The sequence below is a fragment of the Pedobacter polysacchareus genome, from assembly GCF_019802255.1.
GTDB classification, from domain to species: domain Bacteria; phylum Bacteroidota; class Bacteroidia; order Sphingobacteriales; family Sphingobacteriaceae; genus Pedobacter; species Pedobacter polysacchareus.
Window position 1 is genome coordinate 230686 of sequence record NZ_JAHYSS010000001.1, and the last position, 56900, is coordinate 287585.

The 56900-nt window shown below is 41.3% G+C and carries 57 protein-coding genes (2 of these 57 only partly in view); 34 read left to right on the top strand and 23 right to left on the bottom strand.

The genetic code is table 11. From position 1 onward, the window contains the following. The 6 genes from K7X70_RS00875 to K7X70_RS00900 all read right to left on the bottom strand — a co-directional run. Positions 1–270 carry the start of a serine hydrolase gene (locus K7X70_RS00875; protein WP_222535307.1) on the bottom strand. It extends 1215 nt beyond the left edge of the window, so the window shows 270 of its 1485 coding nt (coding positions 1–270); the start codon lies at positions 268–270; the stop codon falls past the left edge of the window. 180 nt (positions 271–450) lie between these two features. Continuing rightward, positions 451–3042, bottom strand: coding sequence for a phosphoenolpyruvate carboxylase (locus K7X70_RS00880; protein ID WP_222535308.1), 2592 nt, complete (start codon positions 3040–3042; stop codon positions 451–453). A 238-nt stretch (positions 3043–3280) separates the two neighbouring features. Then, positions 3281–4828, bottom strand: coding sequence for a DHA2 family efflux MFS transporter permease subunit (locus K7X70_RS00885; RefSeq protein ID WP_222535309.1), 1548 nt, complete (start codon positions 4826–4828; stop codon positions 3281–3283). Between the two features lie 4 nt (positions 4829–4832). Beyond that, positions 4833–5876 carry an HlyD family secretion protein gene (locus tag K7X70_RS00890; RefSeq protein ID WP_222535310.1) on the bottom strand — a complete coding sequence of 348 codons (1044 nt, stop codon included), beginning with the start codon at positions 5874–5876 and terminating at the stop codon, positions 4833–4835. Between the two features lie 21 nt (positions 5877–5897). Continuing rightward, positions 5898–7211, bottom strand: coding sequence for a TolC family protein (locus K7X70_RS00895; protein WP_222535311.1), 1314 nt, complete (start codon positions 7209–7211; stop codon positions 5898–5900). Then, positions 7201–7827 carry a TetR/AcrR family transcriptional regulator gene (locus tag K7X70_RS00900; protein ID WP_222535312.1) on the bottom strand — a complete coding sequence of 209 codons (627 nt, stop codon included), beginning with the start codon at positions 7825–7827 and terminating at the stop codon, positions 7201–7203. The genes K7X70_RS00895 and K7X70_RS00900 overlap by 11 nt, the downstream gene beginning before the upstream one ends. A 181-nt stretch (positions 7828–8008) precedes the next feature. On the opposite strand from K7X70_RS00900, the gene K7X70_RS00905 reads away from it, so the two are divergent. Next, positions 8009–8191 (top strand): hypothetical protein, encoded by a 183-nt coding sequence (locus K7X70_RS00905; RefSeq protein WP_062546396.1) that lies wholly within the window; start codon positions 8009–8011, stop codon positions 8189–8191. Positions 8192–8493: 302 nt separating this feature from the next. Here the strand turns inward: K7X70_RS00905 and K7X70_RS00910 are convergent, their stop codons facing one another. From K7X70_RS00910 to K7X70_RS00935, 6 genes are all read right to left on the bottom strand, one after another. Next, positions 8494–8988, bottom strand: a complete 495-nt coding sequence (locus tag K7X70_RS00910) for an anti-sigma factor family protein (RefSeq protein WP_222535313.1) — start codon at positions 8986–8988, stop codon at positions 8494–8496. Next, complete coding sequence (locus tag K7X70_RS00915; protein WP_062546398.1) at positions 8985–9566, bottom strand: RNA polymerase sigma factor; 582 nt, start codon at positions 9564–9566, stop codon at positions 8985–8987. The genes K7X70_RS00910 and K7X70_RS00915 overlap by 4 nt, the downstream gene beginning before the upstream one ends. 59 nt (positions 9567–9625) lie before the next feature. Further along, positions 9626–9988, bottom strand: a complete 363-nt coding sequence (locus tag K7X70_RS00920; protein WP_255606853.1) for a DUF6249 domain-containing protein — start codon at positions 9986–9988, stop codon at positions 9626–9628. A gap of 178 nt (positions 9989–10166) precedes the next feature. Further along, positions 10167–10592: a hotdog fold thioesterase gene (locus tag K7X70_RS00925; RefSeq protein WP_222535314.1), complete on the bottom strand. Its 426-nt coding sequence runs from the start codon at positions 10590–10592 to the stop codon at positions 10167–10169. Further along, positions 10592–11098: a DinB family protein gene (locus K7X70_RS00930; RefSeq protein WP_222535315.1), complete on the bottom strand. Its 507-nt coding sequence runs from the start codon at positions 11096–11098 to the stop codon at positions 10592–10594. The genes K7X70_RS00925 and K7X70_RS00930 overlap by 1 nt, the downstream gene beginning before the upstream one ends. Further along, positions 11076–12293 carry a sensor histidine kinase gene (locus K7X70_RS00935; RefSeq protein ID WP_062546402.1) on the bottom strand — a complete coding sequence of 406 codons (1218 nt, stop codon included), beginning with the start codon at positions 12291–12293 and terminating at the stop codon, positions 11076–11078. The genes K7X70_RS00930 and K7X70_RS00935 overlap by 23 nt, the downstream gene beginning before the upstream one ends. Positions 12294–12382: 89 nt before the next feature. On the opposite strand from K7X70_RS00935, the gene gltX reads away from it, so the two are divergent. From gltX to K7X70_RS00975, 8 genes are all read left to right on the top strand, one after another. Beyond that, positions 12383–13891 carry a glutamate--tRNA ligase gene (gltX, locus tag K7X70_RS00940; protein ID WP_222535834.1) on the top strand — a complete coding sequence of 503 codons (1509 nt, stop codon included), beginning with the start codon at positions 12383–12385 and terminating at the stop codon, positions 13889–13891. Positions 13892–13963: 72 nt separating this feature from the next. Next, entirely contained in the window at positions 13964–14800 is an 837-nt protein-coding gene (ypfJ, locus tag K7X70_RS00945) for a KPN_02809 family neutral zinc metallopeptidase (RefSeq protein ID WP_222535316.1), read from the top strand. Between the two features lie 134 nt (positions 14801–14934). Beyond that, the gene (locus K7X70_RS00950) at positions 14935–16071 is read left to right on the top strand and encodes a hybrid sensor histidine kinase/response regulator (protein ID WP_222535317.1); all 1137 of its coding nucleotides are present in this window, start codon (positions 14935–14937) and stop codon (positions 16069–16071) included. Between the two features lie 2 nt (positions 16072–16073). Then, a complete protein-coding gene (locus K7X70_RS00955) occupies positions 16074–19688 on the top strand; it encodes a response regulator (protein WP_222535318.1) in 3615 nt (1204 codons plus the stop codon). 42 nt (positions 19689–19730) lie between these two features. After that, positions 19731–20099: a response regulator gene (locus K7X70_RS00960; protein WP_062546406.1), complete on the top strand. Its 369-nt coding sequence runs from the start codon at positions 19731–19733 to the stop codon at positions 20097–20099. Positions 20100–20105: 6 nt separating this feature from the next. Beyond that, entirely contained in the window at positions 20106–20927 is an 822-nt protein-coding gene (locus K7X70_RS00965) for a CheR family methyltransferase (protein WP_222535319.1), read from the top strand. After that, on the top strand, positions 20927–21490 hold the full coding sequence (locus tag K7X70_RS00970; RefSeq protein ID WP_222535320.1) for a chemotaxis protein CheB: 564 nt from the start codon (positions 20927–20929) through the stop codon (positions 21488–21490). The genes K7X70_RS00965 and K7X70_RS00970 overlap by 1 nt, the downstream gene beginning before the upstream one ends. Positions 21491–21508: 18 nt before the next feature. Next, entirely contained in the window at positions 21509–21877 is a 369-nt protein-coding gene (locus K7X70_RS00975; RefSeq protein ID WP_222535321.1) for a response regulator, read from the top strand. Positions 21878–21948: 71 nt separating this feature from the next. Here K7X70_RS00975 and K7X70_RS00980 read toward each other — a convergent pair whose 3' ends face one another. Next, positions 21949–23631: a DUF8614 domain-containing protein gene (locus K7X70_RS00980; RefSeq protein WP_255606854.1), complete on the bottom strand. Its 1683-nt coding sequence runs from the start codon at positions 23629–23631 to the stop codon at positions 21949–21951. 136 nt (positions 23632–23767) lie between these two features. Here K7X70_RS00980 and K7X70_RS00985 point away from each other — a divergent pair, with 136 nt between their 5' ends. After that, on the top strand, positions 23768–24601 hold the full coding sequence (locus K7X70_RS00985) for an N-acetylmuramoyl-L-alanine amidase (RefSeq protein ID WP_222535835.1): 834 nt from the start codon (positions 23768–23770) through the stop codon (positions 24599–24601). A 123-nt stretch (positions 24602–24724) separates the two neighbouring features. Here the strand turns inward: K7X70_RS00985 and K7X70_RS00990 are convergent, their stop codons facing one another. Beyond that, positions 24725–26386: a glutamine--tRNA ligase/YqeY domain fusion protein gene (locus K7X70_RS00990; RefSeq protein ID WP_222535323.1), complete on the bottom strand. Its 1662-nt coding sequence runs from the start codon at positions 26384–26386 to the stop codon at positions 24725–24727. Positions 26387–26466: 80 nt separating this feature from the next. On the opposite strand from K7X70_RS00990, the gene K7X70_RS00995 reads away from it, so the two are divergent. The 7 genes from K7X70_RS00995 to K7X70_RS01025 all read left to right on the top strand — a co-directional run bounded on the left by K7X70_RS00995 (position 26467) and on the right by K7X70_RS01025 (position 31486). After that, positions 26467–26886, top strand: a complete 420-nt coding sequence (locus K7X70_RS00995) for a cobalamin B12-binding domain-containing protein (protein WP_222535324.1) — start codon at positions 26467–26469, stop codon at positions 26884–26886. A gap of 28 nt (positions 26887–26914) precedes the next feature. Further along, entirely contained in the window at positions 26915–27697 is a 783-nt protein-coding gene (locus K7X70_RS01000; protein ID WP_222535325.1) for an enoyl-CoA hydratase/isomerase family protein, read from the top strand. Between the two features lie 174 nt (positions 27698–27871). Beyond that, entirely contained in the window at positions 27872–29272 is a 1401-nt protein-coding gene (locus tag K7X70_RS01005; RefSeq protein WP_222535326.1) for a sigma-54-dependent transcriptional regulator, read from the top strand. A 6-nt stretch (positions 29273–29278) separates the two neighbouring features. Next, a complete protein-coding gene (locus K7X70_RS01010) occupies positions 29279–30331 on the top strand; it encodes an AI-2E family transporter (RefSeq protein ID WP_222535327.1) in 1053 nt (350 codons plus the stop codon). A gap of 52 nt (positions 30332–30383) precedes the next feature. Then, positions 30384–30650 (top strand): YtxH domain-containing protein, encoded by a 267-nt coding sequence (locus tag K7X70_RS01015; RefSeq protein WP_222535328.1) that lies wholly within the window; start codon positions 30384–30386, stop codon positions 30648–30650. 22 nt (positions 30651–30672) lie between these two features. Next, positions 30673–31059 carry a phage holin family protein gene (locus K7X70_RS01020; protein ID WP_222535329.1) on the top strand — a complete coding sequence of 129 codons (387 nt, stop codon included), beginning with the start codon at positions 30673–30675 and terminating at the stop codon, positions 31057–31059. Beyond that, entirely contained in the window at positions 31043–31486 is a 444-nt protein-coding gene (locus K7X70_RS01025; protein ID WP_222535330.1) for a hypothetical protein, read from the top strand. Before K7X70_RS01020 ends, K7X70_RS01025 begins: the two co-directional genes overlap by 17 nt. 101 nt (positions 31487–31587) lie before the next feature. On the opposite strand, the gene aspS is transcribed toward K7X70_RS01025, so the two are convergent. Then, positions 31588–33333, bottom strand: a complete 1746-nt coding sequence (gene aspS / locus K7X70_RS01030) for an aspartate--tRNA ligase (protein WP_222535331.1) — start codon at positions 33331–33333, stop codon at positions 31588–31590. A gap of 145 nt (positions 33334–33478) precedes the next feature. Between aspS and K7X70_RS01035 the strand changes: the two genes are divergently transcribed. From K7X70_RS01035 to K7X70_RS01065, 7 genes are all read left to right on the top strand, one after another. Further along, a complete protein-coding gene (locus tag K7X70_RS01035; protein WP_222535332.1) occupies positions 33479–34024 on the top strand; it encodes an RNA polymerase sigma factor in 546 nt (181 codons plus the stop codon). Positions 34025–34026: 2 nt separating this feature from the next. Beyond that, positions 34027–34560 carry a hypothetical protein gene (locus K7X70_RS01040; RefSeq protein ID WP_222535333.1) on the top strand — a complete coding sequence of 178 codons (534 nt, stop codon included), beginning with the start codon at positions 34027–34029 and terminating at the stop codon, positions 34558–34560. Continuing rightward, the gene (locus K7X70_RS01045; protein ID WP_222535334.1) at positions 34557–35888 is read left to right on the top strand and encodes a hypothetical protein; all 1332 of its coding nucleotides are present in this window, start codon (positions 34557–34559) and stop codon (positions 35886–35888) included. Before K7X70_RS01040 ends, K7X70_RS01045 begins: the two co-directional genes overlap by 4 nt. Before the next feature lie 90 nt (positions 35889–35978). After that, the gene (locus tag K7X70_RS01050; RefSeq protein ID WP_222535335.1) at positions 35979–36758 is read left to right on the top strand and encodes a TerC family protein; all 780 of its coding nucleotides are present in this window, start codon (positions 35979–35981) and stop codon (positions 36756–36758) included. 9 nt (positions 36759–36767) lie between these two features. Next, a complete protein-coding gene (locus tag K7X70_RS01055) occupies positions 36768–37823 on the top strand; it encodes a nucleoid-associated protein (protein WP_187667177.1) in 1056 nt (351 codons plus the stop codon). A 155-nt stretch (positions 37824–37978) separates the two neighbouring features. Further along, positions 37979–39514: an MFS transporter gene (locus tag K7X70_RS01060; RefSeq protein WP_222535336.1), complete on the top strand. Its 1536-nt coding sequence runs from the start codon at positions 37979–37981 to the stop codon at positions 39512–39514. A gap of 20 nt (positions 39515–39534) precedes the next feature. Further along, complete coding sequence (locus K7X70_RS01065; protein WP_222535337.1) at positions 39535–39792, top strand: DUF6814 family protein; 258 nt, start codon at positions 39535–39537, stop codon at positions 39790–39792. Here K7X70_RS01065 and K7X70_RS01070 read toward each other — a convergent pair. Then, positions 39789–40973 carry a class I SAM-dependent rRNA methyltransferase gene (locus K7X70_RS01070; RefSeq protein WP_222535338.1) on the bottom strand — a complete coding sequence of 395 codons (1185 nt, stop codon included), beginning with the start codon at positions 40971–40973 and terminating at the stop codon, positions 39789–39791. The genes K7X70_RS01065 and K7X70_RS01070 overlap by 4 nt on opposite strands. Positions 40974–41106: 133 nt before the next feature. On the opposite strand from K7X70_RS01070, the gene K7X70_RS01075 reads away from it, so the two are divergent. From K7X70_RS01075 to K7X70_RS01085, 3 genes are all read left to right on the top strand, one after another. Further along, positions 41107–41442 carry a tRNA-binding protein gene (locus K7X70_RS01075; protein ID WP_222535339.1) on the top strand — a complete coding sequence of 112 codons (336 nt, stop codon included), beginning with the start codon at positions 41107–41109 and terminating at the stop codon, positions 41440–41442. Further along, a complete protein-coding gene (locus K7X70_RS01080) occupies positions 41443–41916 on the top strand; it encodes a nucleoside deaminase (protein WP_222535340.1) in 474 nt (157 codons plus the stop codon). A gap of 82 nt (positions 41917–41998) precedes the next feature. Then, positions 41999–42604, top strand: coding sequence for a superoxide dismutase (locus tag K7X70_RS01085; RefSeq protein WP_222535341.1), 606 nt, complete (start codon positions 41999–42001; stop codon positions 42602–42604). 117 nt (positions 42605–42721) lie between these two features. Here the strand turns inward: K7X70_RS01085 and K7X70_RS01090 are convergent, their stop codons facing one another. Beyond that, positions 42722–43654 carry a hydrogen peroxide-inducible genes activator gene (locus K7X70_RS01090; protein ID WP_222535342.1) on the bottom strand — a complete coding sequence of 311 codons (933 nt, stop codon included), beginning with the start codon at positions 43652–43654 and terminating at the stop codon, positions 42722–42724. Between the two features lie 74 nt (positions 43655–43728). Beyond that, the gene (fcl, locus tag K7X70_RS01095; RefSeq protein WP_222535343.1) at positions 43729–44658 is read right to left on the bottom strand and encodes a GDP-L-fucose synthase; all 930 of its coding nucleotides are present in this window, start codon (positions 44656–44658) and stop codon (positions 43729–43731) included. A gap of 94 nt (positions 44659–44752) precedes the next feature. Between fcl and trmB the strand changes: the two genes are divergently transcribed. The 4 genes from trmB (at position 44753) to K7X70_RS01115 (ending at position 46937) form a co-directional block, all read left to right on the top strand. Continuing rightward, positions 44753–45403, top strand: coding sequence for a tRNA (guanosine(46)-N7)-methyltransferase TrmB (gene trmB, locus K7X70_RS01100; protein WP_222535836.1), 651 nt, complete (start codon positions 44753–44755; stop codon positions 45401–45403). A gap of 70 nt (positions 45404–45473) precedes the next feature. Beyond that, positions 45474–45800, top strand: coding sequence for an MGMT family protein (locus K7X70_RS01105; RefSeq protein WP_222535344.1), 327 nt, complete (start codon positions 45474–45476; stop codon positions 45798–45800). 144 nt (positions 45801–45944) lie between these two features. Beyond that, positions 45945–46286, top strand: coding sequence for a carboxymuconolactone decarboxylase family protein (locus tag K7X70_RS01110; protein WP_187667187.1), 342 nt, complete (start codon positions 45945–45947; stop codon positions 46284–46286). A 90-nt stretch (positions 46287–46376) separates the two neighbouring features. Continuing rightward, a complete protein-coding gene (locus K7X70_RS01115) occupies positions 46377–46937 on the top strand; it encodes a DNA-3-methyladenine glycosylase I (protein ID WP_222535345.1) in 561 nt (186 codons plus the stop codon). A gap of 20 nt (positions 46938–46957) precedes the next feature. Here the strand turns inward: K7X70_RS01115 and K7X70_RS01120 are convergent, their stop codons facing one another. Beyond that, positions 46958–47650 (bottom strand): hypothetical protein, encoded by a 693-nt coding sequence (locus tag K7X70_RS01120; RefSeq protein WP_255606856.1) that lies wholly within the window; start codon positions 47648–47650, stop codon positions 46958–46960. Positions 47651–47847: 197 nt separating this feature from the next. Between K7X70_RS01120 and polA the strand changes: the two genes are divergently transcribed. Continuing rightward, positions 47848–50661, top strand: coding sequence for a DNA polymerase I (gene polA, locus K7X70_RS01125; protein ID WP_222535346.1), 2814 nt, complete (start codon positions 47848–47850; stop codon positions 50659–50661). 91 nt (positions 50662–50752) lie between these two features. On the opposite strand, the gene K7X70_RS01130 is transcribed toward polA, so the two are convergent. The 4 genes from K7X70_RS01130 to K7X70_RS01145 all read right to left on the bottom strand — a co-directional run bounded on the left by K7X70_RS01130 (position 50753) and on the right by K7X70_RS01145 (position 54712). Continuing rightward, on the bottom strand, positions 50753–51430 hold the full coding sequence (locus tag K7X70_RS01130) for a metal-dependent hydrolase (RefSeq protein ID WP_222535347.1): 678 nt from the start codon (positions 51428–51430) through the stop codon (positions 50753–50755). 32 nt (positions 51431–51462) lie between these two features. After that, positions 51463–51768, bottom strand: coding sequence for a YbaB/EbfC family nucleoid-associated protein (locus K7X70_RS01135; RefSeq protein ID WP_062546437.1), 306 nt, complete (start codon positions 51766–51768; stop codon positions 51463–51465). A gap of 144 nt (positions 51769–51912) precedes the next feature. Beyond that, positions 51913–53454 (bottom strand): DUF4394 domain-containing protein, encoded by a 1542-nt coding sequence (locus K7X70_RS01140; RefSeq protein ID WP_222535348.1) that lies wholly within the window; start codon positions 53452–53454, stop codon positions 51913–51915. Between the two features lie 109 nt (positions 53455–53563). Beyond that, the gene (locus K7X70_RS01145; protein WP_222535349.1) at positions 53564–54712 is read right to left on the bottom strand and encodes a M28 family metallopeptidase; all 1149 of its coding nucleotides are present in this window, start codon (positions 54710–54712) and stop codon (positions 53564–53566) included. 112 nt (positions 54713–54824) lie between these two features. Between K7X70_RS01145 and K7X70_RS01150 the strand changes: the two genes are divergently transcribed. Continuing rightward, positions 54825–56027: an NAD(P)/FAD-dependent oxidoreductase gene (locus K7X70_RS01150; RefSeq protein WP_222535350.1), complete on the top strand. Its 1203-nt coding sequence runs from the start codon at positions 54825–54827 to the stop codon at positions 56025–56027. 611 nt (positions 56028–56638) lie between these two features. Next, on the top strand, positions 56639–56900 hold the beginning of the coding sequence (locus K7X70_RS01155) for a GNAT family N-acetyltransferase (RefSeq protein WP_222535351.1). It continues 446 nt past the right edge of the window; 262 of the gene's 708 nt are visible here — the first part of the coding sequence; the start codon lies at positions 56639–56641; its stop codon lies off the right edge, out of view.

Below are 56900 nucleotides of genomic sequence, written 5' to 3' on the forward strand. Positions count from 1 at the left end.
CGTAAACTGTTTAGTGAGCGAACCAATTCTAAATTTCGTATCGGCAGTATTAGCGACATTCCATTCCCGGTTTGCCACACCATAACCTTTGCTAAACACAACCTTACCCTGCTTTGCGATCAGGATAGTCCCGCTAAATTGATCAAGATCTACAAAGGTTTTTACCAGTTTGTCGATCTGCTGATTTTCCAGATTTGTTTGTGCATGCAGCATCACCGGAAACAACACAAATATAAAGATGCAAATAAAACGGTACGGATTGGTGCTCATAATTGGGATAGTCCATTAAGTCGGTGTAAGCGATTAACCGGTTTAGTAGTGGAATCCGGTAGCAGGAAGGAGTGTATTGCAGTATCTATAAAAGGAGAACTATGCTTTGAAGACATTCGAATCTTTGCATTTCAGCAAAGCTTCGGGGATGAAAAGTATAGTTCTCCTTTTTAATAGCAGTTAAGCCAGGTTTCTTCCCGCGTTTACGATACCATAAACGGTTCTGATAGATAGTTTTTCTAATGACTGCTGTTCTTCCTCAGAAATGCTGTCATTTTGAAGCTGTTCTAATGCGTAATGCTGGATTAGTACTAATGGCAGGACAATCTTCTCCCTAACGGAAATAGAGCGTTTCTCCACAGGGTAATTCTCCATCAGGCTCTCATGTCCCGACAGCTTCAATAAAAGCGCCTTAGAGAGCTCAAATTCGTTGTACAGCATGGTCCAGAATGCACCATATTCTTTATCATTGGCAAAATGGGCAGTAATGGCAAAATCTGCCTTACTCATAGACATCATACAATTGTCGATGATGGTTTTAAAGTAGCCGGATTCCTGGTAAGTTTTAACCACTTTGTCCCAGTTTCCAAGGTCTAACTGGCTTTTTAGTGCTGTTCCGATCCCGTAGAAACCTGGTATGTTTTGCTTCAGCTGGCTCCATGCGGTGACGAAACTGATGGCCCTTAAGTCTTCGAGTTTCAATGCTTCTCCAGAATTTCTCTTTACCGGTCTGCTGCTGATCGTAATCTTAGACAATAAGGTCAGCGGAGAGAATTTCTCTAGGTAGCTCAGGAACAAAGGATGTTTACGTAGGGAAACAAAGGCTTCAAAGCTTTCTTTAGCCATTTCATCCAATAGATTTTTATGTAAGGGATCCAGCAGGATGTTGTGTTTTTCCTTCATACCAGCAGAAATTCCCGCGTTGATCAGTTGCTCCATATTAAATTCGGCACTGTCAATCGACCCGTATTGAGAGCTGATACTTTGGCCCTGAACGGTCAACTGGATGTTTTTATTGGCAATCTCCTTACCCATAGAAGCATAGAAACGGTGCGTTTTACCACCACCCCTGGAAGGAGGACCGCCTCTGCCATCAAAGAAGGCCAGTTGGATATTGTGCTTCTCGGCAGTTTCAGTAAGGGCTACTTTCGCATTAAAGATAGACCAGTTGGCCATTAAATAACCACCGTCTTTGGTACTGTCAGAGAAGCCCAGCATGATGTGCTGCTTGCCGCCTCTTTTTTGTAAATGTTTTTTATAGAATGGGTGACTGTACAATGTTTCCATGATTTCGGAAGCATCTGCAAGGTCATGTACGGTTTCAAAAAGAGGCACGAAATCTATCGTCAGTTCATCTTCTGTCCAGCCATTATAAAGGAACAGCTCGATCAGCTGTAAGATATCACTCGCCTGCTGGCAATTACTGATGATGAACCTGTGACAGGCCATTTCGCCATTGATCTGCTGAATTTGCTTGATCTCTGCGATGGTTTGCAGGGTATCTTCTGTTAATGAATTTGCTGGTTCCGTGTAATTTACCTTAGCGCTTTTAAAGATCATGGCTTTGATCTTCTCCTGTTCATTTAGGCTTTCATAGTTTTCAGGATACAAGGTTGTTAATGGCTTGCTCTGGCGGCAATAAGTATGCACGTCTCTTAGTACCCTACTGTCTTGGCGGATGTCTAATGAAGCAAAGTGACTGCCGTAAAGCTCCATCTTGCGGATCAGGTCCGAAACGAGGTCAGCAAACAGGCCGTCATGGTCTTCTAAAAGCGTGGTTTTAATCTTGTTCAGGGTCTCAATTAAGCTGGCAGAAATGTCTTCTGTAGCAATATTTGGATTAAAGGCCTGTGCGTATAGTGTTTCCTGTACTAAGGCAATGTTTTCTTCTACACCTCTAAAGGTAATGCGGCGTTTCAGGTTTCTAAAATCCCTGTAATAACATCTGAAAAGGATCTGACGCAGCATTTTGGACACCTGAATGGTAGAATCCGCATGCACATTTGGATTCCCGTCACGATCGCCGCCTGGCCAGAAGCCAAGTTCGATGATCTTTTTAGATTCCAGGTTATAGTCATTTAAGCTTTGGTCAATCTCTGATTGGATATTGGCAGCAGCAAAATAGAATACGTTTTCCAGGTACCAGGCCAGGCTCAAAGCTTCATCTACGGGAGTAGGTGATTTTTTATTGAAGAATGGCGTTTTACCCAATTGCTGCAGCAGCTGATTGATCGTAGAAATGTCATTCGTCTTAATGGCGGTGGTCAAGTCGGTAATGATCGACAGCACACTTCCAGGATAGAACTGGGTAGGGTGGGCGGTCAGTACCAATCTCAGGGAAAACTCTTCAATTAGTTTCTCAATTTTTTCGGTTAAGGCTGGATTGTCAACCGCCTTCTTCAGATAAACAAGTAAAGCACTGTGTTCTTCTTCTGCATTTAGTTTATTGAAGGAGGCATCTTCAACAGCATCAAACAATACCACCTGACGTTCGATGTATTGAATGAAGCGGAAAAGTAGGTCGATAATGTCTTTCTTAGAATTATTTTGGGTATACTTTTCAAAAAATGCATTAATGATTCCTGCTGGCGTTTCGTGGTTCTTGACACCATCTTCGCAATACTTAATGAAGAGCGGAAGCAAAGTTCCGGTATCTTTTACTCTGTAGAAGGGAAGGGTAAGGAAAAGGCTGTTGTAAAGTTCAAATCTGGAGACAACCTCATTGTTGAATACGGACTCTCTCTGGCCTTTAGCGCGTTGTTTCTGCATCATCTTTATGGTTCATTTTTTCGCGCTTAAGCTACCAAAAATGATTCGGAAAAGGGAATAATGCGGTTAATTAATTTAATTGCGGGTTTGGACTAAATTTATTAACTTAGAGGTATAGAGGTTATACAAATTCCTTTTAAAGAATTGCCGAGTTTGGCGTATGCGCTGGAATGAGGCAGAATTAATTGTTAATTTTTTGGGGTTAAACAGCCGTTAAGAATCTTCTTAACGGCTGTTTTTGTTAATGTACGTCTACCGGAATAGCAACGTTTTTCTTGAATTTCTGTAAGTACAGCAATGGAATAGAGCACAAAAGCACTAATCCTGCCACCCAATAGGCGTCGCTGTAAGTCAGCAGTAAACTTTGTTTGGTTACCGCACCTTCAATTGCTTTCAGCGCCAGTGATTTTGCATCCAGGTAATTGTAACCCTTTGCGATAAAGCCCTGAATATAGCCATTGAAACGCTCTGTAAAGGCCGGATTGTTTTCATTGACATTCACCAGCAAGTTACTGCGGTGGAAACCCTGACGAACGTGAATTAAGGTCGTTAAGGCTGCAATACCAAAAGATCCGCCCAATTGCCTCATCATGTTGTTCAGTCCCGATCCCTGTCCGATTTCAGCACCTTTCAGATCCTGAATCGCCAACGTAGTCAGCGGCACAAATAGTAAGGCCATACCGACACCTCTGATGATCAGTGGCAGGAAGAAATCTCCGGTTCCAGATTGTAAAGTCGAGTTGCTCAGCATAGAACAGAAAACGAAGAAAAGGAACATTCCAATGGTTGCCATAAACTGTGCAGGGATATTTTTCTTGAGCATGATCCCGATAAAAGGCATCATGACAATCGTACAAAGTCCTCCTGGGAACAGCAATTCTCCGGTTTGCAGCGGCGAGAAGCCCAATAAATTCTGACAAAACACCGGAAATACAAACACAGAACCATATAACCCGAATCCTAAAATAAAGGAGGTAAACATCCCTACAGAGAAACTGCGGTGCCTCATAATTTTAAAGTTCACAATCGGGTGATCCGTGCTCAGTTCTCTCCAGATGAAGAGTAATAAGCCCAATACGGAAGCCACAGCTAATGCCGTAATGTATGGTGTAGCGAACCAGTCTTCACTTTCTCCTTTTTCTAAAACCGTTTGTAAACTACCTACAGCAATCGCGAGTAATGCGATTCCCCACCAATCTACCGGCATTCCTTTTCCTTCTTTTGGCGTTTCCCTCACAAAGGTATAGGTACAGTACGCGGCGAGAATTCCGACGGGAATGTTTACATAAAAGATCAGTGGCCAGGAGCTCACTTCCAGTAAATAACCACCAATAGTTGGACCTACAGTAGGGCCTACTACGGCGCCCAGTCCAAATAATGCGGTGGCAATACCGATATCTTCTCGGGGCCAGGTTTCAATTAAGATGGCTTGTGCGGTAGAAATCAATCCTCCTCCTGCAAGCCCCTGAAGGATACGAAAGGCGATGAGTTCTTCTAGATTGGTCGCATTTCCGCAAAGGAAAGAGGCGATGGTAAAGAGAACAATGGAAAAAAGGAAATAATTTTTACGTCCGAAACGACTCCCCAGCCAGCCGGACATGGGTAAAACGATCACGTTCGCGACCGCATAACCGGTAGATAACCAGGCCACATCCTCGAGGGTTGCGCCCAGGTTACCCTGTATCTGAGGGATGGCAACGTTCACAATGGTCGTATCAATCAGCTCCAGTAAGGAGGCTGTGATTACCGTGAACGTGATCACCCACTTTTTTAAACCTTTCTCGGCCATCTTGTTAGTCTTTTATAGAAACGGAAACTTTTACACTCATTCCAGGACGAAGTTTTTCCAGGATTTCTTTTGGAGCGTTGGTAATCTTAATCTTTACCGGAATACGTTGTACTACTTTTACGAAGTTTCCTGTGGCATTATCTGGAGGAAGAAGTGAGCCTTTTGCACCTGTAATTGGCGCGAAGTTGTAAACTTCACCTTGAACTTCTGCATTTGGATAAGCATCTACTTCCACTTTCACTTTTAGGCCTGGTTTGATGTCTTCCAACTGCGTTTCTTTGAAGTTTGCCGTGACATAAATGCTGTTGTCATTCACGATAGAAAACAAAGATTGTCCGGCTTGAACCAATTGTCCTTTTTGAACATTCTTTTTAGAAACAATACCTGTTGCAGGTGCTTTGATTTCGGTATAAGACAATTGTAATTTTGCGAAATCTACATCTGACTGGCGTTGTGTAACTCCATTATGGCTCACTGCCAGTTGAGATTGCGTAGTTCCTACTTGTTTTACTGCTGCAGCATATTGATCATTTGCAGCTGTAAAAGCGGCTTGTGCAGATTCTTTCTGCGCTTTAGCCTGGTCAAATTGCTGTTGGGTGATTGAACCATCCTTTACCAGATTTGCATAACGCTCATAATCTTTCTGCGCCAGGGATAATTTTACCCTTGCAGCTTCGATATTTGCTCTGGCAGTGCTGGTATTTGCTGCGGTAGCGGCAATCTGAGATTCAGAAACACCTACACCTGCGCTAGCACCCATTTGTCCTGCCTGTGCTTGTTCTAGCTTTACTTTATAGTCGCTGTCGTCAAGTTTTACCAAAACATCACCTTCTTTTACTCTCGTGTTTTCTTCAAAATTGATGTCTTTTACGTAACCGCCAACACGAGCTACAACCGGACTGATGTCGCCATCAATCTGCGCATCATCCGTGTCTACGTGTTTGCTATAATAGATAAATTCTTTTACCCCGAAAATCCCGCCTAAAATGATCAATACTGCTAATATGATCGGGATTACTATATTCTTTTTTTTCTTTTCAGTTTCCATTGGAATTTATATAAAAGGTTTTTATTGGGAGATTTTTCCCGTTGATTTTAATAAGGTATAATAGGCGAGTCCAGCATCGGCTTTTGCCAGTTCCAGGTTGATTTTAGCCTGGTATAAAAGGGTTTCTGCATCAATTCTATCGATGGCAGAGGCCACGTTGTTTTTATATTTTGAAGCCAGTAACTTGTCGTTTTCTGTTGCCTGTGCGATAGAAGTCTCTAAAACTTTAATCTTGTTGACTGACAGCTGGTAATTCTGATAATTTCTATTCACTTCAGTTTTCACCTGATCCGAGAACACATCTTTTTGAAGTTCTACGTCTTTCTGCTGAATTCTGGCATCGGTTACTTTGTGCTTATTGGTCCAAAGTGTGCCGATATTCCAGGAAACATTAGCGCCTAAAGTCATGGGAACTAAAAACTGGTGGCTTGGCGGAATGAAAGAACCGCTTGGATTGATATAATACAAATCTGCTCCAATGCCTACGGTAGGCAGGGTATTGGCTTTTACGGATTTAATATTCACCTCGGCTACTTTGTTCCTGATGTCAAACTGCTTCAACTCCTGACGGTTTGTGAAGGCCTGATCCAGGTAGCTGTTTAAAGCAGGAAGGGCTTTCAGGTTATCGTTAGGATCTGTTGGCAGCAGCTCGGTGTCTTCAGAGATCCCCAGCAATACATTCAGGTTGTAGTTTATAATCTTTCGGTTGTTTTCAATCTCCATCTCTGTTAAAGAGACGTTTGCTTGTTGCAACTGGAACCTGAGCACATCATTTTTGGTGACGATACCCTGGCTAAAAAACCTTTCTGCCTGTTTTAGCTGACCAGCGATGGATTCCAGATTTTGCGCCACCACCTTTTTACTTTGGATGATTTTGTAAAGCGAAAAATAAGTGTTGATCACCGCATAGCTGATCTCCTCCTTATCTTTATCTGCATCTAATCTGGCCACCTCAGTCAACAAACGAGTGGATTCTTCTGCATATTTCAGCTTTCCACCGCCATAAATCAGCTCTTTTACGCTTGCTGTACCTACAAATGCATCTGCACGTTTTGGCAAATTAATTGGGTTAGCACCGCCGATGACGAGTTGATTGGTTGGGATTTCAGCATGATTGTACAGAAAAGAAGCCTCTGCCGTTGGCAAGGCCCTATCTTTGGCAATGCTCAGCTGGTTGATCGCTGCATCCACCTTGTTCTGAGAACGTTTCAGGTTTTTGCTGTTTTCAATGCCGAGCTGTATGGCCTCCGATAAGCTCAGGTTTTTGGTGTTTTGCGCGTAAAGCATTCCTGGCAGGAGTAATGCGATGACGCTGAACTTGATTCTATTTATCATTATTGGGAGTTAAATACACGATGAGAAGGTCTTTTAGATGAGCAATCAGGCGGTCGGTAATCACGGCTTTGTCTTCCTCGTTATTGATATCGAGCGTCGTGCCATACGTGATTTTTGCTGGGGAGATGGCCACATTACTGATGGTACCCATCACTGTTGCGATGAGCATTCTTACATCTACCTGGCGAAAACTGCCCTCTGTGATCCCATTATCAATGATTTGTTCAATCACGACAAGGTTGTTGGCCATGGAGTTTTTTACTTTCAAAAACATTTCCGGGCGCTGGGAAAGGGTCAGTTCTCTGTGCATCATTTTATGCAAACCTGGATTGCATAAAATACGCGTCGCATAGTTTTCAATTACTTTTAGTAATTTTTCCATGTGAGAGAGTTTATCCTGGCTGATGCTGAGGAGCTGCTCATTGAAACCGAAGATTCTTTTAGACATGATTTCCATGAAAACACCTTCTTTAGATCCAAAGTAATAGTTGATCATGGACATATTCGCCCCTGATTCTTTCGCGATTTGACGGGTAGAAGTGCCTTCGTAACCCAGCTCTGTAAACAATCGCTCCGCGGCTTCCAGAATACTCGCTTTTTTATCTGCTTTTTCCATTTCTAAATTTGACGGAGCAAAATTAATCAATCGATTGAATAGTTGTAGCGCAAGACTGGACTTGGATTCTTAATTGACAAAGCCCTGACAATATAGGCGATAATATTAGGTGGATAGTTCTGTGCTTACTGCTTCCTATTTTGAAATAAATCAATATCTTTGGGGCCTAAGTATATTAAAAATGACTAACGAAGAAAATAACAACAGTTTTGATTGGGTGTATTATGTTTTAGGCCTGTTTTTTGGAACTTTAACGGCAGCAATAATCTCAGGCGCATTTTTATGGTCTGTATTAGGTGGAATTATCGGATTTATTCTTTCCGCAATGTTCCTGAACGGATTGGTTAAAGGACGCGAATACTAGTCTTTTTGCCATTTTTTAATATAAACTGCTAACCCTGAACGGTTACTTATAAAGGATCTATTTGGGAGCAAGGAGAAAGGACACCATATCTTTGTGTGCCCTGAAGTCTGGTTGCTAAGGGTTTCTAAGGTTGGTCAGCAGAGTAATCGCTATTCGCGAATTACGCAATTCAATTCATTGAAATAAAATATAAGTGATATAGAAAATGCCGGATCATCAACTGATTCGGCATTTTTAATTTAAGGTGGTATAAAGGGTATTTATATTAGAGCTACTGACTGGATTTCTTAAGAAATCCAATTCTACTGATGGCTATGACGCTTTCTTCGCAGAAAACTGTCCAGATAAGCAAAAGCCAATAGCACGTCTACAAATAGAAATATTTTAATGAAAGTAGGGGTGAAATATTTATTAAAGTCCAGTTGTCCGGAGCTGAATAAGTTGCCAAATTTTGCATCCTGAAAAGTAAAATCGCTATTAGCGATGATATAAGCTAGTATAGCGAACATCGAAAAGATGAAAAACGCAGAAATACTATAAATAATGCGTTTATCTACTTTCGTTTTCATGGATACCGGCGCGATTTCCAGCGTTACCTGCTCCATCACGTTCCTGGTAAATGACATAGAAGGCTCTTCAAGGCCCATTCCACTCATCTCTTTATTGATTTCCAGGAGTTCCTGATATAAGGAACTGTATGCTGGATCTGAGGCAATCTTAGCTTCCACAGCCAATTGCTGTTCGGGGCTGCAGCTGCCATCAATATAATCCCAGATTTCTTCTTCTATAGTGATCATAATAACTCCTTTACTTCGTCTTTTAACAAATATTGTAATTTTTCTTTCAGTCTGATTCTGGCGCGGTGCAATTTTACTTTTACCGTATTGCTTTCCATATTGAGGGTCTTTCCGATCTCCTCCAGACTTTGTTCACCCTGATAAAACAGGGTGATGATACTGGCATCATCGGCAGATAGTAAAGCAATGGCCTGGTTCAGGTACACATAACCAGATCTTTTTTCTACCAGGTCTGAATTGAAGTCAGAAGTATGGTTTTCCAGCTGAAGGATACTGCCTTCATCGTCTATTGATTGTACATCCAGTCGCTTTTTGCGTAAAAAGCTCATGGAAGTCGTATAGGTGATCGTATACAACCAGGTAGAAAATTTTGCAGTCTGCTTATAGGTACCGAGGGCCTTATATGCTTTAATGAAACAATCCTGTGCGATTTCCTCTGCATCTTCCCGACGTTTGGAAAAACGCATCGCCAACGTAAATACAAATCGCTGATGACGTTTTACCAGTTCGGAAAAAACCGCGGTATTGCCCGACAGGACTTCAGTAATTAGCTCGTTATCCGATTGCTTATGCTGCATATATTTTTAGACGCGCGTCTTTTAGATAGTTTTATATAGGGAATTAGGTGGTTATAGATTTACTGCAGGTCTTTCTGCTTGTCCAGCCAGTTTTTTTCCATCGCATAAGAAACGATCAGGCCTAATCCTCCAAAAATGCTAAGGCACCCAAAATAAACGGCCACTCCTTCTTCGTCATCTAATCCGATAGCTCTCACGGTAAACAACGCCACAATCAGACCCAGCCCTAATCCAACTAATAATAAGCCGAATTTTAGGCTCACAAAAGGCATTGGTGCACTAGGTCTTGATTTGGCCAGTCCTGGATCCATGCCACGTTCAATCATGGCCATTTTTTCTTTGTTAGACATATACCTCAACCCGAATACAAGCGCAGTAGTGCAAAGGAAGAGTGTGATCGGTACTAATATTTCGTTTCCCATTTTATTTAAATTTTATTTGTTAAAGATCTGTTTTATTGAACTCGTGTTCTGTAAGCTATGACCACATGAAAATGAAACAGGTTACAGGGAAAATAGAAAAAAATAAAAAGCGTATAAAAAGTCATTTAAAGGCGAAAAGCCCGGGATTGCCGAGCTTTTCTAAGGGAAATGAATCCCGTTATGCTTGAGGTTTTGCAATAACGGCTACTGTTAAACGGCTTATGCAGTTCATTTTACCTTTATCGTTGTATATTTTTATTTCCCAGACATGGGTTTTTGCGCCAATATGCAAGGGCTTACAGATGCCGGTAACCAGCCCGCTTTTAACCGGCCTGAGGTGGTTGGCATTGATTTCAAGGCCTACAGCCATGTGTTTTTCCGGGTCGATGCACATGTAAGAAGCAATGCTTCCTAGGGTTTCGGCAAGGACTACAGAAGCTCCGCCATGCAGAATTCCCGCTGGCTGATGCGTTCTTTCATCTACGGGCATGGTGGCTTTTAAAAAGTCGGCACCTATTTCCGTAAACTGGATGTCCAATAAACCTCCTAAATGATTTTTCGGGCGATCATTTAACCCTTCCGGTGTAAATTGGGAAAACCACATTATAAATACCTTTCTTCGATGATCCCAGTATGATGAATTACGTGACCTGCAATGACAAACAACAAGGCCCTAACACTGATCTGACGCTCAGAAGCAGTACCGCTGCGGTTCAGTTCGTGTTCATTTAAGGACTTAAACAAATATAAATTAGCCTTTCTCAGCAAGGCAAATTCTTCTGAAAAACTCTGCAGACTGCGGTCAGCGAAATGGGCATTCGTCACATAATCATCTTCATCAAAGCCAGCTAGAGCATGCTGTTCTGCACGGGCAAAACAGGTTAAACGATATACCAGGATCCGTTCCGTATCCACAATATGTCCTGCCATTTCCTTAATCGTCCATTTTCCTGGCGCATAGGCATAATCTGCTTTCTCTGTCAGGGTATTTAAGAACTCAGGAAAATCCATCCCTTGTTTTTCTAAGAGATCCAGGATGTCATCACCCGAAATTTTACTGATGTAAGTCTCCGCCCAGGCGGGATACTCATGTGTTTGAGGTCGGTTCATAAGTTATACTGCTTTTTAAAATGATGCGGAAGGTGGTTCCTTTTTCCAGTTCAGAGTCTTTTACAAAAATCTGCCCGTTATGATAGTTCTCGATAATTCTTTTGGTGAGTGACAATCCGAGCCCCCATCCGCGTTTACGAGTGGTATAACCTGGTTGGAAGACGGCGTCGAATTTGGATCTGGCAATGCCTCGTCCAGTATCTGTGACATCAATAAAGACTTCTTCTTTGGTTAAGTTTTCAATGATATCGATCGTGATCGTCCCCTCGTTTTCGATGGCATTTGCTGCATTTTTCAATAGGTTTTCGGTCACCCAATCAAACAGAGGCACATTCAGCAAGGCCCGAACCTGCTCGTCACCGGTAATCTTAAAAATGATTTTATCTGAAGTACGCAGTTTAAAGTACTCTACGAAGTTATGGATTACAGTATACACCACATGGTCTTCTACCATAGGTTTAGAGCCGATTTTAGAGAAGCGGTCGGTAATCACTTCCAGTCTTTTGATGTCATTTTCCATCTCAGCAATCAATGGGTCGTCTTCTGCATTGAACCGGGATTTCATCAGTTCCACCCAGGCCATCAGCGAAGAAATAGGCGTACCCAGCTGATGGGCAGTTTCCTTGGCCATTCCTACCCAAACCTGGTCCTGCTCTGCTTTTCTTGCCGAACTAAAGGCTACATAAGCGGTGAGGAGGAACAATCCGATCACGGCAAGCTGGATATAGGGGAAATAACGGAGCTGCGTTAAAGTTGGGGAATCTTTGTAATAAACATACCAGCGCGTATCGTCAAGCCCTATAATGGGGGTTGGAGGGTGCTGTTTTTTCATCATATTCAGCTCCCGCAGAAAATAAGCGGGGTCATAAGTCAGTCCATCTTTCTTTTGTAAATCATAATTGGTTTTCGTAGAATCGAGTCCCTGATAGGAAAGAATTGTCCCTTCTTGATTGATGATCATGATGGGTAATTTGGTATTCGTTCTGATGAGGTCAACCAGATCTGTTGTATTTTCATCATCATACATGGCCAGTGATTTTTCGGTCACCTTAACGAAGAGTTGAAATTGCATTCTTTCTTCACGTTCCATCTTTTTCACAAAGAAATCGCTGTACAATACAGAAGCAGTACCGATCACGATAGCAAAAAATAGTAAGAAGAATTTCCAGCGGCGCTTTTTTTCGTATGGATTCATAGGTTATCCGGGCAAATTACAAAATACCATTCAAAAATAGCGGAATAGAAAGGTAACGGGGTAAAAAATATATCTTTGTAATTCGTATGATGGAAAAGAAAGTAAGAGTAAGATTTGCCCCTAGCCCAACGGGCGGGTTGCATTTGGGTGGTGTACGCACCGCTTTGTTTAATTATTTGTTCGCGAAGCAACATAACGGAACATTCATCCTTAGGGTGGAAGATACCGATCAGACCCGTTTTGTGGAAGGTGCAGAGGCTTATATCGCTTCCTGCCTGGAATGGTGCGGCATGAAACCGGATGAAAGTCCTGAATTGGGTGGCCCATTTGCGCCATATCGCCAGAGCGAACGTAAATCTACTTATAAACAATATGCAGATCAGCTGATTGCTGATGGTTTTGCTTATTATGCTTTCGATACTCCGGAAGAACTGGATGCTAAACGTAAGGAAATTCCAAATTTTACGTATGGCTTGTCTACGCGTGGCGACATGAGGAACTCTCTAACCTTAGCGGATGCGGAAGTAGCCGCACTTTTGGCCGCGAATACGCCTCATGTAGTCCGCATAAAAATTCCTGCTGATGAAACCGTTTCTTTTACCGATTTGATCAGAGGCCATGTGAGTTTTGATACCAATCTGGTAGATGATAAAGTATTATTGAAAGCTGACGGTATGCCAACCTATCATTTGGCGGTAGTTGCAGACGATAAAGCCATGGAAATCAGTCATGTTTTTAGGGGTGAAGAGTGGTTGCCATCTGCACCGATTCATGTACTCCTTTGGAGATACCTGGGCTGGGACGATGAAATGCCGCAATGGGTACATCTACCATTAATCCTAAAACCTGATGGCAATGGAAAGCTGAGTAAACGTGACGGAGATCGCTTAGGCTTCCCTGTTTACGCACAAAACTGGACAGATCCTAAAACAGGAGACCTGACCAAGGGATTCAAAGAACTGGGCTTTATGCCAGAGGCTTTTGTGAATCTTCTGGCCATGTTAGGCTGGAATGATGGTACTGAAAACGAGATTTTCTCTATGACAGAGTTGATTGAAAAGTTCTCTATTGAACGCATCAGCAAAGCCGGCGCAAAATTCGACTTTGAAAAAGCGAAATGGTACAACCACGAATGGATCAAAAATAGTCCGGCAGCAGCATTGTTGCCAAGGGTGAAACAAGCATTTGCTGCGGAGGGAATTGAGATCCATGAGGAGACTTATTTAGCTACAGTAATTGACCTGATTAAAGATCGCTGTCACCTGTTAACAGATTTTGTTCCTCAAAGTGCTTACTTTTTTGTGGCACCAGTAGAATTTGATCTTCCAGCAGTGCAGCCAAAATGGTCTGCAGAGAAAGCGGCGTTTTTTAATGCTTATGCCGCTGTGATTACTGATAGATTAACTCCCTCAGAATTAGAGGAAAAGTTCAAAGAATTGGCTGCAGCGCATAGTTTTAAACCTGGAGAACTCATGCTGCCTTTCCGCATTATGCTGGTAGGCGGTAAATTCGGTCCGGGTGTATTTGACATCGCTATAGCTCTAGGCGCGACAGAAACTATCCAAAGAATACAGACTGCTTTAACTGCATTTGCATAAAAATAAACTTTTCGTTTAAATTGGTATAACAATTGTCCCAGATTTTTGTAAACCAATTTAAACGGAATTTATATGCAATGGTTCGGTAAAGGAAGTGGAAATATTGAAGACAGACGAGGGATGAGCGGTGGCGCCATCGGTGGTGGTATAGGAATCATTGTCGTGATCCTCGGATTGTTCTTCGGACAAGATCTTACAGGTCTGGTAAGTCAGTTGCCTCTCAGCGAAGCAACTCAGGGGACGCCTAAAACTGGTGATCCTACAGACAAGGAAGCCAAATTTGTGGATGGCGTACTGGAATCTACCAACCAGGTATGGGAACAGCAATTCCAGGAAATGGGGAAAAGCTATGAAAAACCGGTTTTAGTCTTATTTACCAATAGCGTACAATCCGCTTGCGGAAGTGCCAGTGCCGCAGTAGGACCTTTTTACTGTCCCGGCGATCATAAAGTATATATTGACCTGAGTTTTTATCAGGAATTACAAAACCGTTTCGGTGCCGGCGGCGATTTTGCCCAGGCCTACGTGATTGCCCATGAAGTAGGGCACCACGTTCAGAACCTATTGGGTATCTCAGAAAAAGTGCAGCGTGCCAGAGCACAGCTCAGCGAAAAGGAATACAACAGACTTTCCGTTAAACTGGAGCTACAGGCAGATTTTTTTGCCGGTCTATGGGCCAATCATGCTCAGAATTTAAAAGATTTCAAACTGGATGAAGGCGATCTTGAAGAAGCCATTACCGCTGCAAATGCAATCGGCGATGATAAATTGCAGAAACAAGCCCAGGGAGAGGTCGTGCCTGATGCCTTTACTCACGGTACCTCCGCTCAAAGAATGTATTGGTTTAAAAAAGGTTTCGATACCGGCGATTTTCGTCAGGGAGATACTTTTAATTCCACACAACTCTAGCATTCGATGCAAGTTTTTTGATATAAAGCATGTCTAAACATGTTTTATTCTTCAAACTTACATAAATTAGCAAAAGACTATTTGCACAATTATGCATTGGCAGCTGATGGTTCAGTCGCCTTATTTATTTAAGAATGATACTAATTGTAGATGATACCCCCGAGAACCTGATCTCATTAAAAAAGGTTCTGGAGAAACATAATTTTGAAGTAGATACCGCATCATCAGGAGAAGAGGCCTTAAAAAAAGTTCTTAAAAACGAATACGTCCTGATTATCCTTGATGTACAAATGCCTGGAATGGATGGTTTTGAAGTTGCTGAGGCCATTTCGGGTTATAGTAAGGCAAAAGAAACCGCGATTATCTTCCTTTCTGCAGCCAATACGGAAACGAAGTTTATCACTAAAGGATATTCTTCCGGTGGATTGGATTATATCACCAAACCGGTAGATATGGACATTCTCCTGCTAAAAGTGAAAACCTTTTACCGCATTTATGAGCAAAGCAGAAAGCTGATTGAAATTCAAAAAGCTTTAATGGATGAAATTGAGTTCAGAAAACAGGCCGAGCGTAAAAAAGATGAATTCATCAGTATCGCCAGCCATGAATTGAAAACACCACTCACCAGCGTGAAAGGATATGTTCAGTTGCTGGAACGAAGCATTGACAAAGGGGACGTCCCTACCTTAAAAAAGCACCTGGCTAAAGCGCAGGTACAGCTGGAGAAACTAAATGAACTCATCACCGACCTTCTCGATATTTCTAAGATTGAAAGCGGTAAACTAAAGTTCAACAAGCGGCCGTTTATTATAGATGACATGCTGGACAGTGTAATAGAAATTATTCACCAATCCAATCCTGAATTTAAACTCTTGAAAACCGGGTCGGTTAAGCGGGAAATCTGTGGGGATGAAATGCGCATTGAGCAGGTCGTAATTAACTTCTTAACCAATGCCATTAAATATTCACCAGGCACTTCAGAAGTGCATATTACCGTTGAAGACCGTGGAGAAAGCGTTTATGTAGGAGTCAGGGATTTCGGAATTGGTATCGATGAAGAACTACAGAAGAACGTATTTGAGAAGTTTTATCGGGTAGAAGAAACCGCCATTCATTTTCAGGGATTGGGTATTGGACTCTATATCTCTGCTGAAATCATCAGAAGACATGGGGGTGAAGTAGGTGTGAAAAGTATCCCTGGTGAAGGGTCAGAGTTTTATTTTAATATTCCATTTAATGCTACATCCGAAAAGGATGAAAAAGAAAATTAATTATGCCGCAAAATAAGCAACGATCTTTAAAAGGAAAACTCCGTGTTGGATTAGGGCTGTCGTTACTGGTGCTATTTATTAGCTCTATGGCCTCTTATCAAAGTATTACCAGTCTGATTCGTAGTGCGGATCTGGTGCACCATAGCAATGAAGTGATTACCGGACTGGAAGAGATTATTTCTACTTTGAAAGATGCGGAAACTGGACAAAGGGGTTACCTGCTGACTGGTGAAACGGTCTTTTTAGATCCTTATAATGGAGCGAAACAACGCGCGGCTACCTTACTTGAAAATATAAAATACTTAACCAGAGATAACCCCTTGCAGCAAAAGCAAGTGGCCAAATTGGAAGAAATCATCACAGGAAGACTCAATGTTCTTGAAAAAACCATTTCCATCAAAGAAAGAGGTGGAAACGTGAGTGTTTCTGAACTCCTGAATGGGAAAAAATATATGGATAGCGCCCGTGCAGTGATCTCCAGCATGGAAAAGGAAGAAAAACGATTGCTGGAAGAGCGTACAGCGAGCATGAACAAACTTTCCAAATTTACTCCGATGCTGATTGTATTGGCAGCATTGTTAGCGATTATAATTACCATCTTCTTTTACCGTAAAGTAATTTTTGACTTCAATGAGCGACTAAAGCTGGAAGAAGAATTGAAACAGAAAAATGAAGATGTTGACCGTAGGATAGAAGAGGTTAGACACATTGCCGGACAAATTTCTAATGGTGATTATGACGTCCGGGCAGATGAAGAAGGTCAGGATGGACTGGGAGGGGTAGCTGTATCGCTCAATGCCATGGCTGAATCTCTGAAATATTCCTTCTCGCTCCTGGCAGATAAGGAATGGCTGCAATCTGGGATTGCCAGTCTGAATGACCAGATGGTAGGTGAAAAAAGTGTTCCTGAGCTGGCCAATGATGTCTTGGAAAGCATAGTTGCCCATACCAATAGCCATGTGGCGGCCTTCTATTTATTGGAAGAGGAGAGTCACCTGACATTGATCGCAGGCTATGCGCTACTGGAAAGAGAGCGTCAGAAATCTTTAAGATTGGGTGAAGGTCTTGCTGGTCAGGCCTGGAAATCTGCTAAGCAGATCTTAATCAATGACATTCCTGATGAAGAGTTAACCATCAGCTATGCTGCAGGAAATACAAAACCGCGTAATGTGGTTGCCGTTCCTGTTTTTCGTCATGATGAACTGGTCGGCGTATTGGAATTGGGTTCTTTAAACACCTATAGCCCTTTACAATTAGAGTTCATCAGCACGATTTCTACGAATATAGGCATTGCCATTCATGTATCTCAAAACCGTAAAAAACTACAGGAGTTCCTGGAAGAAACGCAGGCGCAAGCAGAAGAACTACAAGCACAGCATAGCGAACTGGAGGGGCTGAACGCCGAGTTAGAAGCGCAGACTCAGAAAATACAAACCTCAGAGGAGGAACTAAGGGTGCAGCAGGAAGAGCTTTTACAAAGCAATCAGGAGCTCGAAGAACGCACCAGTTTATTGGAAGAAAAAAATCAACTGATTCAGGAACGCAATTTGGACATTCAGCAAAAAGCGGAACAGCTGGAGCAAAGCACAAAATATAAATCAGAATTTCTGGCCAATATGTCTCATGAATTGAGAACGCCATTGAATTCTATCTTGTTACTTTCCAAACTCATGTCTGATAATAAGGACCTGGACGAAGAATATATTGAGTATGCTGAGGTGATTCAAAGCTCCGGACAAGGGCTACTGGCACTAATTGATGAAATTCTCGACCTTTCTAAGATTGAGGCCGGAAAGATGAAATTGGAATTTGCCGAGGTGCCGATGACGGAAGTAGCTGCAGATATGCGCGCTTTATTCTCGCCTTTGGCTTCCGATAAAAAACTGGAGCTGGAATTAGAACTGCAACCGAATCTGCCATTGGTAGAAACAGACAAGATGCGCCTGGAGCAAGTGCTTAAAAACCTGCTTTCCAATGCCATTAAGTTTACCAGCAAAGGGAAGGTGAGCATGAGTATTAAAAAAGATTCAACAGAGAAATTCTTGCTGTTTAAAGTGAAGGACACTGGCATCGGAATTCCTGCCAATAAACAAGCAATGATTTTTGAAGCTTTTCAACAGGCAGATGGCTCTACACGACGTAATTTTGGAGGAACAGGTCTTGGACTTTCGATTAGCCGTGAGCTGGCGAAATTATTGGGCGGCGAAATACAGTTGAGCAGTCAGGAGCAGGTGGGCAGTGAGTTTACTCTGAAATTACCGATTAAACAAGTTGATGCCTTGGTTTCTGGTTTCGCTGAGGCGGAAGCTGCAACGATTACGAAACCAATTTTTGCTGAGCCATTTGTGGAAGCGCCTATCGCGCGTTTCACCGTTCAAAATATCCCTCAGGAGATTGCCGACGACAGGGATGATATTCAGCCAGGTGATAAAGTGATTCTGATCGTCGAAGATGATACGAATTTTGCAAAAACACTGCTGCAGTTTACCCGAAAACGGGGCTATAAAGGGATTGTAGCGGTAAGAGGCGACGTAGGTATCGAGCTGGCCAACCTATATAAACCACAGGCAATTTTACTGGACATTCAGTTGCCAGTAAAAGATGGATGGCAGGTGATGGAAGAATTGAAATCTAATCCAGCAACTAAGCCGATTCCAGTACATATTATGTCCTCCCTGGAAGTGAAAAAGGAAAGCCTGCTGAAAGGCGCTGTTGATTTTATCAATAAACCGGTGGCCCTGGAACAGATTAAGAATATTTTCCAAAAACTCGAAGATGCATTTAGCCGCTCTCCGAAAAAAGTACTGATTGTTGAAGAAAATAAACAGCATGCCGAAGCATTGAGTTTCTTTCTCAGCAATTATAACATCCAAACGGAAGTAGTCAATAATGTAGGAGAAAGTATTGGTGCCTTACATAAAAATGAGGTCGACTGTGTGATCCTTGACATGGGGATTCCGGATAAGAATGCCTACGAGACCTTGGAAACCATTAAAAAGAGTGAAGGATTGGAGAACTTACCAATCATCATCTTTACCGGTAAAAACTTGTCTAAAGGGGAGGAAATCAGAATCAAGCAATACGCCGATTCTATTGTTGTTAAAACAGCACATTCTTACCAGAGAATCCTGGATGAAGCAGGTTTGTTCCTTCACCTGGTTGAAGAAAAAGAAACAGAAGGAAGGCATAAAAATAAAAAACAGCCTACTGAGCAGCTTGGTGGATTATATGAGGTCCTCAATAATAAAACAGTTTTAATAGCCGATGATGATGTTAGAAACATTTTCTCACTCACTAAAGCATTAGAGCAGCATAAGATGAATGTTTTAGCCGCTACGGATGGAAAAGAAGCCCTACAGTTGCTTAAAGAGAATCCAACGGTAGATATTGTCCTTATGGATATGATGATGCCAGAGATGGACGGATATGAAAGCACCAGGGAGATTAGAAAAATTCCTACCTTCAAACAATTGCCTATCCTGGCTGTTACTGCGAAAGCAATGATGGGCGACCGGGAAAAGTGTATTGCAGCGGGTGCATCCGACTATATTTCCAAACCGGTAGACATCGATCAGCTCATCTCCTTGCTCAGGGTATGGCTTTATGATAAAGCATAAATTGAAAAGGGTTTAAATGAAATGCTCAATTGTTTTTGATATATGGCAGAGAATAAAATATTAATAGTAGACGACGATAACAGGAATATATTTGCCCTTTCGGCAGTGTTAAAGTCAAAAGGTTTTCAATGTGTTTCGGCAATAGGTGGGGAAGAAGGATTAGATCTGCTGAAAAAAGAGAAAGGAATAGCTGTGGTATTAATGGACATGATGATGCCCGGAATGGACGGTTATCAGGCCATGGCACAAATGAGTAGACATCCTGAGCTAAAAGAGATACCCGTGATCGCCGTAACCGCACAAGCCATGCTGGGAGATCGTGAACGATGCCTGAATGCAGGTGCAGTTGGTTATGTTTCCAAACCGATCAACGTGGACGAATTAACAGATCTGCTTAAGCTTTATATTTAACCTAATTTGGAACTTTCCGCTGTTAATGACGATCAGGTTGAAATCCTGCTTACAGATCTCCTGGAGCAATATGGCTATGATTTTACGGGATATTCTAAAGCCTCTTTAAAAAGAAGGATAAACCGTTTATATACCCTTGATAAATCGCTCAGTTTCGCCGAGTTTCGGTATAAAGTAAATAATGATCCGCTCTATTTTAAGCGGTTTGTTGAACAGATTACGGTAAATGTGACGGAAATGTTTCGTGATCCACAGTTTTTTAAAACATTGAGAGAACACGTATTACCCCAACTGGGCACTTATCCTTTTATTCGAATCTGGCTGGCCGGGTGCTCTACAGGAGAAGAGGCCTACTCCATCTCTATTGTTTTAAAAGAACTCAATTTATTGCATAAATCATTGATCTATGCCACTGATTTAAACCCTGCAGTACTCGAGAAAGCCGCTCAGGGAATGTTTGCATTAGGGCAAATGAAACAATATTCGGAAAATTATATTGCAGCTGGTGGGACGCAGGATTTTTCCAGCTACTACAGTGCAAATTATTCCCTTGCTAAATTTGATGATGAGCTGAAAAGTAAAATCATCTTTTCTACGCATAACCTGGTCTCAGATCATTCCTTCAATGAATTTCAACTGATCCTATGCCGCAATGTCCTGATCTATTTTGACCGGGACCTGCAAAATAAAGTGCTTGAACTTTTTGATGATAGTCTGGAAGATTTGGGCTATCTCGCATTAGGAACAAAAGAAACGATTGAATTTTCGGATATTCACAAACAATATAAACGATTACCAGGAAACAAAATTTGGAGGAAACAACGCTAATGAAGAAGTGTAAAGCATTTATAATCGGAGGTTCCGCAGGAAGTCTGGAAGTGCTGTTAAAGGTCCTGCCTGCTGTAGACCCTGGCCTTTCCTTTCCGATTGTTATTGTCATACACCGAAAACATGGAGCTGATTCTTTACTGCCAGGTTTACTTTCCTCAAGAACAGCAATGCCAGTTAAGGAAGCTGATGAGAAGGAAATGATGGTTCCTGGAACCATTTATATTGCCCCCTCGGATTATCATTTACTGATTGAAATGGACCATACTTTCTCTTTAGACTACTCAGAAAAAGTGAATTATTCCAGACCAGCGATAGATGTGACCTTTCAGACCGCAGCAGAAACGTTTAAAGAGGAGCTGGTTTGCCTGCTGCTTTCCGGCTCTAATGCCGACGGTGTTAATGGGCTGGCAACCGTAAAACAATGGGGCGGGATAGCTGTTATTCAGGATCCAGACTCTGCTCAAGTAGCTTATATGCCAGAACAGGCAAGAAAAAATGTGGCTATAGATCGTATCTTGCGTATCGAGGAAATTGCAGCGTTTATAAATTTACTAAGTTAGAAACAACAATATATATAAATGGGGAATTCGAAAAAGGTTTTTGTGTTTGATGACAATGCGGATATTTTGGAATTGTGTACGATCATTCTGGAGGATGCAGGCTATGAGATTAAAACCTCTGCGACTTCTAACCAGATCATTGATCAGGTAATGGCCTATATGCCAGATATCATCTTTATGGACAACTGGCTGCCGGATGTGGGCGGCATTGATGCGACAAGGGAATTGAAAAGCGATGAACGCTTAAAAAATATTCCTGTGATTTACTTTACCGCTAATAATGATGTGAAATCACTGGCGGAACAAGCTGGAGCGGATGGTTACCTGTCTAAGCCCTTTGATATTCAAGAACTGGAAGACATTATTGAAAAGCACTTAAAACAGTAGTTTTTATAGATAAAAAGGGCAATAACCAGCTATTGGTTATTGCCCTTTTTTATGGAGAAGATTAGGTCCGTTTATTTTACACCCAGTACATCTACACCCTGCTCAAAAATCACATCCACAGGAATGCCTTTTTGCGTTAGCTTGTCTAAGTCTTTTTGTAATTCAGGACTAATTACCGCATTCTCTTTTTGAACTTTCGCTACCGCGGCCTTATCACCATTACCCTGAAGGGTAATGATCAGTTTGCTCAGCTTGTTCATCGCCGTTTCGAATTTCGTGAAATCTACTTTATAGGTGCCATTCTCATTTCTGATGAAAGCGCCATTCTCTTTGAAAAAGTTAAAACATTGCATATTGGCTTTACCATGAGCACTTGCTGCGCCAAACCTTACTGAACGTAAGATCCCTGCCATATAAGTAGTGTAGAAAGTTTTTAAATCACCTTCCAGCTCACCTTTTTTCAGTAATCCTGTGACCATATATAAGCCCAGTACATCAGCTTTTCCTTCTTCTAACCAGGAATATTGCTCTTGCAAAGCTTCTTTTACGAACCCTTTACCAGTAACTGTTTTCTTGATTCCTAAACCATGAGCAACCTCATGGAACATCACATTGGCAAAGAAAGCATCGAAATTGATGTATTGCTGCTGGTCTTTGTCGATCAGCTCTTTTGAAATTGGCACCAGGATTTTGTCAAACTTGGCTTTCATGGCATTTTTCAATTGAGAACGTCTTGTCCCTTTTTTCTGTTGAATGATCTCATCATTCGGCAGGTTTACAGCAATCGTTTTTGATCCCGCATTACAGTCTCCAGCATAATAAACGACATCATAAGCGTTCAATTCAGAATCTGTACCTGGTTTTTCTTTTTTATACTTCGCATCAACTGGCAATCCTTCTTGTAATTGAGGCAGCATGGCTACATATTTGGCCAGTCGCTTACTCCAAACCTTATCTTTTACCAATACATAAGCTTCATAAGAAGCTCTGGCATTGAATAGTTTATCTTCATAATTCTCAATTGGGCCGATGATGATGTCCAGATTATTGGTTTTCATGTCTAACCAGGCATAATCACTTGCAGTAAAATCATCTGAAGTTAAAGCATCTGCACGCAGGTTCAGGTATTTTTTGAATCCTGCATCTTCCGTTAATAAAGCGGCTTGTTTCAATAATGAAGAAGCATTTTGTAATTCTGAGGCAAACAAAACATGGTAAGGAATCTCCGTTAATTTTCCTGTACTGTCTTTCTGGATTACAGAATACTGGTTGAACTTGTCTTTAAGGTCTGAATTTTCCAGCTCCGCTTTTGTCATTCCTGCAGGGTAAAAAGTAGCGCCATCAGGTTTTGTGCCGATGCTGGCAATAAATGGTTTATCTCCGTTTAAGCGATCCCATGGGCCATAATTGATCCATACAAAAGCTTTGGTTTTTTCATCTTTTATGGTACTTAATAAGCTGTCGCGCTGTGGATAAGCCTGTTTCCAAAACAAATCATCCATAATCTGTGCAGCCTGAATCAATAAAGGCAAGATCTTACGGTCGGTAGCAGATAAATCGTTCAGGTTGGTGCTCAATTTAACTTTCTCATAGATGGCAATCCGCTCGTTTACGTAACGTTGCAAACTGTCTTCACTGGAAGTGACCTCTTTGGCATGGGTATTGGTGTTTCTCTGAGGATTACTACAAGACGAAATCCCTGTAGCGATCGCGCATCCGGCAATAATAAGCGTTAATTTGCTTAAGTTCTTCATATTGATCTTTGTTTTTATCGGTAGCAAAGTTACATCAAATGCGGGCATTTTTGTCGTTATCCTGCATTGATCTGAGTATAAGATGGCAACTAAATTAGTAAAAAATAGTAATTTTACCACTTCTATCCCCTCTACTATGATTCAAACCTTTCAAATTAAAAGCGCAGGCTTACTGATGGGCGCCTTATTTTTTATGGCATCCTGTTCTACAAATAAGTACGCGGCGACGAATAAAATTTATAAGGACCAAGCCACTGGATTTGCAGAAATTATCAAATCAACACCCCCGGTAAAGCAGAGCAAAGAGACGCTGGATCCAACGATGCAAGATTGGATAGGTTCTGTAAATTTTGGAATGCGACGCCCTAATTTTGTGATCCTGCACCATACTGCACAGGACTCCCTGAACCAGACAGTGAAAACTTTTCTGAATAAGAAAGCCGAAGTAAGTGCACATTATGTGATCGGCAGAGACGGTAAGGTGGTTCAGATGGTGAACGAATACCTGCGTTCTAACCATGCAGGAGTAGGGAAATGGGGCAATGATACAGACCTGAACTCTTCTTCGATTGGCATTGAGCTTGATAATAATGGTAAGGAGCCATTTGCCGATGCCCAAATAAACAGCCTGGTGACACTTTTAGGTGTATTAAAGAAAAAATACAACATTCCTGCAGGTAACTTTATTGGTCATTCTGATGTGGCGCCTAGACGCAAAGTAGACCCTTTAAACTTTCCTTGGAAGGTTTTAGCGAAAAAAGGATTCGGGCTATGGTATGATGATGTGTTAAAAATGCCGCCGGTAGATTTTAATGCAGAATTGGCATTGAGAGCAATCGGATACAATGTAACCAATGTAAGCTCCGCGATAGTAGCCTTTAAAATCCATTTTGTACAAACGGACATCACACCGGTATTGACAGCAGCAGACAAGCTGATCTTGTTTAATCTATACACTAAATACTTGTAAACTCCTTGCAGGCGCTTTCTTGAGGAAGGAAAAGGAAAATTAACCGATATAAAAAGGCCAGATTTACGGAAATTTCCGCGGATCTGGCCTTTAATATTTAACCCTTAGTTTAAGGGATTGATGTTATTTTTTTGCTTTCGCCCAGGCATCCTTCAATCCAACCGTACGGTTAAAGATCAAATGATCCGGAGTAGATTCCTGGTCTACACAGTAATAACCTTTACGGATAAACTGATACCTCGAATCCAGGTCGGCATTGGCTAAATAAGGTTCGATATAAGCTTCTTTAATCACTTCAACGCTATCTGGGTTCAAGTAATCTTTAAAATCACCTTCTTCAGCATCTGGAGACTCTACGGTAAACAAGCGATCATAAGTTCTGATTTCTGCTTTTTTAGCGTGTTTGGTACTTACCCAGTGAATCGTTCCTTTTACGTTGATACCGCTGGTATCTTCGCCGCTTTTCGATTCCGGGATATAGGTACAATGCACCTCAGTTACGTTTCCTGCTTCATCTTTAACGAAGCTTTCACACTGTACGATGTAAGCATGTTTTAATCTTACGGTAGCACCAGGCGCTAGTCTAAACCATTTTTTAGCCGGTTCTTCCATGAAATCTTCGCGCTCAATCCAAAGCTCATTGCTGAAAGGAATGGCTCTGATTCCACCTTTATCTTCTGCTTCAGGATTGTTTTCACCATTTAAAGTTTCTTCCTGTCCTTCAGGATAGTTGGTAATGATCAGTTTAATCGGATCTAAAACCGCCATCACTCTGTTTGCTATTTTATTCAGGTGCTCACGTACGCAGAATTCCAATAAGCTGAGTTCGATCAGGTTTTCTCTTTTGGCAATACCAATTCTTTCGCAGAATTCACGGATACTATCAGGAGTATATCCTCTTCTTCTCAAACCACTGATGGTAGGCATGCGTGGATCGTCCCATCCGGTTACTACAGCCTCATTTACCAATTGAAGCAATTTTCTCTTGCTCATTACGGTATAAGAAAGGTTTAAACGGGCAAATTCATATTGTTTTGAAGGGAAAATTTCCAGATGCTCAATGAACCAGTCGTACAGTTCACGGTGAGATACGTACTCTAAAGTACAGATCGAATGCGTGATTTGCTCAATGCTGTCACTCTGTCCGTGTGCAAAGTCGTACATCGGATAAATACACCATTTATTACCTGTACGGTGATGTTCTGCATGTTTGATGCGGTAAATGATCGGATCGCGCATGATCATATTTGGGCTGGACATATCGGCCTTCGCTCTTAAAATACATGCGCCATCAGGGAATTCGCCAGCTTTCATACGGCTAAACAAGTCCAGATTCTCTGCAATGCTGCGGGAACGGTATGGGCTGTCTTTACCAGGTTCTGTTGGTGTACCTTTCAAGGCAGCAATTTCTTCCGCAGTACTGTCGTCGATATAAGCCAGGCCTTTTTCAATCAGTTTAACTGCGAAATCATATAAAGTATCAAAGTAATCTGAAGTATACAGTTCGTTTTTCCACTCAAAGCCAAGCCATTTAATGTCTTCCTGCTGGCTATCTACGTATTCGGTTTTCTCAGTTACTGGGTTGGTATCATCAAACCTAAGGTTTGTATAACCACCATATTTCTTAGTCAGACCGAAGTTCAGGCAAATCGCCTTTGCGTGTCCGATGTGTAAATAGCCATTGGGTTCAGGTGGAAAACGAGTAACTAGGGTCTCGTATTTTCCACTTTTCAAATCGTTTTCAATGATCTCTTCAATAAAGTTCAATGATCTTTCCTCACTCATAAAAACTGTAAATTTAGTCTTCAAAGTTAACATAAAACCGCTAATTTACTTACATTTACAACCTACTATTCGTATATTTTATGAGCAACACATTAAACAGACCCATTCGGGTTTTAGTGGCTAAAGTTGGATTGGATGGGCACGATAGGGGGGCAAAAGTGATTGCTACTTCCTTGCGGGATGCTGGAATGGAAGTGATTTATACTGGCCTCCGACAAACACCAGAGATGGTGGTGAACACCGCTTTACAGGAAGATGTGGACGCTATTGGAGTATCCATCTTATCTGGAGCCCACATGACCGTCTTCCCCAAAATAGTAGAAATCATGAAACAGAAAGGAGTGACAGATATTTTGCTGACCGGCGGTGGCATCATTCCTGAGAGCGATATGGACAAGTTGAAAGCCATTGGCGTTGGGGAATTGTTTGCTCCAGGAACTACCATGGAAACCATCACCAATTACATCAAAGATTGGGTAGCTGAACACAGAAATTTCTAATCTCCTTAACCGCATAAACACACCTTATATGGCTTATCAAAATCTTTTATCAGAAATCAGAGAATCGGTATTATATGTGACAATTAACAGGGAACAAAAGCTGAATGCACTCAATAAGGATACTTTGGCCGAATTGGCAGCGGTGATTGCTGATGCTGCGCAGAACGATGAAGTGCGTGCAGTACTGCTTACTGGTGCCGGACCAAAAGCCTTTGTTGCAGGAGCAGATATTTCTGAATTTGCTGCTTACTCAGGTGAACAAGGTGAAGCGCTGGCTAGAAATGGTCAGCATCAGGTATTTGATGCGATTGAAAACTGCCCGAAACCTGTTATTGCCGCGATTAACGGATTTGCTTTAGGCGGCGGATTGGAATTGGCTATGGCCTGCCACATTCGGATTGCTTCAGAAAACGCAAAATTGGGATTGCCGGAAGTGACTTTAGGGTTGATCCCGGGTTATGGCGGTACCCAGCGGTTAACGCAACTGGTGGGAAAAGGAAAAGCAATAGAAATGATCACTACTGCAGATATGATCACCGCTCTGGAAGCAGAAAAAATTGGCCTCGTTAATCACGTCGTTCCTGCAGATGAATTGCTCGCAAAAGCGGAAGAAATTCTATCAAAAATTAAACAGCGGGCACCACTTGCAATTGGCAGTGCTATCCGAGCTGTAAATGCTGCTCTCCGACATGATGAAAATGGCTTCGAAACGGAAATCAAAGAGTTTGGTAAGTGTTTTGATACAGAAGACTTTAAAGAAGGTACTTCTGCATTTTTAGAAAAAAGAAAAGCAGCGTTTTTAGGGAGATAATCGCATTTAAAACATATTTAAGGCCCATTTGATGTTTCTTCAATGGGCTTTTTTAATGGGTTAAAACTGACCTTTTTATAGGTCGTTGGATTTAAAAGTGTAGAAAATTTTTCCCATACGAAAAAAGTATTTATATTTATCTGGTTATAATACAGTAAACTATTTAATTTCCCTATGAGAAAAATATTGATTGTTGACGACGAAATAAACATCGGTTTATTACTTTCAAAGTTTTTAACCAGGAATTCGTTTAGCGTCTCAACAGCTACAAGTGGTGTTTCAGCGATGGAATATCTGGCAAAGGAAAGCTATGATCTGGTTTTGTGTGACTACCGTCTGGAAGATACGGACGGGAAAGAAATGCTCATCAAGATTAAAGAAAGCTATCCCGGCACTGGAGTAATCATTATTACAGGATATTCAGATATTAAACTAGCTGTAGAACTCATTAAGCTGGGCGCCTACGATTATATTACCAAGCCTTTGTATCCGGATGAAATCTTAAATACGATCAATAAGGCAATTGATACCCAAACTGCTTTGAATGAAAACAGATTGGAAATTCCGGCAGAAATGCCAAAACAAAAGGGTCAAAAACAGACTTACAGTCATGCGGAGAACTTCGTGATTGGTGCAAGCGGCGCTTCTAAGGAATTGCAAAGGCAGATTCATTTGGTTGCACCTACCACTTACAGTGTCATCCTGACTGGCGAAAGCGGGACAGGAAAAGAGTCGGTGGCCATGGCCATTCACCTGAACAGCCCACGTAAAGATTTACCTTTTGTGGCCATGGACTGCGGTTCATTGACCAAAGAGCTAGCAGGAAGTGAGTTTTTCGGTCATGAAAAAGGATCTTTTACCGGCGCATTATATACCAAAATTGGCCATTTTGAAATGGCAAATGGGGGTACGCTATTTTTGGATGAAGTAGGTAACCTTTCTTATGAAATCCAGGCAGCCTTACTAAGGACGGTGCAGGAACGTAAGATCAAAAGAATCGGAAGTACCAAAGAAATTGAACTGGATGTAAGGATCATCGTGGCCACGAATGAAAATCTGGCAGATGCCATTCAAAAAGGAAAATTCAGGGAAGATTTATACCATAGGTTTAATGAGTTTTCTTTGAGCTTGCCGCCACTAAGACAGCGCGGAAACGACATTATGGTGTTCGCACATACCTTCTTAAAAGGAGCAAATCAAGAGTTAAACCGCAAGATTCATGGCTTCTCTCCAGAAGTGGAAGAGTGTTTTATGACTTATAACTGGCCAGGAAACGTGAGAGAGCTGAAAAATGTAGTCAGAAGGGCATCATTGCTGACGGAAACGCAGGAAATTCAATTGAAAGCACTGCCATTAGAAATCTCTACTTATGCCAAAGCTTCTGCTATGGAAACTTCTATTGCGCGTACGGAAAAACCTCGTGACCTTAAAAATGCTGCCTTAGAAGCAGAATATGAGGCGATTTTGAAAGTATTGAGAGAAGTGAATTTTAACAAAACCAAAGCGGCGAAGATCCTGAATATCGATAGGAAAACGCTGTATAATAAAATGAGAGCTATCAACTTGGAAAGTTAAACGCGAATGTCTTTATTCACCCATAAACAACGGAATAACATCAATCTGGTGATTATCATCGCCCTGGGTTGTCTAATTGCTTATTCTATACAGGGAATCTTTGGATCAATTTTAAGTACCCTGGTGTTGTTTACGATATTAAGGCCCGCTTATATCTACCTGGTAGAAGAGAAGAAATGGAACAGACGCCTTTCTGCTCTTCTGCTGTTATTTGCCTCTGTGATCGTGCTGATCCTTCCTTTTTATGCCTTAAGCACGATGGTGATCGAGAAAATTGCAGAACTGCAAAGCGATCACATCTATTTTAAAAATATGCTTTTCAAGTTAAAGCATCTGATTCCCCTCAACAGCGACTTTCAGAATCTGGTAGAGGAGGGGATGAAAAAAGCAGGAACCTGGGCGACAGAACTTTTCCCTTCTTTAATTTCTGGTGCTTTTAACATCATACTTGGGCTCATCATCATGTATTTTCTATTGTATTTCATGCTGGTGGAGCGCGAAACTTTTGAAGCTTCTTTGATCAAATACGCACCCTTCCGGGAGCAGAATGCCTATCGTTTTGCGGAAGAAATGAGGAATACCACTTATTCCAATGTACTGGGACAAGGTTTAATCACGATTGTTCAAGGCTCATTGGTGAGCCTGGCATTTTATGTCCTCGGTTATTCTGACCCTTTATTCTGGGGGGTGGTCACGATGTTTATCTCCTTTGTTCCTGTACTTGGCCCACCGGTAGTTTTTGTGCCTGCCGCTTTATTGCAGCTGGCTAACGGGAATAATTTTGCCGGCTGGGCAATGCTCATCTTTGGGTTCGTGGTGATTATCAATATCGATAATGTGCTGCGCTTCATCATTGCCAAAAAAGTTGGAAATATTCACCCCATTATCACTGTAATTGGCGTAGTTATTGGTGTACCCTTATTTGGAATACTAGGCCTGGTCTTCGGTCCCTTGTTGTTGTCTTACTTCGTATTATTGATTAAAATATACGAAAGCAGTGCGATGGCGGCGGAAAGATTGGAAAGAATTAAAACAATTTCTGAAGGGGAATCGTTATAATTACTATATTCCAGCATCAACAAATAAATATTCAACACAAAATGTAAATGTCATGAATGATAATTCAAAAGTATTAATTGGGCTATTGGCCGGTTTAGCTGCGGGCGCCGCATTAGGATTACTATTTGCTCCAGAAAAAGGCAGTGAAACAAGAGATAAATTAAGCCAGTCGTTGAAAGACCTGGGTGATACCATCAGAGATAGAGCAGCAGATGAAATTAATCAACTGGCGAGCTTAAAGGATAAAGTGGTAGGGACTGTGAAAGAGAAACTTCGTAAAGACGAAGAAGAATTTGAAGACGATTTAGAACACGCATAGGTAATCCCAAAAGCACATTGTAATGCAGGAAAATAAAGAAAAAGATCTGGAAGGACTGGTTGGAGATGCCAAAGAGTATGTAAATACACGATTGGAGTATACCCGTTTATACCTGATTGAGCGGGGCTCAAAAATGTTTGCCGATATGGTGACTAATGCCGCAGTAGCGATTTGCTTCCTGCTCGCGTTCCTGTTTGGAACCTTTACTTTAGCCCTGTTTTTATCAGATGTACTGGGCAGTTTTACCAGGGGGTTTGGATGCGTCGCATTGATTTACCTGCTATTGGCTGTAATCGTTTATTTTACGAAAGAGAAATACATTGAAAAGGCTATCATTAATTTTACCATCAGACGCTATTTTAATAAACTAGCTGATAAAGAGGAGGAGGAAGATGAACCGAAAATATAACATCAATAACCTCGAAGATTTACACCTGCAGGTGCGACTGTTGAAATCTGAATATACTTCAAAGGGGGAAGCATTGGTTGGGGATTCTAAAAAATACTTTCACCAGTTCACACTAAGTGGCTTTATTAAGAAGTATGCCACACCATCAGCTTTCCTGAAAATTGATGATAAATTTAACATCAGCAGTAAAGTGCTTTCCATGGCACTTCCTTTGGTGATGAACAGCACCTTTTTTAAAGGCTCTGGTTTAGTCACAAAGGCTTTGGTAGGCTTAGCCTCAGGTAAACTTGGAAAGTCGCTTGATGCAGAGCATTTGTCGGCGATATTTAACTCGGTAACGGGCTGGTTTAGCAAATCAAAGAAAACAAAAGAAAAACCACCGCTGGAAGTCGATTATGGCATTCCACCAGATAGTGAAACTTACTAAGATTATAGATATATAAAAAAAGGAAGCCCTAAAGCTTCCTTTTTTTATGACTAAATGGCATTTATAACCCAATGATAGGGGTAGTTTGATGAGAAAGGTAATTAAACCGTAGTCTGGATTTTCAATTCTTTCATTTGTTTCTCATCAATAGTCGATGGACTATCAATCATTACATCTCTTCCAGAGTTGTTTTTCGGGAAAGCGATCACATCACGGATGCTATCTAATCCTGCGAAAATAGAACACAATCTGTCAAATCCGAAAGCAATACCACCATGTGGAGGTGCGCCAAATTCGAAAGCATCCATCAGGAAGCCAAATTGTTTTTGTGCATCTTCCGGAGAGAAGCCTAAATGCTTGAACATTAAAGCCTGAAGCGTTCTGTCGTGGATACGGATAGAACCACCGCCGATTTCAGTACCATTTACCACCATATCATAAGCATTTGCCCTTACATTTCCTGGATCAGTATCTAGTAAAGCAATATCCTCCGGTTTTGGAGAAGTAAATGGGTGGTGCATTGCATGGTAACGCTCTGTTTCCTCATCCCATTCCAATAGCGGGAAGTCCAATACCCAAAGGGCGCTGAATTTGTTTTTATCACGTAAACCAAGGCGAGTACCCATTTCAAGGCGTAATTCGCTCAATTGCTTGCGTACTTTATCTGTCAGACCTGACATGATCAACACTAAATCACCCGGTTGGGTATTCATTGCTGCTGACCATTTTTTCAGTTCTTCTTCATTATAAAACTTATCTACAGAAGATTTTAATGAACCATCTTCGTTATGACGCATGTAAATCAGGCCTGTTGCCCCAATCTGCTGACGTTTTACAAATTCTGTCAATTCGTCCATCTGCTTTCTGGTATAGCTTGCGCAACCAGCCGCATTGATTCCGATGATCATTTCTGCACTGTCAAAAACAGGGAAATCTTTTCCTTTTACCAGCTCCGTCAATTCCACGAACTGCATCTCAAAACGGGTATCGGGTTTATCAGAACCATAGAATTTCATGGCATCTGAATACTGCATTCTTGGAACTTCCGGCAAATCAAAGTTCTTCAGGTCTTTGAATAAGGTACGGATCAATCCTTCGAAAGTATTTAAAATGTCTTCTTGTTCAATGAAAGACATTTCACAGTCGATCTGTGTAAATTCCGGCTGCCTGTCTGCGCGTAAATCCTCATCTCTGAAACATTTAACGATCTGGAAATAACGGTCGAAACCAGACACCATTAGTAATTGCTTGAACGTTTGCGGCGACTGTGGAAGGGCATAAAACTGTCCTTCGTTCATTCTGCTTGGTACCACAAAATCTCTTGCACCTTCTGGTGTAGATTTGATCAATACCGGTGTTTCTACCTCGATAAAGTCCAGATTGTCTAAATAACGACGAACGGCTTGGGCCATTTTATGACGCAATACCATGTTGTTACGGATCGGATTTCTACGTAAATCCAGGTAACGATATTTCATACGCAAATCATCACCACCATCAGTTTCATCATCGATCATGAATGGAGGTAGTTTTGCTGCGTTCAGTATTTCTAATGCAGTGATTTTAATTTCGACTTCACCTGTAGGCATTTTCAGGTTTTTGTTGGAGCGTTCTACCACAAGACCGCTGGCTTTAATTACAAATTCCCTGCCCAGGCTACGTGCCGCCTCGCATAATTCCCGGTTGTCGTCCATATTGAAAACAAGTTGGGTAATCCCGTATCTGTCGCGGATGTCAATAAAAGTCATCCCTCCTAAATCCCTGGATTTTTGAACCCAGCCACATAAGATTACATTTTCACCTAAATTCTCAATAGTTAGAGCTCCGCAAGTAGTTGTTCTTAACATTATTAAAAGTATTAAGTCCCAAAAATATTGATTTTGAACCGGATATTTCAACCCTCATTGAATTTAGCTCAGTATATTGAAAATATTTTTGTTTGAGATGCAACGTTTTAAAAAACCACCTGTCTTATAATCGAATTGGAAAACATTGGAAACTGTATACATCGATAAACACGTAACACTCGTTCAGGAGTGCCGGCAAGGAAACCGGAAAGCACAATTTGAAATCTACAAATTGTATGCTAAGGCTATGTATAACGTAGCGCTGAGAATAGTGAACTTCGATGATGAGGCAGAAGATGTCTTGCAGGAAGCATTTCTGGATGCTTTTACTCGGATAGAGAGCTTTAGAGGAGAGACTACTTTTGGCCTTTGGCTGAAGCAGATCGTGATCAATAAATCGATCAATTACCTCAGAAAGCGAAAGGTAGAGTTTGTGAGCCTGGAAGAAGTAGAGGTAGCAGAACCGCAGACGCTAGACGAAGAAGACCTGGAATTGAGGGTAGAGGAGGTGAGAATGGCAATTGCCAAACTGCCAGACCGATACCGTGTGGTGCTCAGCTTATATCTTTTTGAAGGCTACGACCATGAAGAGATTGCACATATTTTGAAAATAGCGGAGAGCACCTCCAGAACACAGTATATGCGTGCGAAAATGAAATTAAATGATTTATTAGTAATGAGAGGGGTATAGCGATGAACAAGAGGAGTATCGAAGAGTACATTAAGGAAAACAAAAAGGAGTTTGACTTTAACACACCATCCGACCAGTTATGGGCCAGGATTGAAGCAGGATTAGACAAAGAGAAGGTAAAAAAAAAATCGGGAATGCCATTTTGGTTAGGTATAGCTGCATCGCTGATCCTGATCATGACGGTTACTTTTATGTATACCTCTCGTAAGGGGGGGAAACAGGAACTGGAAATTGCAGACATCAGCCCGGTTTATGGAAAGAAAGAAATGAAGTTTGCCAGCCTGATTGAAGAAAAAAAAGACAGCTTGCAGGTCTTTGCAAAGAAAAATCCAGTGTTATATAAGCAGTTCAGCTCAGATCTGAACCAGCTGGACGGTGATTATGAAAAGTTAAAAAAAGAATTACAGCATAGTCCGAATCAAGAGATCGTAGTAAGGGCAATGGTAAAAAACCTGGAACTGCAATTACAGGTGATCAATCAGCAGTTGTCGATCATCAATGAAGTGAATCAAATCAAAGAGGAGAATCAAATATGAAAAAGTTAGTTTGGGGAATGAGTGGCCTGTTATTGGTTGCCAATTTTGCCGGCGCCCAGTCGGTGGTAAAAGAACTGAACGATGCGCCGAGGATGGCCGTCATGGTTCCTCTGCAAGTAGATTTAAACGTCGGGCCAATTGCAGCCTTACCGCCGCTGCCACCATTACCTCCTCTGAATCATCAGGACAGTGATCGTCAGGATGATGCCGAAGATCCTGGGAAATCAAAAACTTTCTCTAAAACTTTTACAGCTGACGCCGGTGATAAATTGAGCATCAGCAACAAATATGGTGCTGTAGTGATCAAAACATGGGATAGAAGAGAAGTAAAGGTGGATGTAGACATCAAAGCCTATAGCAAGGATGCCGATGATGCACAGCGTTTATTGGATGAAACCAGTATTGATGCGGGAAAATCCGGAGATCAGATTTCCTTTAAAACCAATATCGGATCAAGAGATGGCCGTTATGGCAGCAGTGTAAGGAACGGGAAAGTGATCTGGAGAAGAGAAGTGAAGATCAATTATGTGGTATATATGCCGGCTACTATGGCATTAACCGTGAATAACCAATATGGTGGACTGACGATGTCTGATTTTTCCGGCGCACTTTCTGTAAAACTTCAATATGGCGCATTTACCGCAGGTAATTTATCTAGTACCAACAATTATATAAACGTACAATACGGGCAAACAGATATAGCCAATATGAACAAAGGCGTGATCAAGCAGCAATATGGAGCTGCACTGAAACTAGGTACGGTAGGTACGCTGGATTTGGACGCACAATATGTGGGTGTAACGATTACGGCGATCAAAGGCGATGCACAGATCAAACAGCAGTACGGAAAAGGGCTAAACATTGGCTCGGTAAATAACCTGGACCTGAACGCACAGTACACCAATGTAAATGTGAGCATCGTGAATGGAAATGCAAACATTAAGCAGCAATACAATAACATTACGATTGGTTCGGTAAATAAGCTAAGCATCAATGGGCAGTATACGACTGTTAAAGTAGGTACGCTAAAAGGAGATGGAAATTTCGACCTGGGCTATAATAAGCTGGTCGTTGATCATGTGCTTCCAGGCTGTAAAGTTTTAACAGTAAATTCTAATTATACTGGGGTTTCTCTTGGCTTTGCCAGCAATTACAGTGGGGATTTTGAAGTAAGAGCGAACTATGGCGGCTTTAATCCAGGTAATAATGTGAGTTCAAAACTAGTTTCTGAAAGTGGCAGTACAAAGCATTACGCTGGTAAGATCGGAAACGGAGGGAATGGAAATGTGACTGTACGTACAAATTACGGAGGGGTTTCCTTCAATTAATCCAGAACATAACCTATTTTAAGGAAAAGCCTGTTGATAAATTCAGCAGGCTTTTTTTATATCTTAGTGGCTTGATTTATTTTATTTCACATGGAAATTTTTAGCAGCCCGGAAGCCTGGATATCGCTCATTACCTTAACCATACTAGAGATCGTATTGGGTATTGACAACATCGTATTCATTTCAATTTTAGCAGGAAAACTGCCCGCAGATCAGCAGAAAAAAGCACGGCAAGTGGGTTTAGGACTAGCGATGATTACCAGAGTCCTGCTTTTACTATCCCTCACCTGGGTGATGAAATTAACTGCACCATTGTTTAATGTGGGCGATTGGATTGGCATCAGCAATGGCGAATGGCTGGAGAAACTGGCGATTTCCGGTAGGGACCTCATCCTCATCATTGGTGGGTTATTCCTGATTTATAAAAGCACACATGAGATCCACCAGAAACTGGAAGGCGAAGAAGAGGGCGGCATCAAAGGAAAAGTTCATTCCTTCATGGGCATTATTATACAGATCCTGATTTTAGACGTGGTATTCTCCTTAGACTCTGTCATTACAGCGGTTGGGATGGCAGACCATATAGAGATCATGATTGCAGCAGTTATCATTGCTGTATTGATCATGCTGGTATCAGCAGCAACGATTAGTGACTTCGTCAATAAGCACCCGACAGTTAAAATGCTGGCTTTATCCTTCTTGTTGTTGATCGGTGTTTCCCTGCTTGCAGAAGGATTAGACCAGCACATTCCTAAGGGATATATCTATTTTGCCATGGCCTTCTCGGTATTGGTAGAAATGCTGAATCTAAAAATGAAAAAAAGCAATAAACCTGTAGAACTTAAGAATACCCCGCACGAAAACAAGTAATTTTACCGCATGATTTCATTTTTTGAAGCCGCACTGGCCGAATTATCTATACACCGCATTGGAAATAAAGCACAGGACGAATTTTATGTCCTTTCTGAAAAGTCTATTCCTGTAAAAGACAATATGCTGAGCAATTTATTGCAGCAGTATTTTTTAGGACCCTTTGCGAAAGTGAATGAGATTTATCATTTCACACATCCAAATGCAGATTTAAACCTGAATGAAGTGTATCATTTTGCTGCCAAAATTTTTGAGGATGGCACTACATTTCATGAATACAGCATGGAGCTCGCAAAATACCTGTATGATGTTTCGGGGCATCCGAAAATCAAACCAGGAGAGTTGTATGTCGCCTATTTTGAAAATGTACAGATCGAAGGAGAGCTTCATGATGCCATTGGAATCTTTAAATCAGAGACTAAAGAGCCTTTTTTAAAGGTTTATCCGGAAGAAGGTGGTTTTGGTTTGGGTTATGAAGAAGATGCGATCAATATCAATAAGCTGGATAAAGGCTGTTTGATTTTTAATACAGATAAAGAAGAAGGTTTCCGAGTTGCAGTGATCGATCAAACCAATAAAAGCGCAGAAGCGGTATACTGGAAAGATGAGTTTTTGAAATTGAAAATCAGAAATGACAACTTTAACCAGACGAATAGCGTATTGGGTGTTTACAAGAATTTTGTAACGGAGAAATTGGATCAGGAATTTGACATTTCCAAAGCAGATAAGATCGATTTACTGAACAAATCCATGAAATATTTCAAGGAAAAAGAGAGTTTCGACCTGGATGAGTTTTCGAATGAGGTAATTGGCAATGCCGAGGGAATTGAGTCTTTCAAGAACTATAAAAAGAGTTATGAAGAGGAGTTTGATACCCCGATTGCAGATACTTTTGACATTTCCGGCGCTGCGGTAAAAAAGCAAACCAGAGCTTATAAAAGCGTCTTAAAGCTGGATAAGAACTTCCACATCTACATCCATGGAGATAAAGATCTGATTGAGAAGGGCTATGATGATGATAAATCAATGAACTACTATAAAGTGTATTTCAGAGAAGAAGAATAAACCTTTCTTTTAGTGTCAAATTATAATCAAAAGAACCAATTCGTTTAGAGTCTCTAAACGAATTGGTTCTTTTTTTGCAAATTACTTTTGTTGACAGTTAATAGTTGAGAAATAATAGTAGCTTTAGTTCTGAAGCCAAATTATTTCCTTAACGTATGAACCCGGAATTACAGAAGAACAGTATTTTCAAAGTCATTGGTGCCTCTTCCCTGGGGACATTGATCGAATGGTATGATTTTTATATTTTTGGTAGCCTTGCGACCATCATTGGTGCGCAGCTTTTTCCTGCCGATGCAGGAGCTTCAGCGCTCATCAATACACTGGCGATTTTTGCTGCCGGTTTTATTGTGAGGCCTTTTGGCGCCCTTGTATTTGGTCGTTTGGGCGATTTAATTGGCCGTAAATACACTTTTCTCCTGACTTTAGTGTTAATGGGTGGCTCTACCTTTTTAATCGGCCTGATCCCTTCTTATTCCAGTATTGGTTATGCCGCCCCGATTTTAGTGCTGATCCTGCGTTTAGTGCAAGGCCTAGCCTTAGGAGGAGAGTATGGTGGTGCCGCTACTTATGTCGCGGAGCATGCACCTGCCAATAAAAGAGGATTTTTTACCAGCTGGATTCAAACCACCGCTACCGGAGGATTATTTCTATCCTTAGGCGTGATTGTATTGACAAAAAACCTATTAGGGGCCGATGACTTTGCGGCCTGGGGCTGGAGGATTCCATTCCTATTGTCGATTCTGCTGGTAGGAGTATCCATCTATATCAGGATGAAAATGCATGAATCTCCAATGTTTACCAAATTGAAAACAGAAGGAAAGGTCTCGAAAAACCCTTTAAAGGAAAGTTTCAATAATAAAGCAAACTTTAAAATGGTGCTGCTAGCCTTGTTTGGTGCCACAATGGGGCAGGGCGTGATCTGGTACACCGGACAATTTTATGCGCAATCCTTCATTGAAAACACCTGTAAAGTGGATTTTAACGATTCCAGATATATTTTGCTCTGGGGCATCGCCTTTGCGACGCCTTTCTTTGTGATCTTTGGCTCCTGGAGCGACCGGGTCGGTCGGAAATGGATCATGCTAACTGGAATGTTGCTCGGAATCATCTTTTATCGGCCTATTTACCAGATATTTTTAGACGATACAGATTTCAGTAAAATAACACAAGAAGATATTTTATCGGTTGAAGATCCGGTGATTACGCGGGCGGCGATTGATGGTGGTGTAGATAGTCTGGTGACCACCACTGCTTTAGTGACTTTGGTAGATGGCAGTAGTTACCACAAAGTACAATCTCACACGAAATTTGCCGCTGCGGATAAACCAATTGAGATTCACCCTGAGGTACTAAAAGATAAAAAACTATCAACCCCCGTATTCTGGAAATTTGTATTCCTGATTTTCTTCCAGATTTTACTGGTGACTATGGTGTACGGTCCTATCGCTGCATTTTTAGTGGAGCTATTCCCTACAAAGATCAGGTATACTTCCATGTCCTTGCCTTATCATGTTGGAAACGGTGTATTTGGCGGACTGGTGCCTTTTATCGCCACGCTGATTGCCAGTTTCTCCGGTTCTACGCCTTTATCCGGCCTCTGGTATCCGATCGGTATTGCCGCATTAAGCTTTGTGATTGGTGCCGTTTACCTGTCCAATAAAAAACCTGTGGAAGCAGAAATTGAAGATTAAACGCCTAAAAAAACACGATTATGAATGGATTAAAAAAAGGATTAGGATTGTTTTGGATGATATTGGGCCCTGCGTCGATCATCTTTTTGTTCTTGCAGGCTTATGAAAAAGTAGGCTTGGCTGCTGAAGGGGTGCAAAAGACAAATACTGCCCTGCAATGGGGGATTATCTTATTCATTTTTATCCCAATCAGCGCAGGCCTGGTGATATTCGGCTATTATGCGCTGAAAGGGGAATATGATCAACTGTCTGAAGGTTCCAAAGAAGCCACCGACTAAAGTACTCTTAATAACAAACCTTTCAGGTACTCTCCTTCAGGGAAAGAAACCCTTACCGGATGGTCTTCTGGTTGGTTGAATTGTTTCAGGATCTGAACTTCTCTTCCTGCGTCTAAAGCAGCCCAGGCAATGATTTGTTTGAAGGTTTCCATGTCTACTGCTCCAGAACAAGAGTAAGTCGCCAATAAACCACCTTTTTCAAGCAGTAACATGCCTAACCTGTTCAGGTCTTTATAAGCTCTTGCAGCCCTGTCTAATGCAGAACGGGAAGGCGCATATTTTGGTGGATCCAATACGATAATGTCGAACTTTTTGCCTTCTTCTTTGAAAATGCGCAGTTGTTTGTTGACATCTGATTGAATGCTTTCCTGACGTGCAGGATCCAGGCCATTGAGTTCCAGGTTATGCTTTAACGTTTCAATTGCCAAAGCAGAGCTATCTACACTGGTTACATGCGCAGCACCCTTTTTTAAGCTGTTTAAAGTGAAACCACCACTGTAGCAGAAGCAGTCCAGTACGTTTTTATCCTTGCTGTAAGCAGCAAGAATATCACGGTTATCACGCTGATCGCAGTAAAAACCAGATTTTTGTCCGTCGGCAATATTGATATGATAAGCGATTCCGTTTTCTTTAACTTCAATGAATTCTGGCGGTGTTTCGCCCCAAAGTAAACCTTGTGTCGCTTCTAAATTTTCATGTTTACGCGCACCAGCGTCACTTTTATCAAAAATACCTCTTGGACTTAATTCTTCAATTAAGATTTCAATTAGTTCCTTTTTCGCATTTTCCATTCCTGAACTCAGTATTTGCAGCGAAAGGAAGTCTGCATATTTATCTACGATTAGTCCAGGAAGGAAGTCTGCCTCACTGAAAACCAATCTGCAGGTATTGGTATCTTCATTTAGTAAATGCTGTCTGGCAGCAATCGCATCGCGAAGTTTCAATTGATACCATGATTTGTCAATGGTTTTACTTTCGTCCCATTCCATTAACCTCAATGCTACCCTGGATTCGGCATTGTAATACGCATAGGCAAGAAATTCTGCGGCTGCAGAACAAACTTTAACGATTTCACCATTTTCTGGTTTTCCCTTAATCTTATCAATTGCTCCTGAAAAAATCCAGGGATGGTGAAGCATTGCCGCTTTTTCTTTTCCTTTTTTAAGTATTACATCAATCATGCTGCAAAGTTAGGAAAAACAATGCTCTTTTTAGTTTGGTGGATTTGGTCGATAAAAGAGCCTATTAATATTCACAAACTCAGACTTCAAGGAAAGGGCTTGAGGTTTTGGCAATAAGTTGTAATTTTAGCGGATGGAAGAAATAACCTGGAATGATTTTGAAAAAGTCGAACTTCGTGCAGGGACGGTGCTGGAAGTATTTGATTTTCCGGAGGCCAGAAAGCCTGCTTACAAGCTGAAAGTAGATTTCGGCGACTATGGTATAAAGATGAGTAGTGCGCAGGTAACGAAACACTATTCAAAAGAAGAACTGGTAGGTCAGCAAATTGTAGGTGTCGTCAATTTTCCTAAAAAACAGATCGGTAAGTTTATGTCGGAATTCCTGGTCACAGGTTTCGCGGATGAGGATGGAGATATTGTGCTGACCACATTAAATGGTACCGTGCCGAATGGCAGTAAAATGATATAAATGAGTTATTTTAATTTTTCAGAAGAAGAGAACCCTGCTGCCGAAGATGAGCATTATATGCGCCTCGCTTTGCAGGAGGCTCAAAAAGCATATGAGGCGGAAGAGATCCCAATTGGGGCAATTATCGTGTGTAAAGGAAGAATTGTTGGTCGTGGATATAACCTCACCGAACAGTTGAACGATGTAACCGCGCATGCGGAAATGCAGGCATTTACGGCTGCTGCCCAGACTTTAGGAGGCAAATACCTAAAAGACTGCACTTTATATGTTACGATTGAGCCTTGTGTCATGTGTGCGGGTGCCAGCTATTGGACACAGATCGGACGACTTGTTTATGGTGCCACAGAACCAAAACGTGGCTTTACCTCTAAAAATGCCAGCCTTCTTCATCCAAAAACAGAATTGAAAGGCGGGGTACTTGCACAGGAATGCGGGGCGCTGATGACACGTTTTTTCGCTAACAAAAGAGGCTAACTTGACAAAGAATTGAACAAAAACTAACGTTTGAATGTTATATTTGTACAAGAAATAATATTTAACCTTAAAATATAATAATATGGCTTTTGAATTACCTGCGTTACCTTACGCAACAGATGCACTAGAACCGCATATTGATAAACTTACAATGGAAATTCACCATGGTAAGCACCACCAAGCATACGTTACCAACTTAAACAAAGCTTTAGAAGGTAAACCAGAAGCGAATCAAAGCATCGAAGAAATCATTAAAAACATCTCTAAGTTTCCTGCTGCAGTAAGAAACAATGGTGGTGGTCACTATAATCACTCTTTATTCTGGGAAATTTTAGGCCCAAATAAAGGTGGCGAGCCTAAAGGAGAATTAGCAGAAGCAATCAATGCTGCTTTCGGTTCTTTCGCTGATTTCAAAACTAAATTTGCTGAAGCTGGTGCTACTCGTTTTGGTTCAGGATGGGCTTGGTTAATCGTTACTGCTGATAAAAAATTAGCGGTTACTTCTTCTCCAAATCAAGATAATCCATTAATGGATATCGCTGAAGTAAAAGGTACTCCACTATTGGGTATGGACGTATGGGAACATGCTTACTACTTAAAATATCAAAACAGACGTCCTGATTATATTTCAGCTTTCTGGAATGTAATAAACTGGGATGCAGTTGCTGCTCGTTTCAAAAAAGCATAGTCAACGCGTTTTAAAAAGAAAGCCTGTAGGGATCTCCTTACAGGCTTTCTTTGTTTTCAGCATTGATTTTCCAGTTCTATTGAGCACCATCATAAAGTGTTTTCCCGTTTAGGAAGCTTAAATCCCAACTACGTCTTTTCTCTTTTTTTGTTTCATAGCCTTTGGAATTACTGCTAGAATTTCTTCTTTTAAGGCGTTCAACATGCGTTTTTTAATGAAATTCTTATGGGTAACCAAGCTGATCTCTCTAACTGGTTCTGGCGATTTAAAATGGCGCACTTTACTGAGTTGTTTAGCATTCAGGTCTGTTAAGGCCAGCTCAGGGAGTAAAGTAGCCCCATTATTCACATCCACCATTCGGATCAGTGTTTCTACGCTTCCAGTGTTATAAGTTAGTCCCTGAAGGCGATTGTCTTTGGTAGACCTACAAATATTCAATACCTGAGAACGCATACAGTGTCCTTCATTTAATAACCAGATGTTCTCTTCTTCCAGGTCATTGGCATCAATTGTTTTCTTTTTATAGAGCTTGCTGTTCTTGCTGATGTAAGTCACAAAGTTTTCATAGTAAAGCGGGAGCTCATTAAGGTGGCTGTCGGCAAGGGGAGTGGCTAGAATGCCGCAGTCTAATACACCTGTTTTAAGGTGGTGGATGATGTCTTCCGTGGTATATTCCCAAATTAAAAGTTTCAGGTCGGGGAATTTTTCCATCATGCCTGAGATCACTCTGGGTAATAAATAGGGGGCTACCGTAGGAATAATCCCTACTTTAAGTTCTCCCACAACCTCCTGTTGCTGACTGCTGATAATTTCCTTGATCTTTTGACTTTCCTGGAGTACCAGTCTGGCCTGTTCGATAATCTGGGCGCCGATTTCTGTAGGGACTACGGGTTGCTTGCTGCGGTCAAAAATCTTGACATTCAGCATTTCTTCCAGTTTTTGTACCTGCATACTTAAGGTGGGCTGCGTCACAAAACATTTATCTGCGGCGCCAACAAAGCTTCTGTAGGTGTCTACGGCAACAATATATTCCAGTTGAACTAAAGTCATATAGCTTAAATTTATCTAGTTTAACAAAGATATCAATTTAAACTATATGATCTTAAGTGGAGTTTGCTTGTGACTTAAATATGTTTGGCTAAAAAGTCCAGGTAGGCCAATTTAATGCCTTCTTCCAGTTCTACTTTATGTTTCCAGCCTAGTGCATGTAGTTTAGAAACATCCATTAGTTTACGGGGTGTGCCATCTGGTTTGCTGCTGTCAAATGTCAATTCTCCTTCAAAACCGATCACTTTCTTGATCAATAAAGCAAGGTCTTTGATGCTCAGGTCTATTCCGGTTCCGATATTCAGGAATCCAGCTTCATCATAATTTTGCATCAGGAAATAACAAGCTTCTGCCAGATCGTCTGCAAAAAGAAACTCGCGCATAGGTGATCCAGAACCCCAAATGTTTACTTCTGCACTGCCATTTACCTTTGCTTCATGAAACTTACGGATCAATGCAGGCAGCACATGCGAGTTTTGTGGGTGATAATTGTCGTTATAACCGTATAGATTGGTTGGCATGACAGAGATAAAATTGCAGTTATACTGCGCCCTGTAAGCTTCGCACATTTTGATTCCAGCAATTTTAGCAATCGCATAAGGCTCATTGGTTTCTTCCAAAAGGCCTGTCAGTAGATAGTCTTCTTTTAATGGCTGTGGTGCTAGTTTCGGATAAATACAGCTCGATCCTAAGAACATCAGCTTAGTAACCCCGGTTTTGTAAGCCTCATGAATCACATTGTTCTGAATGCAAAGATTTTCATATAAAAAGTCTGCCCGGTAAGTATTATTGGCAATAATACCACCTACTTTGGCTGCGGCAAGGAAAACATATTCCGGTTTTTCTGCTGCAAAAAAGTCGGCTACATCCTGTTGATTGCGAAGATCAAGTTCCGATGAGGTTCTGGTGATCAGCTGAGTATACCCTTCCTTTTCCAGTTTACGATAGATTGCTGAGCCAACCATACCGCGATGGCCAGCTACATATATTTTTGCGTTCTTTTCCAATTACAATTCGATTATAGGAACAAAATTACGAAATAGTTCGCATCATCTTTAAGAGACTGATTTAATTGTATTTTTGCATAAAAATATTTTAGTAGTGGGTAAAGATAAATTAAGAAAATTTGCAGAGATAGATACTTTTTCCAATGTCTATCAAATGGAAGAAGGAAAACCTTTGAAGGGTAAATGGGGATCAGATCATTTCAAAAATGAAAAGCCAATTGTATTGGAACTGGCCTGCGGTAAAGGAGAATATTCAGTTAATATGGCGAAATTCTTTCCGGAGAAAAACTTCATCGGGATTGATTTAAAGGGAAATCGCATCTGGAGAGGCGCAAGAACAGGGGTAGATGAAAATATTGAAAACCTGGCCTTCCTAAGGATTCAAATCGAAGATCTGACTGAATACTTTGAAAATGGAGAAGTAGATGAAATCTGGATTACTTTTCCTGACCCTCAGCCGCAGGACAGCAGAGAAAAGAAAAGATTAACTTATGATCGCTTTCTGGATATGTACAAAATCTTGCTTAAACCTGGTGGAAGAGTAAACCTGAAAACAGATAATGATGGTTTATATATGTATACCGTTGAAAAAGTGGAAGAATTAGGCTTGATCTGCCATAAGAAAACAGATCATTTGTATACTTCTGAGTATTATGATGACGTTCTAAAAATAAAAACACATTACGAGCGTATTTACTTGAAACATGATAAAAATATCAATTATATACAGTTCTCATTTGAATAATACTGCTGGAATGGTCTGTTCTTTTTAGAACACCGTTTGTTTTGAAGAGTTAAAAATTAAAAATCATCGGATGGAGCAATCATTTTATGACCAGGTTTTTGAATTGGTTAGGCTAATTCCAAAAGGAAGGGTGTCTTCTTATGGTGCAATTGCGAAAAGTTTAGGCGCTGGTGGCTCTGCCCGTATGGTCGGATATGCCATGAGTACCGCCGGTGCCGCGCATCCAGCTGTTCCCGCTCATCGGGTAGTGAATAGTTCGGGACTGCTCACTGGTAAGTTTCATTTTAAAACGCCGGAAATGATGCAGGAGCTACTGGAAGCGGAAGGTATTGTGGTGAAGAATGATAAGGTGCAGAATTTTAAAAATTTGCTCTGGAACCCTTTATTGGAACTTTAATCTATGCTGGAACGCTAAGCAGTTATGTAGTCAGAGAGAATTCTCTTAACAGAAAGAGGGTTCCGCATTAAAATGATGTTCCTTTGCCAAGAAGATGTTCTTTTTAAATAACGTAAAATAATAAATCTATAGGATTAACTGATTATGGGAAAATTAGTAGAAGAATTTAACGACTATCGTTCTAAAATGAATGATAGGATTATGGAGACTGCAAATACAAATATCAAACGCTTTTTTGCATTAGATACCACCACGTATGCGGAAGGCGCATTAAATGTGAAAACCAAAGAAATGTTGGGTTTAGTAGCTTCGATGGTATTACGCTGCGATGATTGCATTAAATATCATTTGGAAAAATGTTTTCATGAAGGGGTCAGTAATGAAGAAATCAATGAAGTTTTCATGATTGCAAATCTAGTTGGAGGGTCGATTGTAATTCCTCACTACAGAAGAGCGGTTGAATACTGGGACGAATTGAGTCAATAGTATTTAGGAATTTAGACAATGGGTATAGCCATTAATTAAGTAGCTTCCAAAGAATTAAAAAGCCTCCAAAAAATATTAATTGATCAAAAGATGTCAGAAATTATCAGATGCGGGTGGTGTGGTACCGATCCTTTATATGTAAAATACCATGATGAGGAATGGGGAAAGCCTGTTTATGACGACCAAACGCTTTTTGAATTTTTAATTCTTGAAGGCGCACAGGCTGGGCTCAGCTGGATCACTATTTTAAAAAGAAGGGCCGGATATAAGGCTGCTTTTGCTGATTTTGATGTTCAAAAAGTTGCCGCTTTTACGGAATTAGATGAGGAGCGTCTAATGAATGATCCAGGGATCATCAGGAACCGGTTAAAGGTAAAAGCAGCCATCAACAATGCCCGTCTTTTCATCGAGATCCAAAAAGAATTTGGATCTTTTTCGGATTTTATCTGGGGATTTATTCCAGGAAAAAAGCCGATTGTTAACGTTGTCAAGTCTTTAAGTGATGTTCCTGCACGCACAGAAATATCTGATGCCATTAGTAAAGACATGAAAAAGCGCGGATTTAAGTTCTTTGGAACAACGATTTGCTATGCGCACATGCAAGCCACCGGTATGGTTAATGACCATATTGCCGGCTGTATCAGTAAGTAAGTGCCTGCTACAAACAGCCTTTATTTATGCGCTTCATTATAAGCCGTTACAAAAGCGATAATTGACTTTGAATCAAAGTTTTCTGTCGCTTTTATCTTTTCTGCCAGATCCGCATCATCACCTAATTGTTCTAGCAATACCGTTTTGATCCGCTGATTGTTTTCGGCTAAGCCCGCTCCATCAACAGGCATTTCCATTAAGCGGCCAGTACCTGGCTTCTCCATAAAAAATGTTGCAGGCATCATTTTCTTTGCAGGTGGCTCTTGGTTGCGCCCACCCAGAATGGTAATCCCGGCACCAACCCCTACACCACTACCGAAGGTACCTGTTCCAGCGCCAATGCCAATACTTGGTATAATCCGCGTTTTTTTAGCCGCTGGAGGATCAACAAGAACGTTTCCGCCTATAGAATACAAGTTAATGGACCCATACTCAATGATTTTGAAAAACCTGTGCTGTGTTTTTTTATTGACAGTAATTGGCTTACTTACATAAGTTGCGCCATTCCAAACAAATTCCTGGATCTCTGAGGCTTTATATTGAACGACAGATTCATCGTCTTTTGTGAAGACTACAGAGGAATAGTTAGTCCCCTGGATTGTCCCTCTAACAAAATTTCCCGGAGAAAACACAATAATATCTTGCGCCATTGCGCCAATACCTGCAATCGTTAGTAAAACAAACAGGCCTAAGGTCTTTATCGTTTTCATCATGATCAAATAACGGAAATTATTTGCTGTTGTTATGGATAATGACAAACAATTATTTAAGTATTAGTACCTTTATCCGATGCGGTTGTTGCTGATATGGATGTAATAGTCTATCAGCTAATCGTCCAATAATAAAGTATACATGTAATGGAGGATCAGCAGCTGATGATCGCATCCTAATCAATAAAAAACGAATACTGATGAAAAAACTTTTTCTTCTTGACGGCATGGCGCTCATTTACAGAGCACACTTTGCATTGAGTAAAAACCCCCGGTTTACGTCCACAGGAATCAATACATCGGCAGTGATGGGTTTTGCAAACACCTTAATGGAGGTGCTGAAAAAGGAAAAACCAAGTCATATTGCTGTGGTTTTTGATACCGAGGCTCCTACAGAGAGACATACCGATTTCGAGGCGTATAAGGCGCACCGACAAGCAATGCCGGAAGATTTGTCTGCCGCTCTACCTTATGTCTTTAAGCTGATTGAAGGATTTAAAATTCCAGTCATTACCAAAGACGGTTTTGAAGCAGATGACATCATTGGAACTTTAGCAAAAGAAGGCGAAAAACAAGGTTTCACCGTGTACTGTATGACTCCCGATAAAGATTTCGCCCAACTGGTGTCTGAAAATATTTTCATTTACAAACCTGCTCGTATGGGGAATGAAATGGAAATCATGGGTGTTGATGAGGTGAAAGCGAAATGGGAAATTGAAGATGTAAAGCAAGTGATTGATATCCTCGGTCTATGGGGTGATGCAGTGGATAATATCCCGGGTATTCCAGGCATTGGAGAAAAAACGGCGAAATCATTGATCCAGAAATATGGCTCAATGGAAAACATCATCGCGAATTCCCATGAGCTAAAAGGAAAACAACGTGAAAACGTAGAGGCTTATGCAGAACAAGGTTTATTGTCTAAGAAGCTGGCAACCATCATCCTGGATGTTCCGGTAGAATTTAACGCAGATCAACTGGTAATAGAGTCTCCGAGCCGTGAATTATTAGAGCCATTATTTGCAGAACTGGAATTCAGAACCATCGGTAAACGTGTTTTTGGAGAAGAGTTTAATGTGAATGAGGCGAAAGCATCTGTTTCTCAGCAAATCGACTTATTTGGCAGCCCAGTGGATCAGCCAGCAGGTAAGACCGGCACATTTGTGTCTGCTCCAACCTTCTCTGAAGAAACACCTGCGTCAAAAACAATAGAAAATACCACACACAATTATCAACTGTTAGCTACTCCGGACTTGCGCAAGTCATTGATCGCACAGCTGGAAAAGGAAGCAAGCATTTGCTTCGATACGGAAACTACCGGTACAGATGCAAATCTTGCAGACTTGGTTGGAATTTCTTTCAGCACCAAACCTGGAGAAGGTTATTATATTCCTTTGTCTGCAGATAGAGCAGAAGCATCAGCAATTCTGGAAGAATTCAGAGGTGTTCTTGAAAATGAAAACATTGAAAAGATCGGGCAGAACATCAAATATGATATTCTGATCATGAAATGGTATGGTATTCATATCAAAGGAAAACTTTTTGATACCATGCTGGCGCATTACCTGATTGATCCGGATACCAGACACAACATGGACGTCCTTTCTGAAAATTACCTGGGTTATACCCCAATTTCTATCACAAAACTGATAGGAGCAAAAGGAAAAAATCAGGGGAATATGAGAGACGTCCCAGTAGAGCAAGTGGTAGATTATGCTGCGGAAGATGCAGATGTGACTTTGCAGCTGGCGAATGTTTTCAGACCGATGTTAAAGGAACTGAACGTAGAAGATCTGGCCAGGGATGTAGAAAATCCTTTAGTTTATGTCCTTGCTGCGATTGAAAAAGAAGGAGTTAGAATCGATGTAGATACCCTTAATAATTATTCAAAAGAACTGGAAATCGACATCAGAAAATTTGAGCAGAATGTTTTCGAGAAGTGTGGCGTTACCTTTAATCTCGCTTCACCTAAACAGCTTGGAGAAGTACTTTTCGATAAATTACAGCTGGATCCTAAAGCTAAAAAAACTAAAACCGGACAGTATCAAACCGGAGAAGATGTGTTATTGGCACTGGCCAGCAAAAGTGATATTGTAAAAGACATCCTTGATTTCCGCCAATTACAAAAGCTGAAATCGACCTATGTAGATGCCTTACCATTGTTGGTAAATCCAAAAACAGGAAGGGTACATACCAGCTACAATCAGGCTGTAGCGGCTACAGGAAGGTTAAGTTCTAACAACCCTAACCTGCAGAACATTCCTATTCGCAGTGATCGCGGTAGAGAAGTTCGTAAAGCTTTTATCCCAAGAGATGAAAACCACATCTTACTTTCTGCGGATTATTCTCAAATAGAGCTGAGAATTATTGCCGAAATCAGCAAGGAAGAAAACATGCTGGACGCCTTTAATAAAGGAATTGACATCCATACGGCAACTGCTGCACGTGTATATGGCATCACCATTGAAGAAGTAACTTCAGATCAGCGTCGGAATGCTAAAGCGGTAAACTTTGGAATTATCTACGGTCAATCTGCTTTCGGATTGTCTCAGAACCTTGGCATTCCAAGAAAAGAAGCCGCTGCTATTATTGAACAATATTTTGAACAATATCCAGGAATTCAGCGCTACATGGCAGATACCATGAACTTCGCCAGAGAAAATGGCTTCGTAGAAACCATCCTCGGCAGAAGAAGGTACCTGAGAGACATTAACTCTGCCAATCAAACTGTACGCGGTTTTGCAGAGCGAAATGCCATCAATGCGCCAATCCAAGGTTCTGCAGCAGATATGATCAAAGTAGCCATGCTAAACATCCATAAAGATATTCAGGATCAGGGCTTGCAATCAAAAATGACCATGCAAGTGCATGATGAGCTAGTCTTTGATGTGTTAAAAACGGAAGTGGAAGCCATGAAAAAGATCATTACCCACCGCATGAAAACAGCGATAAAGACTACTGTGCCGATTGAAATAGAAATCGGTGAAGGAAACAATTGGCTGGAAGCACATTAAATAACAAAGGAGGTGTGCCAATCGACGACATGCCTCCTTTGTTATAAAAGATAATTATCAATTGGCTCCTTCAAAAAGCCTCTATACGCCTTTACAGGTCAATCGTTTCGCCAATTGCTGGCAATAACAACACTTTATTCTCTCTGTTGAACTTTGCAACTGCTTCTTCCGTGTCAATAGTAATCACTGGGAACGTATTGTAATGTACTCCAATTACTTTATTACAGTCAAAATATTTCGTAGCGGTGAGTGCATCATCTACATCCATTGTGTAATTTCCACCAATCGGTAAAATCGCATAATCTAAATTGTAAAGTTCTGCAAGCAATTTCATTTCTACCGTCAGAGAAGTATCTCCGGCAAAATAAATAGTCTTTCCGCCAGTTTCCAATACAAATCCCGCAGGATTTCCACCATAACTGCCATCAGGCATAGAGCTGGAATGCGCGGCCCATACCATTCTTAACTTACCGAACTCAAATTTCTGAGCACCATAATTCATATCGTGTGTATTGGTTACGCCTTGTGCTTTCGCCCAGCCAATCACTTCGGGCATAGCAATCACTACTGCATTTGTTTGTTTAGCCAGACTCACCAGGTCGGCCACATGATCACCATGTCCATGACTCACCAGAATGTAATCTGCTTCGATCTTGGTGGTGTCAATGTGTTTCGCCAGTCCATTCGGGCTAATAAATGGGTCAAAAAGAAATTTCTTGCCATCTGCTTCTAATAAAAAGCAAGATTGACCATAATAAGTATACTTCATGAGGCTATGAAATTAAGGTTTAAAACGAATGACTATTGGCCAAACAGACCGCCAAGGCCACCCATCATCGACTGTGTAGCGGCTTGCATTTCATGCGCGCTTACTTGTTCCGCTTGTGCTAAAGCCTTGTTGATGGCAGTTAACAGCAGTTCTTCTAATTCTTCTTTATCTGCTTGTTTGTAAAATTCTTCTTCGATTTCTACTGCAGTAATGGCTTTATTAGCTGTTGCTGTAATGCGGATGGCACCACCTTCTACTTCACCAAAAACAGAAACCGTATCTAATCTCTTTTTTATCTCTTCGGCTTGCTTTTGTGCAGCCATTAATTTATCGAACATAAGCTTGTTTATTTATTACAACAACGAAATTAAGGGAAATTGGTTTAAAGAAATCATTTTATGTGAAGATTTCCTGGAGGACAATTAAAAAAAACAGCCGTATCCGACAGGATACAGCTGTAGTCATAAGTAGATAAAAGAAGGTTACATGCCTAAACCAACGGTCATTCCGGTCACTGTTCTTGGAAAATCAGTCAGCGAGGTGGCTACACCACTAGTCAGGTTAATCGTATATATTTTATTGACACCGCCAACAGTAAAGATGGCGTAAGCCGTCCCTGAAGCACTGCCAATGTCAAAGCCATTGGTGCTTTCCACATTGATGCCCAGGCTGCCAACTTCTACTAAAGTCCCGTCATTTGGCGGCGTTTGTTTGTACAGTTTATCGGTGGCATGGTCAATGTCGAAGAGCACAGTTTCTGTGGCACCAGCAAAGTTATTGGTATAGGCTGCGGCACTTACAGACGGAGTTCCTGGTTTCAAGATTCCATCTATAGCGGCTACAGCGCCAGTTTCTGGATGTAATCGTAAATTCTGACCATCATTGCCTACCACACGAATCCGGTCTACAGTAGGATTGAAATCAAAGCCATAGCTGCTGCCGGTTAACAGTGTAGTCAATACTCCAGAACCAACTACGGTGAAGGCGCCTGTTGCAGTATTCACGGTATAGAGTCTGCTGGAACTTCCTAAAGCATAAATCTGGCCGTTAGCAGGTCTGAAATCGATGCCCAATATGGTTTCTGACGGTGCTAATCCTGTAATTGGCTTAGAAACCAGGCTTGCCGGACTCATCGGGTTAAAAATTAAAAAGTTGTTGGCATTGTCTACCGCATAGGCTACTGGATCTGTAGGAATCGCCAGGCCTTCAACTGGACTGGCAGTTGGGAATTTCCCTGCAAGGGTTGCTTTACCGGTTTCCAGGCTGATGGTATAAAGGCTGGAGACACCGGCAACAGTGCCAGCTGCAAGCGCTTTTGTATTGTCCGCTGAAATGTCAAATGCGGCACTAGTGCCTATTTCTACGCCTAAAGCGCCAACTTCTACAAGTTTTCCATCGTTTGGTGGATCTTGCTTATATAGCTTTTTGCTGGTCAGGTCGATGTCGAAAAGTATGGTAGCTGCGGCTCCAGCTTTGCTATTGGTATAAGCTGCACCAGAGATGTTTGGATTGGTCACCCCATTGATATTGCCATCTGTAGCAGCTACAGCGCCTGTTTCTGGATGAAGTCTAAGATTTTGTCCGGTGTTGGTAATCAGACGGATACGGTCTACAGTTGGGTTGAAATCTATGCTCACCGCAGTTCCGTTAATCGCCGGACTAAAGCCTGTTCCAATGGCTCTGGCTATCCCATTTAATCGGATCGCAAATAGCTTACTAGTGTTACTTACCCCGTAAAGTTCTCCTGTAGCAGGACGGAAATCGATACTCAAAATCTTTTCGTTTAATGCAAGTCCGGTAATGGCAACGGTAGACATTGCTGTGCTGACATCTTTTGCATTAAATTTAAGGAGGTTGTTGTTGGATAAGGTGTAGAAAACCTGATCTGGGCCTGAAACAGGCATTGTTGGCGGATCGATGATGGTATTTTTGTCTTTCTTGCAGGCGGTGATGCTTGCCATGACAGCGAGCATAACCAGTAAGGATTTCTTTAGGAGAATCCCTTTTATGTTAAAGTTTTTCATAGATAGGTGTTTTATGATAGGTTATTGATACCTACGCAAAAAAACTTAGTCCGGTTTTGTTGTTCCTGACTCCTTTATGGAGTTAAATGCGAGTAACCGTATGACGTTTCTATTTCATTAAAGCTTTATTAAAGTCAATAAACAACCTGAAAAGGTCTTCAAACTTGGTTAAGGGCAAGGTTAAAGATAGATCATTGATGTCGTGATAGGCCGCAATTCCGCCCTGCGTATACAGGAAAAAAGCAGGTACACCTTTCTCTGTGAAAAAATAGTGGTCGCTATTGGCAGCTTTACCTCTGGAGTTGATTTTACTCAGGTACTTTTTGTTTTGATTGATTTGCTGTAGTAAGGCGAATTCTTTGGGGTGAAGCGTGGCGTTGACTACTGTAATGCCGTTTTCACCAGTACCCACCATATCTACATTCATCAAGAACCGGATGTGATGAAGGTCAATTAAAGGATGTTCCGTGAAATATCTGGAGCCTTGTAAGCCATTTTCTTCACCTGCAAAGCCGATAAAAGCGATCGTATACCGCTGAGGGTACCTGGCGTAATATTTTGAGAGGTTCAGCAAGAGCGCGATTCCACTGGCATTATCATTGGCTCCGGGAAAATAAGTAGCCTTCCCTAAACTCCCCAGGTGATCGTAATGTGCGGTCATTAACAGGATCGAATCCGGATACTGTGTGCCTTTTACCATGGCACAAACATTGGCCGCCTGGAATTCAGGCAGAAATTTATTTTCAATGTGAATCGATATCTTTTCAGGAATCTCAGTTATTGCTTTTTTATCGACTTCTATAACCGTATAATCAGCTGCTTCCGGCGCTACAGACCAGGTCAGCTTATCTTTCAGTAGGACAAGCAGCCGATGTTCGGCATTGATAAAACTGACACTGTCTTTTTGTGCTAAGGTGAGATTTTCCTCTTTTAGTCCTCTACTTTCGGGGCTCAGCAGAAAATCCTTTCCCGGAAGGAGTATTTTTCCATTGATACGCAGCATCATTTCGCCAGGAAAGGTGTTTGCCGGATAGCTGAAAACCTGTTTGAAGTCATTTCCATCCATCGGAACTAAGCCGTAAGCGGCAAATGAGGAGCTGATAAAGCTGGCCGCTTTCGCCATGCCATCCTTGGTATAACCCCGTCCCCACATTTCCCTGGAAGTCAGGGTGTCTATCACCTTTCTAGCCATTTTTAAATCTTGCCCGAAGACCGGTTTTGTAAAAATAAACAGGAAGATAAACATCAGCTTTTTCATCTAAGGGCAGGGGTTTGAAAACGAATATAAGGGATTTAAACCTGTGACGGATTAAAACAGATCGGTAAAAGTATTGTTATTGCAGGGAACCCCTATACCTGATCTCTAAAATATGAACATTCGATCTAATGAACCCTTCTGGCTAGTAAAAAATGGATTGCTGCATACTTACCCTTCCTTGAAGGAAAACATCATTTGCGAAGTTCTGATTGTAGGAAGTGGCATTACAGGTGCCTTAATGGCGCATTCCATGATGAAGCAAGGATATGATACCGTATTGATAGACAAAAGAGAAATCGCTAATGGCAGCAGTTCAGCGACGACCTCTATGCTCCAATACGAGATTGATGTGCCACTTTATAAGTTAACGGAAATGATTGGCGCGCAAGGCGCGATTGCCAGTTATAAAGCTTGTAGAGATGCCATTTATACCTTAAAAGATTTGGTAAAGGAGATTGCATCGCCCTGCGGATTTGAGCGTAAAGAATCTCTTTATTTTGCAGGCAGGCGTAAAGATGTATCCTGGCTGAAAACAGAATTTGAAGCCCGGAAAACGGCGGGTTTCGCTGTCAGCTGGCTAGAGAAGAAAGAAATTAAAGAGCGCTATGGCATTCTGGCAGAAGGCGGGATTTTATCTGAAGATGGAGGAAGTGTGGATGCTTTTTGCCTGGCACATGATCTGCTCCATTACAACGCCAAAAAAGGGCTGCGGGTATTTGACAAGACGGCACTGAAAAAGGTGAAATACGAAAAAGATAAGGTACTGGTGGAGCTGGAAACCGGGCTGCAGATTACCGCAGGAAAGGTGATTTACTGCACGGGTTATGAAACACAGGCGATGTTACCGGAAAAGGTGGTTTCCCTAAAAAGTACTTATGCCATGGTGAGTGAAAAGGACCATAGCTTATCACCAGAACTGGAAAACACGCTATTTTGGAATACAGACACCCCATATCTGTATATGCGGAGTACCGCTGATGGCCGGTTATTGGTTGGCGGTGAAGATGAAAACTTTAAAAATCCGGGGCTTAGAGATGCGCTGCTTGGCAAAAAAAGAGATCGACTGATCAAAACGTTAAAAACGTATCTCCCGGATCATCAGTTTGTTGAGGATTTCTGCTGGTGCGGTACCTTTGGAGAAACCAAAGACGGATTACCCTATATCGGAGCCCATCCAAAGTTTCCCAACAGCTATTTCGTCCTGGGCTTCGGCGGAAATGGCATCACTTTCTCTATAGCAGGAATGGACATCATTCCAGAGATGATGAAAGGCATGCCTGGCTTACTGTCACATTATTTTAGATTTGGCAGGTAAAATGTTGTTTTTAAGTCATTTATGTATTTTCTGTTTTTGAAAAATTAATGAAAACTTAATGCTTAAAGGGATCATGCTTTTATCTATTAGCTTATTTTTGAACTAAAAGATAATATCTGGAGAAACAGACTTACAATAAAATTGACAGGATATGACGTTTAAAACTGGCTAATAAATAGAAAGGGAGGGCAAAAAGAAAAAGCTTGAAAAAGGGGCCTGATATTTGATAATTTTTGATAGCGAAAGGAGAGAAAGGCACTCCGTTTTTAATTCCATCTTTTTTTACGTAAAAATGTAAAAAAATTAAAAACGTATTGCACAACTCAATATTTATTTAAACCTTTGCGCCTCAACTATTTTAAAGAAGTATCAGACACAAGAAATGATTAAGCAAATTATACATAAACTTTCTATTGTAGAAGCAAAGAATATTGCTTCCAAAAGTCTGTTTATTGTCCGTTTGCGACCCATATTTTCTGTTACCACTAATCGGCAAAATTTCACGCCCCGGATTTGAATCATTTCTGAGTAACCCTCAGTACATTTCCATAGAGGATTGCCTCTTAAAAAACAATTAATCAGAACATTTATTTTTTTTCGTTAACCTATTAATGAATACAAACGATTTTATAGTGCAAGTTGCACTTCCTGAACATCGTGTCTTTGCCGAAGAAATTTGCGAAGAAATGGCCGAATCGGCCAAAGCACGTGGTACAGGTATCGCTAAACGCTCTCCGGAGTACGTTGCAGGTAAAATTTCGGATGGAAAATCTGTTATCGCCTTCCATAAAGATGGAAGTTGGGCAGGTTTCTGTTACATCGAAACCTGGAGTCATGGACAATTTGTGGCCAACTCTGGCCTCATTGTAAGTC

What these genes read in the sequence shown, in the direction of transcription:
- K7X70_RS00880 (WP_222535308.1), bottom strand. Translation starts at nt 3,042, where the DNA reads ATGATGCAGAAACAACGCGCTAAAGGCCAGAGAGAGTCCGTATTCAAC.
- K7X70_RS00885 (WP_222535309.1), bottom strand. Translation starts at nt 4,828, where the DNA reads ATGGCCGAGAAAGGTTTAAAAAAGTGGGTGATCACGTTCACGGTAATC.
- K7X70_RS00890 (WP_222535310.1), bottom strand. Translation starts at nt 5,876, where the DNA reads ATGGAAACTGAAAAGAAAAAAAAGAATATAGTAATCCCGATCATATTA.
- K7X70_RS00895 (WP_222535311.1), bottom strand. Translation starts at nt 7,211, where the DNA reads ATGATAAATAGAATCAAGTTCAGCGTCATCGCATTACTCCTGCCAGGA.
- K7X70_RS00900 (WP_222535312.1), bottom strand. Translation starts at nt 7,827, where the DNA reads ATGGAAAAAGCAGATAAAAAAGCGAGTATTCTGGAAGCCGCGGAGCGA.
- K7X70_RS00905 (WP_062546396.1), top strand. Translation starts at nt 8,009, where the DNA reads ATGACTAACGAAGAAAATAACAACAGTTTTGATTGGGTGTATTATGTT.
- K7X70_RS00910 (WP_222535313.1), bottom strand. Translation starts at nt 8,988, where the DNA reads ATGATCACTATAGAAGAAGAAATCTGGGATTATATTGATGGCAGCTGC.
- K7X70_RS00915 (WP_062546398.1), bottom strand. Translation starts at nt 9,566, where the DNA reads ATGCAGCATAAGCAATCGGATAACGAGCTAATTACTGAAGTCCTGTCG.
- K7X70_RS00920 (WP_255606853.1), bottom strand. Translation starts at nt 9,988, where the DNA reads ATGGGAAACGAAATATTAGTACCGATCACACTCTTCCTTTGCACTACT.
- K7X70_RS00925 (WP_222535314.1), bottom strand. Translation starts at nt 10,592, where the DNA reads ATGTGGTTTTCCCAATTTACACCGGAAGGGTTAAATGATCGCCCGAAA.
- K7X70_RS00930 (WP_222535315.1), bottom strand. Translation starts at nt 11,098, where the DNA reads ATGAACCGACCTCAAACACATGAGTATCCCGCCTGGGCGGAGACTTAC.
- K7X70_RS00935 (WP_062546402.1), bottom strand. Translation starts at nt 12,293, where the DNA reads ATGAATCCATACGAAAAAAAGCGCCGCTGGAAATTCTTCTTACTATTT.
- gltX (WP_222535834.1), top strand. Translation starts at nt 12,383, where the DNA reads ATGGAAAAGAAAGTAAGAGTAAGATTTGCCCCTAGCCCAACGGGCGGG.
- ypfJ (WP_222535316.1), top strand. Translation starts at nt 13,964, where the DNA reads ATGCAATGGTTCGGTAAAGGAAGTGGAAATATTGAAGACAGACGAGGG.
- K7X70_RS00950 (WP_222535317.1), top strand. Translation starts at nt 14,935, where the DNA reads ATGATACTAATTGTAGATGATACCCCCGAGAACCTGATCTCATTAAAA.
- K7X70_RS00955 (WP_222535318.1), top strand. Translation starts at nt 16,074, where the DNA reads ATGCCGCAAAATAAGCAACGATCTTTAAAAGGAAAACTCCGTGTTGGA.
- K7X70_RS00960 (WP_062546406.1), top strand. Translation starts at nt 19,731, where the DNA reads ATGGCAGAGAATAAAATATTAATAGTAGACGACGATAACAGGAATATA.
- K7X70_RS00970 (WP_222535320.1), top strand. Translation starts at nt 20,927, where the DNA reads ATGAAGAAGTGTAAAGCATTTATAATCGGAGGTTCCGCAGGAAGTCTG.
- K7X70_RS00975 (WP_222535321.1), top strand. Translation starts at nt 21,509, where the DNA reads ATGGGGAATTCGAAAAAGGTTTTTGTGTTTGATGACAATGCGGATATT.
- K7X70_RS00980 (WP_255606854.1), bottom strand. Translation starts at nt 23,631, where the DNA reads ATGAAGAACTTAAGCAAATTAACGCTTATTATTGCCGGATGCGCGATC.
- K7X70_RS00985 (WP_222535835.1), top strand. Translation starts at nt 23,768, where the DNA reads ATGATTCAAACCTTTCAAATTAAAAGCGCAGGCTTACTGATGGGCGCC.
- K7X70_RS00990 (WP_222535323.1), bottom strand. Translation starts at nt 26,386, where the DNA reads ATGAGTGAGGAAAGATCATTGAACTTTATTGAAGAGATCATTGAAAAC.
- K7X70_RS00995 (WP_222535324.1), top strand. Translation starts at nt 26,467, where the DNA reads ATGAGCAACACATTAAACAGACCCATTCGGGTTTTAGTGGCTAAAGTT.
- K7X70_RS01000 (WP_222535325.1), top strand. Translation starts at nt 26,915, where the DNA reads ATGGCTTATCAAAATCTTTTATCAGAAATCAGAGAATCGGTATTATAT.
- K7X70_RS01005 (WP_222535326.1), top strand. Translation starts at nt 27,872, where the DNA reads ATGAGAAAAATATTGATTGTTGACGACGAAATAAACATCGGTTTATTA.
- K7X70_RS01010 (WP_222535327.1), top strand. Translation starts at nt 29,279, where the DNA reads ATGTCTTTATTCACCCATAAACAACGGAATAACATCAATCTGGTGATT.
- K7X70_RS01015 (WP_222535328.1), top strand. Translation starts at nt 30,384, where the DNA reads ATGAATGATAATTCAAAAGTATTAATTGGGCTATTGGCCGGTTTAGCT.
- K7X70_RS01020 (WP_222535329.1), top strand. Translation starts at nt 30,673, where the DNA reads ATGCAGGAAAATAAAGAAAAAGATCTGGAAGGACTGGTTGGAGATGCC.
- K7X70_RS01025 (WP_222535330.1), top strand. Translation starts at nt 31,043, where the DNA reads ATGAACCGAAAATATAACATCAATAACCTCGAAGATTTACACCTGCAG.
- aspS (WP_222535331.1), bottom strand. Translation starts at nt 33,333, where the DNA reads ATGTTAAGAACAACTACTTGCGGAGCTCTAACTATTGAGAATTTAGGT.
- K7X70_RS01040 (WP_222535333.1), top strand. Translation starts at nt 34,027, where the DNA reads ATGAACAAGAGGAGTATCGAAGAGTACATTAAGGAAAACAAAAAGGAG.
- K7X70_RS01045 (WP_222535334.1), top strand. Translation starts at nt 34,557, where the DNA reads ATGAAAAAGTTAGTTTGGGGAATGAGTGGCCTGTTATTGGTTGCCAAT.
- K7X70_RS01050 (WP_222535335.1), top strand. Translation starts at nt 35,979, where the DNA reads ATGGAAATTTTTAGCAGCCCGGAAGCCTGGATATCGCTCATTACCTTA.
- K7X70_RS01055 (WP_187667177.1), top strand. Translation starts at nt 36,768, where the DNA reads ATGATTTCATTTTTTGAAGCCGCACTGGCCGAATTATCTATACACCGC.
- K7X70_RS01060 (WP_222535336.1), top strand. Translation starts at nt 37,979, where the DNA reads ATGAACCCGGAATTACAGAAGAACAGTATTTTCAAAGTCATTGGTGCC.
- K7X70_RS01065 (WP_222535337.1), top strand. Translation starts at nt 39,535, where the DNA reads ATGAATGGATTAAAAAAAGGATTAGGATTGTTTTGGATGATATTGGGC.
- K7X70_RS01070 (WP_222535338.1), bottom strand. Translation starts at nt 40,973, where the DNA reads ATGATTGATGTAATACTTAAAAAAGGAAAAGAAAAAGCGGCAATGCTT.
- K7X70_RS01075 (WP_222535339.1), top strand. Translation starts at nt 41,107, where the DNA reads ATGGAAGAAATAACCTGGAATGATTTTGAAAAAGTCGAACTTCGTGCA.
- K7X70_RS01080 (WP_222535340.1), top strand. Translation starts at nt 41,443, where the DNA reads ATGAGTTATTTTAATTTTTCAGAAGAAGAGAACCCTGCTGCCGAAGAT.
- K7X70_RS01085 (WP_222535341.1), top strand. Translation starts at nt 41,999, where the DNA reads ATGGCTTTTGAATTACCTGCGTTACCTTACGCAACAGATGCACTAGAA.
- K7X70_RS01090 (WP_222535342.1), bottom strand. Translation starts at nt 43,654, where the DNA reads ATGACTTTAGTTCAACTGGAATATATTGTTGCCGTAGACACCTACAGA.
- K7X70_RS01105 (WP_222535344.1), top strand. Translation starts at nt 45,474, where the DNA reads ATGGAGCAATCATTTTATGACCAGGTTTTTGAATTGGTTAGGCTAATT.
- K7X70_RS01110 (WP_187667187.1), top strand. Translation starts at nt 45,945, where the DNA reads ATGGGAAAATTAGTAGAAGAATTTAACGACTATCGTTCTAAAATGAAT.
- K7X70_RS01115 (WP_222535345.1), top strand. Translation starts at nt 46,377, where the DNA reads ATGTCAGAAATTATCAGATGCGGGTGGTGTGGTACCGATCCTTTATAT.
- K7X70_RS01120 (WP_255606856.1), bottom strand. Translation starts at nt 47,650, where the DNA reads ATGATGAAAACGATAAAGACCTTAGGCCTGTTTGTTTTACTAACGATT.
- polA (WP_222535346.1), top strand. Translation starts at nt 47,848, where the DNA reads ATGAAAAAACTTTTTCTTCTTGACGGCATGGCGCTCATTTACAGAGCA.
- K7X70_RS01130 (WP_222535347.1), bottom strand. Translation starts at nt 51,430, where the DNA reads ATGAAGTATACTTATTATGGTCAATCTTGCTTTTTATTAGAAGCAGAT.
- K7X70_RS01135 (WP_062546437.1), bottom strand. Translation starts at nt 51,768, where the DNA reads ATGTTCGATAAATTAATGGCTGCACAAAAGCAAGCCGAAGAGATAAAA.
- K7X70_RS01140 (WP_222535348.1), bottom strand. Translation starts at nt 53,454, where the DNA reads ATGAAAAACTTTAACATAAAAGGGATTCTCCTAAAGAAATCCTTACTG.
- K7X70_RS01145 (WP_222535349.1), bottom strand. Translation starts at nt 54,712, where the DNA reads ATGAAAAAGCTGATGTTTATCTTCCTGTTTATTTTTACAAAACCGGTC.
- K7X70_RS01150 (WP_222535350.1), top strand. Translation starts at nt 54,825, where the DNA reads ATGAACATTCGATCTAATGAACCCTTCTGGCTAGTAAAAAATGGATTG.